General features: G+C 65.5%; 46 protein-coding genes (1 of these 46 running past the window's edge). 25 read left to right on the top strand and 21 right to left on the bottom strand.

Annotated features, from left to right (window positions below; translation table 11 throughout):
* The 6 genes from PHI64_RS12280 to PHI64_RS12255 all read right to left on the bottom strand — a co-directional run.
* Nucleotides 1-448, bottom strand: partial view of a LysE family translocator gene (locus PHI64_RS12280; protein WP_299883045.1) — the 5' portion only. 146 nt of this gene lie to the left of the window's left edge; the window shows 448 of its 594 coding nt (coding positions 1-448); its start codon is at nucleotides 446-448; its stop codon lies beyond the left edge, outside the window.
* Nucleotides 449-553: 105 nt separating this feature from the next.
* A complete protein-coding gene (locus PHI64_RS12275) occupies nucleotides 554-1,165 on the bottom strand; it encodes a class I SAM-dependent methyltransferase (RefSeq protein ID WP_299883043.1) in 612 nt (203 codons plus the stop codon).
* Nucleotides 1,166-1,634: 469 nt separating this feature from the next.
* Nucleotides 1,635-2,744 carry a hypothetical protein gene (locus tag PHI64_RS12270; RefSeq protein WP_299883041.1) on the bottom strand — a complete coding sequence of 370 codons (1,110 nt, stop codon included), beginning with the start codon at nucleotides 2,742-2,744 and terminating at the stop codon, nucleotides 1,635-1,637.
* Between the two features lie 8 nt (nucleotides 2,745-2,752).
* Nucleotides 2,753-4,153: an MmgE/PrpD family protein gene (locus PHI64_RS12265; RefSeq protein ID WP_299883039.1), complete on the bottom strand. Its 1,401-nt coding sequence runs from the start codon at nucleotides 4,151-4,153 to the stop codon at nucleotides 2,753-2,755.
* A gap of 27 nt (nucleotides 4,154-4,180) precedes the next feature.
* Nucleotides 4,181-5,296: a DegT/DnrJ/EryC1/StrS aminotransferase family protein gene (locus tag PHI64_RS12260; protein ID WP_299883037.1), complete on the bottom strand. Its 1,116-nt coding sequence runs from the start codon at nucleotides 5,294-5,296 to the stop codon at nucleotides 4,181-4,183.
* Nucleotides 5,293-7,299 (bottom strand): tetratricopeptide repeat protein, encoded by a 2,007-nt coding sequence (locus PHI64_RS12255; protein ID WP_299883035.1) that lies wholly within the window; start codon nucleotides 7,297-7,299, stop codon nucleotides 5,293-5,295. The genes PHI64_RS12260 and PHI64_RS12255 overlap by 4 nt, the downstream gene beginning before the upstream one ends.
* Nucleotides 7,300-7,500: 201 nt before the next feature.
* On the opposite strand from PHI64_RS12255, the gene PHI64_RS12250 reads away from it, so the two are divergent.
* Both PHI64_RS12250 and PHI64_RS12245 read left to right on the top strand, forming a co-directional pair.
* The gene (locus PHI64_RS12250; protein ID WP_299883033.1) at nucleotides 7,501-8,409 is read left to right on the top strand and encodes a LysR family transcriptional regulator; all 909 of its coding nucleotides are present in this window, start codon (nucleotides 7,501-7,503) and stop codon (nucleotides 8,407-8,409) included.
* A gap of 165 nt (nucleotides 8,410-8,574) precedes the next feature.
* Nucleotides 8,575-11,256, top strand: coding sequence for an ABC transporter substrate-binding protein (locus PHI64_RS12245; RefSeq protein ID WP_299883031.1), 2,682 nt, complete (start codon nucleotides 8,575-8,577; stop codon nucleotides 11,254-11,256).
* A 9-nt stretch (nucleotides 11,257-11,265) separates the two neighbouring features.
* On the opposite strand, the gene PHI64_RS12240 is transcribed toward PHI64_RS12245, so the two are convergent.
* The 7 genes from PHI64_RS12240 to PHI64_RS12210 form a co-directional block, all read right to left on the bottom strand.
* A complete protein-coding gene (locus PHI64_RS12240; RefSeq protein ID WP_299883029.1) occupies nucleotides 11,266-11,655 on the bottom strand; it encodes an Hsp20/alpha crystallin family protein in 390 nt (129 codons plus the stop codon).
* A 12-nt stretch (nucleotides 11,656-11,667) separates the two neighbouring features.
* Nucleotides 11,668-12,111 carry an Hsp20/alpha crystallin family protein gene (locus PHI64_RS12235; protein WP_299883027.1) on the bottom strand — a complete coding sequence of 148 codons (444 nt, stop codon included), beginning with the start codon at nucleotides 12,109-12,111 and terminating at the stop codon, nucleotides 11,668-11,670.
* Between the two features lie 146 nt (nucleotides 12,112-12,257).
* Complete coding sequence (locus PHI64_RS12230; RefSeq protein WP_299883025.1) at nucleotides 12,258-13,325, bottom strand: alkene reductase; 1,068 nt, start codon at nucleotides 13,323-13,325, stop codon at nucleotides 12,258-12,260.
* Between the two features lie 76 nt (nucleotides 13,326-13,401).
* A complete protein-coding gene (locus tag PHI64_RS12225; RefSeq protein ID WP_299883023.1) occupies nucleotides 13,402-14,283 on the bottom strand; it encodes a pirin family protein in 882 nt (293 codons plus the stop codon).
* A 13-nt stretch (nucleotides 14,284-14,296) separates the two neighbouring features.
* The gene (locus PHI64_RS12220) at nucleotides 14,297-14,704 is read right to left on the bottom strand and encodes an OsmC family protein (protein ID WP_299883021.1); all 408 of its coding nucleotides are present in this window, start codon (nucleotides 14,702-14,704) and stop codon (nucleotides 14,297-14,299) included.
* A gap of 83 nt (nucleotides 14,705-14,787) precedes the next feature.
* Nucleotides 14,788-15,426 (bottom strand): TRIC cation channel family protein, encoded by a 639-nt coding sequence (locus tag PHI64_RS12215; RefSeq protein WP_299883019.1) that lies wholly within the window; start codon nucleotides 15,424-15,426, stop codon nucleotides 14,788-14,790.
* A 19-nt stretch (nucleotides 15,427-15,445) separates the two neighbouring features.
* The gene (locus tag PHI64_RS12210) at nucleotides 15,446-15,661 is read right to left on the bottom strand and encodes a VF530 family protein (protein ID WP_296408937.1); all 216 of its coding nucleotides are present in this window, start codon (nucleotides 15,659-15,661) and stop codon (nucleotides 15,446-15,448) included.
* A gap of 100 nt (nucleotides 15,662-15,761) precedes the next feature.
* Between PHI64_RS12210 and PHI64_RS12205 the strand changes: the two genes are divergently transcribed.
* The 10 genes from PHI64_RS12205 to PHI64_RS12160 all read left to right on the top strand — a co-directional run bounded on the left by PHI64_RS12205 (nucleotide 15,762) and on the right by PHI64_RS12160 (nucleotide 24,685).
* Nucleotides 15,762-16,151, top strand: a complete 390-nt coding sequence (locus PHI64_RS12205; RefSeq protein ID WP_299883017.1) for a DUF2946 family protein — start codon at nucleotides 15,762-15,764, stop codon at nucleotides 16,149-16,151.
* A 101-nt stretch (nucleotides 16,152-16,252) separates the two neighbouring features.
* A complete protein-coding gene (locus PHI64_RS12200) occupies nucleotides 16,253-17,449 on the top strand; it encodes a TolC family protein (protein ID WP_299883016.1) in 1,197 nt (398 codons plus the stop codon).
* Nucleotides 17,446-17,961 (top strand): hypothetical protein, encoded by a 516-nt coding sequence (locus PHI64_RS12195; protein ID WP_299883014.1) that lies wholly within the window; start codon nucleotides 17,446-17,448, stop codon nucleotides 17,959-17,961. Before PHI64_RS12200 ends, PHI64_RS12195 begins: the two co-directional genes overlap by 4 nt.
* Nucleotides 17,958-19,055 (top strand): HlyD family efflux transporter periplasmic adaptor subunit, encoded by a 1,098-nt coding sequence (locus PHI64_RS12190; protein WP_299883012.1) that lies wholly within the window; start codon nucleotides 17,958-17,960, stop codon nucleotides 19,053-19,055. The genes PHI64_RS12195 and PHI64_RS12190 overlap by 4 nt, the downstream gene beginning before the upstream one ends.
* Nucleotides 19,052-22,201, top strand: coding sequence for an efflux RND transporter permease subunit (locus tag PHI64_RS12185; RefSeq protein WP_299883010.1), 3,150 nt, complete (start codon nucleotides 19,052-19,054; stop codon nucleotides 22,199-22,201). The genes PHI64_RS12190 and PHI64_RS12185 overlap by 4 nt, the downstream gene beginning before the upstream one ends.
* The gene (locus tag PHI64_RS12180; protein WP_299883008.1) at nucleotides 22,198-22,614 is read left to right on the top strand and encodes a hypothetical protein; all 417 of its coding nucleotides are present in this window, start codon (nucleotides 22,198-22,200) and stop codon (nucleotides 22,612-22,614) included. The genes PHI64_RS12185 and PHI64_RS12180 overlap by 4 nt, the downstream gene beginning before the upstream one ends.
* An 88-nt stretch (nucleotides 22,615-22,702) precedes the next feature.
* Complete coding sequence (locus PHI64_RS12175) at nucleotides 22,703-23,143, top strand: GNAT family N-acetyltransferase (RefSeq protein WP_299883006.1); 441 nt, start codon at nucleotides 22,703-22,705, stop codon at nucleotides 23,141-23,143.
* Between the two features lie 3 nt (nucleotides 23,144-23,146).
* Nucleotides 23,147-23,569 (top strand): MAPEG family protein, encoded by a 423-nt coding sequence (locus PHI64_RS12170; protein ID WP_299883004.1) that lies wholly within the window; start codon nucleotides 23,147-23,149, stop codon nucleotides 23,567-23,569.
* Nucleotides 23,570-23,660: 91 nt separating this feature from the next.
* Nucleotides 23,661-24,362 (top strand): AzlC family ABC transporter permease, encoded by a 702-nt coding sequence (locus PHI64_RS12165; RefSeq protein ID WP_299883003.1) that lies wholly within the window; start codon nucleotides 23,661-23,663, stop codon nucleotides 24,360-24,362.
* Nucleotides 24,359-24,685, top strand: a complete 327-nt coding sequence (locus tag PHI64_RS12160) for an AzlD domain-containing protein (protein ID WP_299883000.1) — start codon at nucleotides 24,359-24,361, stop codon at nucleotides 24,683-24,685. Before PHI64_RS12165 ends, PHI64_RS12160 begins: the two co-directional genes overlap by 4 nt.
* 216 nt (nucleotides 24,686-24,901) lie before the next feature.
* Here the strand turns inward: PHI64_RS12160 and lgt are convergent, their stop codons facing one another.
* The 8 genes from lgt to uvrA all read right to left on the bottom strand — a co-directional run bounded on the left by lgt (nucleotide 24,902) and on the right by uvrA (nucleotide 34,998).
* Nucleotides 24,902-25,684: a prolipoprotein diacylglyceryl transferase gene (gene lgt / locus PHI64_RS12155; protein WP_299882998.1), complete on the bottom strand. Its 783-nt coding sequence runs from the start codon at nucleotides 25,682-25,684 to the stop codon at nucleotides 24,902-24,904.
* Between the two features lie 8 nt (nucleotides 25,685-25,692).
* On the bottom strand, nucleotides 25,693-26,379 hold the full coding sequence (locus PHI64_RS12150; protein WP_299882996.1) for a YceH family protein: 687 nt from the start codon (nucleotides 26,377-26,379) through the stop codon (nucleotides 25,693-25,695).
* A 79-nt stretch (nucleotides 26,380-26,458) separates the two neighbouring features.
* A complete protein-coding gene (locus PHI64_RS12145; RefSeq protein ID WP_299882993.1) occupies nucleotides 26,459-27,367 on the bottom strand; it encodes a DUF1186 domain-containing protein in 909 nt (302 codons plus the stop codon).
* A 59-nt stretch (nucleotides 27,368-27,426) separates the two neighbouring features.
* Nucleotides 27,427-29,046 (bottom strand): methyl-accepting chemotaxis protein, encoded by a 1,620-nt coding sequence (locus PHI64_RS12140; protein ID WP_299882991.1) that lies wholly within the window; start codon nucleotides 29,044-29,046, stop codon nucleotides 27,427-27,429.
* Nucleotides 29,047-29,092: 46 nt separating this feature from the next.
* Entirely contained in the window at nucleotides 29,093-29,389 is a 297-nt protein-coding gene (locus tag PHI64_RS12135; protein WP_299883064.1) for an EAL domain-containing protein, read from the bottom strand.
* The gene (locus PHI64_RS12130) at nucleotides 29,298-30,914 is read right to left on the bottom strand and encodes a bifunctional diguanylate cyclase/phosphodiesterase (protein ID WP_299882989.1); all 1,617 of its coding nucleotides are present in this window, start codon (nucleotides 30,912-30,914) and stop codon (nucleotides 29,298-29,300) included. The genes PHI64_RS12135 and PHI64_RS12130 overlap by 92 nt, the downstream gene beginning before the upstream one ends.
* A gap of 148 nt (nucleotides 30,915-31,062) precedes the next feature.
* Nucleotides 31,063-31,665 carry a response regulator gene (locus PHI64_RS12125; protein WP_299882987.1) on the bottom strand — a complete coding sequence of 201 codons (603 nt, stop codon included), beginning with the start codon at nucleotides 31,663-31,665 and terminating at the stop codon, nucleotides 31,063-31,065.
* Nucleotides 31,666-32,163: 498 nt separating this feature from the next.
* Nucleotides 32,164-34,998 (bottom strand): excinuclease ABC subunit UvrA, encoded by a 2,835-nt coding sequence (gene uvrA / locus PHI64_RS12120; protein ID WP_299882985.1) that lies wholly within the window; start codon nucleotides 34,996-34,998, stop codon nucleotides 32,164-32,166.
* A gap of 66 nt (nucleotides 34,999-35,064) precedes the next feature.
* Between uvrA and PHI64_RS12115 the strand changes: the two genes are divergently transcribed.
* The 13 genes from PHI64_RS12115 to brxL all read left to right on the top strand — a co-directional run bounded on the left by PHI64_RS12115 (nucleotide 35,065) and on the right by brxL (nucleotide 57,078).
* Nucleotides 35,065-36,261: an MFS transporter gene (locus PHI64_RS12115; protein ID WP_299882983.1), complete on the top strand. Its 1,197-nt coding sequence runs from the start codon at nucleotides 35,065-35,067 to the stop codon at nucleotides 36,259-36,261.
* A 773-nt stretch (nucleotides 36,262-37,034) separates the two neighbouring features.
* Nucleotides 37,035-37,940, top strand: coding sequence for a WYL domain-containing protein (locus PHI64_RS12110; protein WP_299882981.1), 906 nt, complete (start codon nucleotides 37,035-37,037; stop codon nucleotides 37,938-37,940).
* Between the two features lies 1 nt (nucleotide 37,941).
* Entirely contained in the window at nucleotides 37,942-40,035 is a 2,094-nt protein-coding gene (locus tag PHI64_RS12105; protein ID WP_299882979.1) for a RecQ family ATP-dependent DNA helicase, read from the top strand.
* Complete coding sequence (locus PHI64_RS12100; protein WP_299882977.1) at nucleotides 40,032-41,435, top strand: DNA-processing protein DprA; 1,404 nt, start codon at nucleotides 40,032-40,034, stop codon at nucleotides 41,433-41,435. The genes PHI64_RS12105 and PHI64_RS12100 overlap by 4 nt, the downstream gene beginning before the upstream one ends.
* Before the next feature lie 55 nt (nucleotides 41,436-41,490).
* A complete protein-coding gene (locus PHI64_RS12095; protein WP_299882975.1) occupies nucleotides 41,491-42,276 on the top strand; it encodes a hypothetical protein in 786 nt (261 codons plus the stop codon).
* On the top strand, nucleotides 42,263-42,814 hold the full coding sequence (locus tag PHI64_RS12090) for a BREX protein BrxB domain-containing protein (RefSeq protein WP_299882973.1): 552 nt from the start codon (nucleotides 42,263-42,265) through the stop codon (nucleotides 42,812-42,814). The genes PHI64_RS12095 and PHI64_RS12090 overlap by 14 nt, the downstream gene beginning before the upstream one ends.
* Before the next feature lie 13 nt (nucleotides 42,815-42,827).
* On the top strand, nucleotides 42,828-46,268 hold the full coding sequence (brxC, locus tag PHI64_RS12085; RefSeq protein WP_299882971.1) for a BREX system P-loop protein BrxC: 3,441 nt from the start codon (nucleotides 42,828-42,830) through the stop codon (nucleotides 46,266-46,268).
* 13 nt (nucleotides 46,269-46,281) lie between these two features.
* On the top strand, nucleotides 46,282-49,683 hold the full coding sequence (locus tag PHI64_RS12080; RefSeq protein ID WP_299882969.1) for a DNA methyltransferase: 3,402 nt from the start codon (nucleotides 46,282-46,284) through the stop codon (nucleotides 49,681-49,683).
* Nucleotides 49,684-49,687: 4 nt separating this feature from the next.
* Nucleotides 49,688-50,656, top strand: coding sequence for a DUF932 domain-containing protein (locus PHI64_RS12075; RefSeq protein WP_299882967.1), 969 nt, complete (start codon nucleotides 49,688-49,690; stop codon nucleotides 50,654-50,656).
* A gap of 133 nt (nucleotides 50,657-50,789) precedes the next feature.
* Complete coding sequence (locus PHI64_RS12070; protein WP_299882965.1) at nucleotides 50,790-52,085, top strand: ATP-binding protein; 1,296 nt, start codon at nucleotides 50,790-50,792, stop codon at nucleotides 52,083-52,085.
* Nucleotides 52,073-52,681: a hypothetical protein gene (locus PHI64_RS12065; protein WP_299882963.1), complete on the top strand. Its 609-nt coding sequence runs from the start codon at nucleotides 52,073-52,075 to the stop codon at nucleotides 52,679-52,681. Before PHI64_RS12070 ends, PHI64_RS12065 begins: the two co-directional genes overlap by 13 nt.
* Complete coding sequence (pglZ, locus tag PHI64_RS12060) at nucleotides 52,678-55,026, top strand: BREX-1 system phosphatase PglZ type B (RefSeq protein ID WP_299882961.1); 2,349 nt, start codon at nucleotides 52,678-52,680, stop codon at nucleotides 55,024-55,026. Before PHI64_RS12065 ends, pglZ begins: the two co-directional genes overlap by 4 nt.
* A gap of 3 nt (nucleotides 55,027-55,029) precedes the next feature.
* Nucleotides 55,030-57,078 (top strand): BREX system Lon protease-like protein BrxL, encoded by a 2,049-nt coding sequence (brxL, locus tag PHI64_RS12055; protein WP_299882959.1) that lies wholly within the window; start codon nucleotides 55,030-55,032, stop codon nucleotides 57,076-57,078.
* Nucleotides 57,079-57,671: the final 593 nt, after the last annotated feature.

Genomic DNA, 57,671 nt, shown 5'->3' with positions numbered 1-57,671 from the left:
GCGCATAGAGCCCGGCAAACACTGCCAGCTCCTCGGGCCGCGCCGCATGGGTGTAGGCACCCACCCCCGACGCCGCCGCCAGCCAGGCCTTGGGGTTGAGCCACTGCATCAGCGCACCGGCCACAAAACCCGGCGGCGTGTCCTGATCCCTGCCCGCCAGCTCACCCGAATCGCGGGCCAGCTGCCAGCTCAGGTAGAGCAGAAAGGCCACCGCCGCCCAGCGCATCAGCGCCGCCAGCCCGGGCTGGCGCAGCAACACTCCGGCCAGCCCCAGCCCCACTGCCACAAACAGGCCGATGAAACCCAGCGTGGCACCGCTCACAAAGCCCAGGCTCGCCCTTACGCCATGCCGCGTCCCGCTGCCCAGGCACACCATATTCACCGGCCCCGGCGACAGCGAAGCCGCCAGGGCAAAGGCGGACATCGGAAGAATGAGGGAGAGATCCATGCGCGTAATCCGGAAAGTCGGGGTAGGGCATGGTGGGGCTTGGGGGGAGGCGGGGTATTGAAGGAAATTGCACTGGGCTGCCGGGCGATGATGGTGGCCTGGCAGTCACCCCAGGCAACGGGCCAGCCAGACCGAATGGCAGCCGCAGGCCGGGTCCTCCGGCACAAAGTCGAGTACCTCGAAGCCATGCGCGTCCAGCAGGCACCGATACGCCTCCGGCGCCAGGCTGGCATGAAACAGTGGCTCCCCCTCGAACTCCCCGATCGCCTCGCCGTGGGACGGCCCACTGGTGAACATCAGCATCGCTCCTGGCGCCGCGTGCGCCGCAAAGACAGGAAACATCGCCCGCTGATCCGCGTGGTTCAGGTGAAAGAAACTGTCCCAGGCCAGCACGCCGGCAAAGCTGCGCCCTAGCGCGAGCGTCCGCATGTCGCCCTGCACCCACTCCTGGGCGGGCTGCAGGGCACGGGCATGCGCCAGCATCGCCGCCGAGCTGTCGACGCCGGTGATTGCAAAGCCCTGCTGGGCCAGCCACCGCCCCATCGGTTGACCCGTGCCGCAGCCCAGATCCAGCACGCAGGCCCCGTCGGGCAGGCCGGCGGAGAAGCGCGTCAGCCAGGCTTCTTCCAGTGACGCATGGGGCGACCGGTGCCGATGCCAGGCGTCGGCGTGGCGGTCGTAGAGCGGGATGATGGTGGCGGAGAGGGGAGGGGGCATGGGGGATGTGGGTGCGTCATCGGTGACTCACCTTGGCCGAGGGGTTTCACATGATCGCCGGCCTTGGTGTGGTTGCTGCTTGCAGTTGTAGCGCGGTGGGTGACAAGGGAGAAACCGATGGTTCTCAGCTAAGCGAAGTTGAACTCACGAAGCCACTGGATTCGAGTGCACTGGATCACTGTCGAATTGCGTCATGCCATGGGACTCTGATGGCACAGACAACCCGTGCCACGCCATGGACACATTTGCCCCCTCTGATCTCAAAACCATCCTTCATTCCAAGCGGGCCAATATTTACTACATCCGCCACTGCCGGGTTACGCTGCTGCGTGACTGCCGGACAGGCAGCTCAGAAAGCCGCTACATCACGACGGCCCAGGACACGATCCCAGTCGGTATTCAATAGTCCTGAATAAGGATGGCGGAACCCCGGGGCGGCCTTCAGTCGGGTGGCCCGTGGTATCGCCCATCACCCCCGCCAGTGTCCTGTCTGCGCCAATCTTTCCGCCCAGCCCGCCTCCACCGCCCGGCTCACCGGAAGGCGTTGCACTGCGTCCGGCCAGTGTTCCGGTGCCGGGCTCTCCGGCAGCCGGATGCCGCCGAAGTGTTCCAGCCCCATGCCCACTTCGTCGTAGCCCAGCAGCTGGCGGGCGCCGGTGGCGCCGGTGTAGCGGCCGTTGTATTCGTAGATGGCGTAGTCACCTTCGGGGGTGCGCTGGCACTGGATGTTGAGGGGGCCGCGCCAGCCTTCGGCGGTAAAGGCCTGGGCGCAGCGCTGGCCGAGCGCGATCAGGGCGGGGTCGTCGTTGCGGGCGACGTGTTCGCTGCGGCCCTGGCGCATGGCGTGGCGGGTGGCCAGCATGCCCTTGAGGCTGCCGTCTGGAGCGATGAAGGCCTGAATGGAGTGCTTGTCGGCTTCGAAGCTGTGGAAGAGGGGGATGCCGTCGCGGGCGATGCCGTCCAGGTAGGCCTGTGCCTCGGCGCGGTCGCCCAGGTAACGCTGCAGGATGGTGTCGGGGCGGCCGGCCAGGCGGGCGAGCTGGGCTTCGTTGTGCACCAGGAAGACGCCCCGGGAGGCGAAGCCCTGGCGGGGTTTGGCGATCAGGGGGTAGCCGTGGCGGGCGGCAAAGTCCATGAGCCGAGCGGCGTCGGTGTCGGTGGCCAGGGTGGCGGCGTAGGGCAGGCCGTGGCGGGCCGACAGGTCGGCGCTGGCGGCCTTGTCGAGCATGGCCAGGGCCGGGCCGGGGGCGCCGCACAAAAAGGGGAGGGCCGGGTTGGGGCGGGCGTGGGCGCGGGCGGCCAGCCAGGCCACGTCGTCGTCGCGGCAGGGGATGACGAGGCGGGGCTGGAGGCCTTCGACGATCTGGTCGAAACGCTGGCCGAAGGCGTCGGGGTCGTCTTTCAGCTTGCCGGCCAGGAAGGCTTCGTCAAAGTCGAACAGGGCGGGTTCGTGGGCAACGCTGTTGATGGCGGCCAGGTGCAGCCCGGCGCGGCGGCCGGCCAGGGCCGACAGGATGTTCTGGCCGACCAGGCTGGCGCCGGAGAGAAACAGGATGCAGGGGGCGGGCGTGGTGGGCATGGTGGGCTTCAGGCGGCGGGCACGGCGAGGCTGCGGTACAGGCTCATCAGGGGGCGGATGTCGTCCAGGCCAGCGAAGGACCACAAGGTTTCGAGCCAGATCCGGCCTTGCTCGCGGGGCAGGGCGCGGTCGGCCATGCGCCAGAACTTGGCTTCCAGTTCGTGATCGTCCATGGGGTTGAGGGGGTGGCCCTTGGGCGGCCCGGAGGCGCGGCCCAGGCGGCGCCCGTCCTTGAGCACCAGCTCGACCCGGGAGGGCCAGCGGGGCAGCTCGCCGGCGTGTTCGGCGGTGATTTCGGGGTCGTCGATCACGGTGATCTTCTGCATCAGCGGGCGCAGGGCGGGGTCGCTGATGCGGGCTTCGCTGAAGCTGTCCACGGTCACGTCGCCATCCACCAGGGCCACGGCCACCAGGTAGGCCATGCTGTGATCGGCCACTTCGCGGGTTTGCGGGTCCCACTTTTCGTCGTGGTCGCCGGCGCCGCCGCCGATGGCGTGCAGGCCGCCCCAGTGCACGGCCACGATGATCTGGTCGATGTCGTCCAGGGCGGCTTCGCTGCGCAGGGCCCGGGCGAGGGCGATGGGCCCCTGGCCGTTGTAGTCGGCGGGGTAGTACTTGAGGCCGGTACTGTGCAGGGCCGACAGCCCGTTGCGGGGCTGGCCGAGGGTGGACAGGTCGAGGGGTGGGATGCCCAGCATCTCGTAGAAGGCGGCGAGGCCTTCAAACGGCCGGTCGGGGCCGGTGAGGCCTTGCTCGGCCAGCCGCGCGGCGAACACGGCGTTCATGGTGCCGTGGGCGGTGGCGCAGCCCTTCCAGTCGGAGATGAGGCCGGTGCGGGTGACGCGCATGGGGATGTTGGGGGTGAGGGCCAGGGCGATGGCGTGGCCCATGCGTTCGTGGTCCAGGCCCAGGATCACGCCGGCGCCCACCACGGCACCCAGGGTGGCGTAGATCTGGTCCACATGCTTGTTGCGCAGCAGGTTGCCATACAGGCCGCCGCGGCGGATGGCGGCGTAGGTTTCGTAGGCTGCATGGATGGCGCGGATGACTTCGGCGCCGCTGGCCCCGCGGGCTTCGCCCAGGGCCAGCACGCCGGACATCATGTCGCTGGGGTGGCCGCCGTTACCGGTGTCGTTGTAGTCCAGGTAGCGCACCATCACCGTGTTGGCGAAGGTGGCGTATTCGGGGGTGGTGGGCTGGGCCAGGCCGAACACCGAGGCGCCAGTGCTGCTGCTGGCGGTGCCGGCAATGGTGCGGGCCACCCGCGCCGGGCGGGCGCCGAGGGCGCCAAAGGCACAGGCCACCGAGTCGATCAGGTGGCGGGTCACGGCGTCGGCGGAGCCCCCGGGCAGGGGGGCGGCCTGCATGGCCACGGCGTAGTCGGCAATGGGGCGGCTGGTGTTGTCCATGGTCGGTTTCCGGGCAGGGTTCAGGGTTCAGGGGCGGGCGGCGGCGGTCACGGCGGCGATCACCCGGCTCACCTCGTCGTCGCTCAGGGCGCCGTAGAGGGGCAGGCACAGCACGCTGTCGGCCATGCGGCGGGCGATGGGCAGGTGGTCGGCGCCGGGAGCGCTGCGGTACATGTCAAAGTCGCTGATCAGCGGGTAGAAGTAGCGGCGGGCGATGATGCCCTGGGCCCGCAGTTGTTCGTACAGGGCGTCGCGGCCCAGGGCAAAGCCGGGTGCTACGAAGATCGGGTAGTAGCCGTGATTGTGGCGCGCCACGCCGGGCAGAGGGGCCAGCAGGCGCAGGCCGGGCAGGTTGCCAAAGGCGGCGTCGTAGCGGGCGGCCACCCGGGCTCGGGCCTCGATCTCGGCGTTGATGCCGCCCAGGCTGAGGCAGCCGAAGGCGGCCTGGAGCTCGTTCATCTTGGCGTTGATGCCGGCGGCCAGCACCCGGGTTTCGCCCTTGAAGCCAAAGTTGCGCAGCAGGTCGATGCGGGCCTTGAGGGCTTCGTCACGGCATGCGATGGCGCCGCCCTCGAAGGTGTGAAAGACCTTGGTGGCGTGGAAGCTGAGGATCGCGGCGTCGCCCGCGGCCAGCAGGCTGCCAGTGTCCAGCTGCACACCAAAGGCGTGGGCGGCGTCGTAGATCAGGCGCAGGCCATGGCGATCGGCCACGGCCTGCAGCCCGGCGGTGTCACAGGGGCGGCCATACACATGCACGGCCAGGATGGCCCGGGTGCGAGGGGTGATGGCGGCTTCCACGGCGGCGGGGTCGAGGTTGAGGCTTGCCGGGTCGATGTCGGCAAACACAGGGGTGCAGCCGCTCCACAGGAGGGCGTGGGTGGTGGCGACGAAGGAGTAGGGCGTGGTGATGACCTCGCCTTCCACGTCCAGGGCCTTGAGGGCCAGCATCAGGGCCAGGGTGCCGTTGCCCAGCAGGCTTACCTGGGGCACGGCCAGGTAGCCGGCCAGCGCGGCTTCGAGCTGGTCGTGGTAGGGCCCGCCATTGGTGAGCCGCCGGGACGCCCAGATCTCGCGCAGCATGGGCTCGAAGTCGGCCAGGTCGGGCAGGGCGGGCTGGGTGACGTAAAGGGGCGGGCGGTTCATGCTTCGAAGCGGGGCAGGATGATGGGCTGGGGCGCTTCGCCGGCACACCAGCGTTGCCACATGATGCGGAAGGCCAGGGCCACGCTGTCGGCCACCTTGGCGGTGCTCAGGTTGGGGGAGTGCATCAGGCGCTCCCGCAGGGACTGGCGCAGGCTGGCCAGGGCGGGCAGATCGGCGACAGCGCCCTGGGCTCGGGCCACGAATTCGTCTTCGCTTTCGGCTACCCAGTCCGAGAGCCCCACCTTGCCCATGATGCCGGCACCCAGGCGCTGGGCCAGGGTGCTGCCGGCCAGGGTGAGAGTGGGTACGCCCATCCACAGGGCGTGGTTGCTGGTGGTGCCGCCGGCGTAGGGAAAGGTGTCGAGCAGCAGGTCGATCTCGTTGTGCAGGGCCAGGTAGTCTTGGGTGGGCAGGCGTGGGCGCAGGTCCAGGCGTTCCGGGCCAATGCCCCGGGCCGCAAACTGCGCAAGCAGGCGTTCGGTCGCTTCGGCACCGGAGACGGCGCCCACCAGCAGGCGGGCATCGGGCAGGGCCCGCAGCACGCGGGACCACAGGGCGATACATTCGGGGCTGATCTTGTTGAGCCGGTTGAGACTGCCGAAGGTGAAGCGGCCACGGGCCAGGGCCGGCAGGGGGCCGACCTCCGGGGCGTCGGGGTCGGTCTTGAAGCTCATGGCGTAGGGCAGGTGCACCAGCTTCTCGGTGAACTGCGCGTCCAGCCGGCCCGGGGGCGCGGTGAGGGTGTAGACGAAGCGGTAGTCCATGCTGCGCATGCCCGTGGTGCCCGAATACCCCAGCCAGGTGACCTGCACCGGTGCCGGGCGCAGGGCAAACACCGGCAGGCGGTTGTCCGCGGTGTGGCCGGAGAGGTCCACCAGAATGTCGATGCGGTCGGCCTGGATCTGCCCGGCCAGGCGCGTGTCGCTCCAACTGGCGACCCTGTGCCATCCATGCACCAGCTGGCGCAGGCGGGCGCTCACGTTGTCTTCGTGGGCCCGGTTGGAATAGGCGGTCAGGTGCAGGCCGCGTTGCCCCAGCGCCGCCAGCATGGGCTCCATGAAATAGGCGACGGCATGTTCGCGCAGGTCGCCCGACACAAAGCCGATGCGCAGCGGGCGTTCGGGGTCGCGTGGGTTGGCGTGCTTTGGTGGGCGCCCCGGTACGGCCCCTTCCAGGGTTTGTCCGAAGCGGCAGTGGGCGGCGAAGATGTCCTGGGCGCGGGCCCCTGGGTCGTGCATCAGCTGGTACAGGTAGCCGCTGTGGGCTGAGTGGGCGGCGGGGTTGAGGGCGATGGCCCGGGCAAAGTGATCGCGGGCGGCGGGGGAGATACCGGACATCGAGCAAGCCCGGCCCAGGGCAGTGAGCACCCGCCAGTCCGGGGCTGCGGTGGTGGTCAGGGGTTCCAGCACGGCGATCGCCTCGGCAAAACGTCCGCGCATGTCGTAAAGGTTGCCCAGGTTGAGGCTCGCCTCGATCCAGCCGGGCGGGGCGCACAGCGTGGCCGTGCGGTAGCTCTCATCCGCCTCGTCCCAGCGCCCGAGATCACGCAGCGCGTTGCCCAGGTTGAGGTGGGCATCGGCCAGCCGTGGGTTGATGGCCAAGGCTTGGCGCGCAAAGGCCTCGGCCTTGCCCGGATCGCCGGCCTGCGCGGCACACTGGGCCCGGTTGACCCAGGCCGAGACCATCAGCGGGTCTAGCCGGGTGGCCCGGGCGAACTGGGCGTCGGCGCCCACAGTGTCTCCCAGCCGGGTGTAGATCAGCCCCAGGTTGTCTCGGATGGTCGCGTCGTCCGGCGCCAGCCGGGCGGCCTGCTCCAGGTGTGGGCGGGCGGCCTCGACGTGCTCGCGGGCCAGGAAGGACACGCCAAGCATCTGCCACCCGGCCGCCACTGCGGGATGGCGGCGTGTGCAGTCCCGGGCGGCCCGCTCAAGCTGTTCGAACTGGTTCGCAGCAAATAGCGCGTAGAGTTTGTCGAGCTTGTGGGAAGGGATGTGTGCGCTCATGGCCTGTGAGATTGTTTGCACGTGGGTGCACGATACTGGTCGGCGAACAAAGTGTTACAGATTTGCGCTATTTCGATGGGCCGACTTGACGCCGGACCTGCCGGTTTCGGTGCATCCCAAGCGGGGTGGCGTGCATTCAAGCCCACATTTTCCCTGGCGCCGTGCGACGCTATGGGGCTTGAGCCATCGGGACCGTCTTTCATGCACATCGATCTGCGCGACCTGCGCCTGTTCATCCATATTGCCGAAAGCAAGAGCCTTACCCGCGGGGCGGAACGCAGTCACCTGTCCCTGCCGGCGGTGAGTGCGCGGGTGAAGGAGCTGGAGAGCCAGGCCGGGGTTCGCCTGCTTTACCGGGCCCCCCGGGGTGTGGCGCTGACGCCGGCCGGGCAGAGCCTGCTGCAGCACGCGCGCATCATCTTGGGGCAGATCGAACACATGAAGAGCGACCTGCAGCGCTTCGGCGAAGGGGTGCAGGGGCATATCCGGGTGTTTGCCAACACGACTGCGGTGACCGAGTTCATGCCCGAGGTGCTGGCTACCTTCCTGGCCGGGCATCCGCAGGTGGACGTGGACCTGCAGGAGCGCCTCACCGGCGAGATCGTGCGCGGGGTGCTCGATGGCACCACCGATCTGGGCATCGTGTCAGGGGCGGTGGATGCGGACGGGCTCGAGAAGCACCATTTCAGCACCGACCGTCTGATCCTCGCCGTGGCGCCGGGGCACCCCCTGGCGGCGCGGGAGTCGGTGTGCTTTGCCGACATGATGGACTACGACTACATCGGCCTCCACGATGGCAGTACCCTGCAGAACTTCGTGAACAGCCTGATGCAGAAGGGGCGCCACCGGCTGCACATCCGCGTCCAGGTGAGCAACTTCGAGTCGGTATGCCGGATGGTGGAGGCCGGGGTGGGCATCGGCATCGTGCCCGAATCGGCGGCTCGCCGGCACAGCCGCACCATGAAGATCGTCACCAAGCCCCTCGACGAGAGCTGGGCGATCCGCGACCGCTTTGTGCTGACCCGGCGCGGCGATTCGCTGCCCAGCTTCACTCGGGCACTGATTGACACCATCATCGCCTATCCGGGCCACGCCGAGAGCCGGCGTTAAGTCGGAGATCTGTGCGGTCGCCCTCGCCACCCGTGGCTCCGGTGACTAAGCTCGCGTCTTGTAATCGAACGGAAACATCAAGGCCTGCGCGGTGTGCGGGGCGGGGAGGGTGGTTTGCCTGTGCATTGGGGAGGCCTGCGGGCCTGGCTGTGTCTGGCGCTGTGCTTGGCGGCCGCGCGTGTGGGCGCTGTCGAGACGGTGGTGGTGCAGCTCAACTGGAAGCATCAATTCGAGTTTGCGGCCTTTTATGCCGCCGAGCGCCAGGGCTATTACCAGGCTCGCGGGCTGGATGTGCGGCTGGTAGAGGGCGGGCCCGGTGTGGACGTGATGAAGGAGGTGGTCGAGGGGCGCGCCGATTTCGGGGTGGGTACTTCGGCCCTGGTGGTGGATCGGGCCCGGGGGCAGCCGGTGGTGGCCCTGGCAACGATGATGCAGCACTCGCCCCTGGCCCTGCTGGCGTCCCGGGACATGGGGGTGAAGAGCGTGCTCGATCTGGCCGGCCGGCCTGTGTCGGTTGACCCTCACACCCGCGACGAGATCGAGGCTTTTCTGCGTGCCTCCGGCCTGTCCCCGGAACAGATCCGGCTGGTCGATCAGGCCGATTGGACTCTTGATTCCTTGGAGGCGGGCAAGGTGGCGGCCGAGGCCGTGTACCTGTCCAATGAGCCCTTCCTGATCCGCGGGCGGGAGCACCAGTTCCTTCTGCTGACCCCCCGTTCAGCGGGCATTGATCTGTTCGGCAACATGCTGTTCTCGTCCCGTGCTGCGGTGGCGGCGCGGCCTCAGGTGGTGGCCGCCTTCCGCGACGCGACCTTGCGTGGCCTCGTGTACGCGCTGGCCAATCCGGAGGCGCTCACCGACCAGATCCTGGCCGACTACAACACCCAGGGAAAATCCCGGGAGCACCTGCTGTTCGAGGCAGCCCAGATCCGCGAACTGACCCGGCCGGACATCGTCGAGGCGGGCTACATGAGCCCCGGCCGCTGGCGCCACGTGGTGGATGTGTATGTGCGCCAGGGCAAGCTGCCGAAGGAGTTCGAGCTGGGGGATTTCCTGTACGACGCACAGCCCTCGACCCGGGTGCCGCCCTGGTTGGTGGTGGCCCTGGTGGCGTCGCTGGTGGCCCTGCTGGTGGCTTTGGGCGTGGTGGCCAAGGTGCGTGGGCTCAACCGGGCGCTACGGGGAGAGATGGGGGAGCGGGAGGCGGCCGAGGCGGCTCTGCAGACCCGGGAGGCCCAGTACCGGGAGCTGGTGGAGAACGCCAACGCGCTAATCCTGCGCCTGTCGCCCGATGGTACGGTGACTTATTTCAACGAATGCGCCGAGCGTTTCTTTGGCTATGCCGCTACCGAGATCGTGGGCCGCAGCGTGATCGGCACCATCTTGCCGACGCGGGATGAGCACAGCGGCCGTGACCTGAGCGAAATGCTGAGCGCCATCATTACCGACCCGGCCAGCGGCGAGCACAACGAAAACGAGAACATCACCCGGGACGGCCGGCGGGTGTATGTGCGCTGGGCCAACCGGGCCATCCGGCGGCCTGACGGGAGCCTTGCTGGCCTGCTGTGCATCGGCCAGGATGTGACGGCCCGGCGGGTGATGGAGCAGGAACTCGCCGCCCATCACAGCCTTCTCGAAGAGCAAGTGGCCCTGCGCACCATGGAGTTGGCCCACGCCAAGGAGGCGGCCGAGGCGGCCAGCCGGGCCAAGAGCGCCTTCCTGGCCAACACCAGCCACGAGATCCGCACCCCCCTCAACGCCATCACCGGCATGACCCACCTGTTGCGCCGCTCCGGGGTGAGCGCGGACCAGGCCGAGCGCCTGGACAAGATCGAGACCGCCGGGCAGCACCTGCTGGAGATCATCAACGCGGTGCTCGACCTGTCCAAGATCGAGGCCGGCAAACTGAGCCTGGAGCGCACTGGTGTGGTGGTGGACGCCGTTGTGCACAACGTGGTCGCCATGCTTCACGACCGGGCCGTGGCCAAGGGCCTGACGCTGGCCGTGGATCTGCAGCAGGGGCTGCCCCCCCTGCTGGGCGACCCGACCCGCCTGCAGCAGGCCTTGCTCAACTATGGCAGCAATGCGGTCAAATTCACCGCTGAAGGCGGGCGCGTCCATCTTCGCACCCGGCTGGTGGAGGAGAACACCGCCGGCCTGCTGGTGCGCTTCGAGGTGGAGGACACGGGAATCGGCATTGCCCCGGACAAGCTCGGGCAGATTTTCTGGGCCTTCGAGCAGGCCGACAGTTCAACCACCCGGGAATACGGCGGCACCGGCCTGGGTCTGGCCATCACCCGCAAGCTGGCAGCCCTGATGGGTGGCGTCGCCGGGGTGTCGAGCGAGTTGGGGGTGGGCAGCACCTTCTGGTTCACCGCCCGCCTTGCCCGGGGCGTGTTTCAGCCGGTGACTGGCCTGCTGCCCGACCCGAACGAGGCGGAGGCCCTGCTCGGCGAGCACTTTGCCGGGCAGCGCATCCTGTTGGTGGACGACGACGAGATCAACCGGGAGATCGCCGTGGAGATACTGGCCGAAACCGGCCTGCTCATCGACACTGCCGAGGACGGCCAGGTGGCGGTGGAGATGGCCGCCGCCACTGACTACGCGCTGATCCTGATGGACATGCAGATGCCTCGCCTCGACGGCCTGCAGGCCACCCTGCAGATCCGCGCCATGGCAGGGCGAGCCGGCACGCCCATCGTCGCCATGACGGCCAATGCCTTTGCCGAAGACCGGGCGCGCTGCTTCCAGGCGGGCATGAACGACTTTATCCCCAAGCCCGTCGAGCCCGACCTGCTGTTGCAGGTCGTGCTCAAGTGGCTGGAGCGGCACCTCCGCGGCCTGTAGCTGCGTGCCTCAGCCCACCTGTACGGCAATGCGCCGGGGCTGGGCGTGCTCCACCTTGGGAATGCGCAGGGTAAGCACGCCTTGGACGAACTCGGCTGCTACCCGCTCGGCGTCCAGCTCCTTGGACAGGGTGAACACCCGCCGGTAGCGGGCCAGCCCCACTTCCGAATGGAAGGGCTCCAGCCCTTCCGGCGCCGGCAGGGCGATCTCGCCCTCGATGGTCAGGGTGTCGGCTTCCACATGCAGGTGCAGCCTGTCTTTGGGCACGCCGGGCAGATCTGCGTAAAGGGTGATGCCGGCGCTGTCCTCGACCACATCCACAGGGGGCTGGAGCGCCTCGGTGGCGCGGGGGGAGGTTTCGGCCTGCTCGGGGCGGCGCAGGGTAGCGTTATCGCTCATGGTCGGGACTCCTTACTGGACGTGGATGCGGCGGGGCTGGCTGGCGGCCTTGCGTTGCACGCTGACGTGCACCACGCCGTCGGTGTAGCGGGCTTCAACGGCGTTCGGGTCCACGTCGTCGGGCAGGGTCACCACCCGGCGGAAACGGCCTGAAAAACGCTCGTCGATATGCACCGTGGCTGGGGCGTCCTTGGGCGGGAGCACCCCGGCGCGCTCGCCGGCAATGGTCAGTACGCCCTTCTCGAGCTGCACATCCAGAGTCGCCGGGTCAATGCCGGGGGCGAAGGCGTAGATCTCCACCGAGCGCGCCGTGCTGCCCACGTTCAGGGCCGGATAGCCACCCCGGGCGCTGCCGCGAATGCTCGGCGACAGGTCGCCACCCCCTTGCTGCAGACCGCGCTGGATACGGTCCAGCTCGGCGAACACATCGCGGGGAAACAGGGATCGGTAGAACATGTGGATTCCTCCTCGTCTGACACGGGCAGCACACCATGGCTGCCCCTGTCTCCGATATGGGAACCGCGTCTGCAGGTTTCAAGAGCCCACGTGAAGCTGGCTCGTGGGGTCGAATTCATTCGACCCCACGGGGTGGGGCCTGACGTTTACTGCATGAAGGGGTAGTCGGTGTAGCCCTCGGGGCCGGGGGAGTAGAAGGTGGCGGGGTTGGGGCTGTTGAGGCTGGCGCCGGCCTTGATGCGGGCGGGGAGGTCGGGGTTGGCGAGGAAAGCGGTGCCGAAGGCCACGGCGTCGAGTTGGCCGCTTTCGATGGCGTTGGCGGCTTCCTGCGGGGTGTAGCCCATGTTTCCGATCAGCACGCCCTTGTAGTGGGCCCGGGCCGGGGTCAGCACGTCGCCCTTCTGCTGGCCGAAGAAGTCGCCGCGCATCAGGTGCAGGTAGGCCAGCGGGTAGTCGTTGAGGCGCTGGGCGAGCCAGGTGATGAGCGCCACCGGGTCGCTGTCGCGCATGTCGTTGTAGCTGTTGAGGGGCGATAGTCGCAGGCCGACGCGGCCGGCACCCCAGATCGCCACGCAGGCTTCGATGACTTCCAGCAGCAGACGGGCGCGGTTCTCGATGGGGCCGCCGTAGGGGCCGCTGCGGGTGTTGCTGCCGTCGCGCAGGAATTCATCCAGCAGGTAGCCGTTGGCACCGTGCACCTCGATGCCGTCAAAGCCGGCGGCGAGGGCGTTTTCGGCCGCATGGCGGAAGCCGGCTACGATGCCGGGCAGCTCGTCATCGGCCAGGGCGCGCGGTGTGACGTAGGGCTTCTTGCCCTCGGGGGTGTGCACCTCGTCGTTGCGGATGGCGAGGGCGCTGGGGGCGACGGGCTGGGCGCCGTCGTTGAGCAGCGGGTGGCAGGCCCGGCCGCCGTGCCAGATCTGCAGGAAGATGCGCCCCTCGGCCTTGTGGACCGCGTCGGTGACCTGCCTCCAGCCTGCCACCTGGGCCGCCGAGTGGATGCCTGGCTCGTGCCAGAAGGCGGAGTTGCCCTCTATGGCCATGGTGGCCTCGGCGATGAGCAGGCCGGCGCTGGCGCGTTGAGCGTAGTGGGTGGCCATCAGGTCGCCGGGTACGTGGCCGTCTTCGGCCCGGCAGCGGGTCAGGGGAGCCATCAGGATACGGTTGGGCAGCGTCACGGCGCCGGCCTGCAGCGGCTGGAAGAGGGCGGACATGGGCAAGTTCTCCGGAGTGGGGTGGTTAGAGTGCTTGGTGTGTGCGGGTGCGCCGATGTTCGGTGGCCGGGGCCTCTCAGCTTCCGATCCACGGCAGGGGTGGGGCGACCAGGCGCCGGGTGCTGCCCTCGACGGGGCCGAAGCGGGGATTGCCGGTTTCCCAGTCATTCTGGGCGGCGACGATGGCTTCCCGGCTGTGTCCGACGAAGTTCCAGGCCATCAGTACCGGTTGGGCGAAGGGCACGCCGCCGATGACGAGCAGGCGGGTGTCGGCGGCAAGTTGGAGGCGAATGCTGTCGGTGCCCGGGTCGAAGCAGGCAAAGGCCGTGCTGTCGAAGGTCTCTTCGCCGATGTGCAGGCTGCCTTCCAGGGGCAGGATGCCGTATTCGAAGCTGGGGTCGAGGGGCAGATCAAGCTCGGCCGCGCTGCGGCAGCAGATGTCCAGACCGATCAGGGGGGAGTGGAGGCGTGCCGGTGATTGCCGCTGGCCGTGGTGCCCGGCCAGCAGGGTGAGGGTGCAGCCGTCCTGTTCCCACTGGGGCAGGACGGGGTGATGTTCAAAGGCCGGCGGGCAGTCGGCCTGGTCCGGCGGCAGGGCGATCCACAGCTGAGCCGCGTGGAGACGTCGGGCTTCGGGCAGAGAGTCTTCGGTATGCACGATGCCGTGGCCGGCCGTCATTAGATTGACCTGCCCCGGGCGGATCACCTGCTCATTGCCCAGGCTGTCCCGGTGCAAGACTTCGCCGTCGATCAGCCAGGTGAAGGTTTGCAGGGTGATGTGCGGGTGGGCGCCCACGTGCATGCCGCCGCCAGGAGCAAACTCCACCGGGCCAGCGTGGTCGAGGAAGCACCAGGCGCCGATCATGCGGCGTTGACGGGTGGGCAGGGCGCGACGTACGCGCATGCCTTCGCCCAGGTCTGCCTCGCGGGGCTCAATGCGTTCGATGCGGGTGCTCATGGCCATGCTCCCTTCAGCCCAGGTCGGTGTGGATGCGGATTTCCCCGGTAAGCAGCTTGTGCATGGGGCAGGCGTTGGCGATCTTGAGGAGTTGGGCACGCTGTTCGTCGCTTAGCTCGCCCTCCAGAAAAACCCGGCGAGCGATGTCGTTGCCGCTTTCGGGTTTGCCGCCCGGGTTGAGCCGCACTTCGACGCGGACTCCGGTGAGGGGCCAGTTGCGGCGGGCTGCGACCATTTTTATGGTGATCGCGGTGCAGGTGCCGAGGCCACCGAGAATCAGGCGGTCGGGCGCGGGCCCCACGTTGCCGCCGCCCACCTCCAGAGGCTCGTCGGCCGGCCACGTGTGGCCCAGGTCATCCGAGAGCTGTACGAGGTAGGGGGCTTCCTGCAGGACGGCGGTGACGGTGGGCGTTCCGGACATGGAGTGTCTCCCTCTGGAGTGGGGTGGCGCGGCAGGGTGTAAAGGCTCCGACCGGGCCGGGAGCGGCAAGTTCGGCCCGGCCTTCAGTCGTCGCGCAGCAGGGGGCGAGTGTGCCAGTTGTAGCGTATGGTGAGCATGCGCACCACGAAGAACAGGGCGATGGTGGCCCAGGCTGCGGGCGCGGTGTCCACCTTCAGGGCCAGGGTCAGGGCCAGGAAGGCCAGGCAGGCCAGCAGCACCACCAGCGCAAAGAACTGCCCCGGCTGCAGGATGAAGGGGATATCGCGGACGATCACGTCGCGCAGCACGCCGCCGCCGACGCTGCTCACCGCCCCCACCAGTACCACCCCGGGCAAAGGGATGCCGGTACCCAGGGCCAGCTGCATCCCCACCACAGCAAAGGCCGGTGTGCCCACTGCATCAATGGTGCTGACCAGCTTGTCCACCACCGGCAGGTTGGCGATGCGCTGGTGGAGCAGGGCGATGAGCAGGGTCGCGACGGTGATCAGCGGCAGGTATACCGGGTCGGTGAGTACCGGCGGGGTGCGCTGCAGGAACAGGCCGTCCCGCAGCAGGCTGCCACCCACCGAGGTAAGCAGTGCCAGGGCAAACAGGCCGACGATGTCACAACGCTTGCGCAGGGCCACGATGGCGCCCGACAGGGCCCAGCTGAAAGTGGCCAGGTAGTCGAAATAGACCGGGACGTGGAACTCGGCGGCCATGGGCGCGGCTTAGGACGGGCTAGCGGCGCTGGCGCAGGTACAGGGCTTCGACCTCGGCACGGGCCCACGGGGTGCGGCGCAGGAACTTGAGACTGGATTTGATGCTGGGCTCGAACTGGAAGCAGCGGATGTTCACCTGGTTGCCGAGGCTGTCCCAGCCGTAGCGCTCCACCAGTTCGGTGAGCATGCTTTCGAGGGTGATGCCGTGGAGGGGATTGTTGGGCTGATCGGTCATGGGGTGCATTCGTGGATGGGCGGCGGGAACTTTGATCCTGTTTGCCCACTCTGCCAAGAGCCCGGCTACAATCCGGCCGTCAATCGTGTGAGCCACCCCCTTGCTGCGTCGTGTCCTCGTCCTGCTGCTGATGTGCCTGCTGCCTCTCCAGGCCATGGCGGGCAGCTTTGCGCCCCTTTGCCGGCATACGGCGGGTGAGCAGGCGGCTGCCATGCAAATGGCAGCGCAGTCGATGGACGGGGATGAACATGCGCACTGCCATGAGGCCATGGCCACCGCGGCAACGCCCGACCCTGACCCCCCGGCTGCTGGCGACGCCGGCTGCGATGACTGCAGCGCGTGCCACCATGTGGCCTTCTCCCTGTTCTCCGTGCCGGTGAGTTCCGGCGCCGTGGCCTTCAGCCCGGTGCGTGTGGCACGGGATCTGCTCCCCGGCGCTACCCGCGTTCCGCCCCAGCCCGACCGTCCCCCCAGAGCTGCTGCCGCCTGACGCGGACGGCAGCCTTTCCCGCTTTATCCCCTTGATGCGTGGCCCCTGGGCCGCGCCACCTGCCGTCCGCATGTTTTCCATCGTTTCTTTGCGAGGATTTCATGCGACGCCTGTTCGCCCTCTTTTTGCTGTCGTGCTGTGCCCTGGTGGCGACGGCGCGGCCCGCCAGCGCCGGCCTGAGCGAGTTGCTCGACGCCGCCTGGCAGCGCGACCCCGCGGCCCGGGCCCTGGATGCCCGCCGGGACGAGCTCTCCGCCCTGGCCGAGATGGCCGCCGGTTGGGCGCCCGGCCCCGGTGCGGTGGGTATCGCCAACCGCAACGACCGCCCCTTCGACAACCGTGGCCGCCAGGAGTGGGAGCTGGAATATGCCCAGCCCCTGTGGCTGCCCGGCCAGGCGGCGGCCCGCCGCAACGAGGCCGCCGTCGCCCTGCGCGCCCTTGATGCCGAGCGTCAGGCCCTGCGCCTTGATCTGGCGCGTCGCCTGGTGGACACCCGTCTGGCCTGGCTGTTGGCCACGGGCCAGGCTGGCGTGGCCGAGCGCCGCCTGGCGGTGGCTCGCCAGCTCGCTGACGATCTGGCCCGGCGGGTCAAGGCCGGCGAGGCGCCGCGCTTCGATCTGAACCTGGCCGAATCCGAACGCCTGGCCGCCGAGGCCGCCGTGGCCGAGCAGGCCCTGGCGGTGAAGGAGCTGGCCCGGCGCTTCCAGGTGCTGGCCGGCAGCACGCCGCCCCCCACCCTGGGGCCGGCGGTTGCAGAGACTCCGGCCTCCCTCCACCCCGGGCTGGTGGCCGCCCGGGAGGCAACGGCCCTGGCCCAGGCGCGCCTGGCCAGCACCCGCCAGAGCCTGCGCGACAACCCCGAGCTGGGCCTGCGCCTGCGCCGGGAGCGTGACGCCAGCGGCGCCGAGTATGGCGACTCGGTCAGCCTGCGCCTGGTCATTCCGCTGGCCTCGGCCCCGCGCAGCGCCGCCCGGGAGGCCGCGGCCATTGCCGCCGTGACCGAGCGTACCGTGGCCGCCGAGCAGTTGCGCAGCCAGTTAGAGCAGGACCGGGCCCAGGCCGCCGACCAGCTCGCCACCGCGGCCCGTCTGGAAGACGCCGCCCGGGCCCGCCAGCACCTGGCCGCCGACAACCTGAGCCTGGTCGACACCGCCTGGCGCCTCGGCGAGCGCCCCCTGGAGGCGCTGCTGCGGGCCCGCACCGCCGCCTTCGACGCCGATACCGCGGCCCTCCGCGCCCACTACACCCGCGAACAGGCCGAGGCCTGGCGCGACTACCTGAAGGGAAGTGCCGAATGAGCCCCCGTAACTTGATCGCCTCTCTGGCGATCTTCTTCATCACTCTGCCGGCCGGGGCCCATGAAGGCCACGACCACGGCACTACCCCGGCCGCTGCCGAGGTCGGCTGGTCACCCCGCGCCACGGCGCGAAGTGAGGATTTCGATCTGGTCGCCGCCGTAGACGGCGGGCAGATGCTGCTGTGGCTGGACCGGGGCAGCGACAACGCGCCGGTCACCGACGCGCAGATCGAGGTGGAGGCCGGCGCCTGGAAGAGCGTGGCCCGGCCGGCCGGCGACGGCAGCTACCGGGTCGATGTCACGGGCCTGGCCCGGCCGGGAAGCCATGAGCTTGTCTTTACCGTGCAGGCGGGGACCGCACTGGATCTGCTGCCGGCCACCCTGGTGCTGCCGGCAGAAGCCGCCACCGGTGTGCCGACCCCTGGGCGTGTGATGTTGCCCGCGACCATCGGCGGGCTGGCCGTGTTGGCTGCCGGCGCGCTGTGGCTGCGTCGCCGGAGGGCTGCAGCATGAAGCGCACACTGCTGACTGCGGCCCTGCTGTGGCCCCTGAGCGGCCTGCCCCATGAAGGCCATCAACATGCCGCCGACACGGCCCCGGCGGCGACCTCGCCGGTGGATGCCCCGCGGCGCCTGGCCGACGGCCGGCTGCAGGTGGCCAAGGCCTCCCAGCACCTGTGGCAGTTGCGTACCCAGGTGACCCGGGAAAGTGAAGTTTCTGCCAGCGTGGAGCTGAGCGGCCGGGTGGTGGCCGACCCCTCTGCCGGTGGGCGTGTGCAGGCGCCCTTTGAGGGCGTCATCGAGGCCGGCCCGCGGGGCTTGCCCCTGCCCGGGCAGGCGGTGAAGGCGGGCGAGGTGCTGGCCTGGCTGCGCCCCAGCCTGCCGCCCCTGGAGCGTTCGGCGCGGCTGGCGGCGCGGGCCGAGGTGGAGGCGCGGCTCGGCATCGCCCGTCAGCGGGCGGCGCGGCTGGCCCGGCTGGAGGGCAGCGTGGCGCAGAAGGACATCGATGCGGCCCAGGCCGAGGCCGACGGGCTGGCGCGCCAGTTTGCCGCCCTGGGCACGGCCCTGGACGGGCGCGAGGCCCTGCGCGCACCCGTGGCGGGCGTCGTTGCGGTGGCCCGGGCCAGCTCCGGGCAGCGGGTCGAGGCCGGGGCCGAGCTGTTCGAGGTACTGCGCCCCGACCGCCTGATGGTCGAGGCCCTGGCCTATGACCCCGCCCTGATGGCGGGGCTGGATACGGCCCGCGGCGAGGCAGGCGGCATTGTCCTTGAGCTGCGTTTTGCGGGGGGCGGGCGCAGCCTGCGGGAAGGCACCTTGCCCCTGTTGTTCCGCGTGGCCGGCGCCCCGCCCCTGGCGGTGGGCCAGCCGGTGAAGGTGTTTGCCAGCCTCAAGGGGCCGGCCGGCAAGGCCGTGGTGCTGCCCCGCGAGGCCCTCGGTGGCAACGGCGAGGAGGTGAGCGTGTGGGTGCACGAGGCGCCGGAGCGCTTCGCCCCGCGGCGGCTGCGGGTGGCGGCGCTGGACGCCGGCCGGGTGCGGGTGCTGAGTGGCCTTGCCGCCGGTGAGCGGGTGGTGGTGCAGGGCGCCCACCTGCTGGGGAGCGTGCGGTGAGTGCCCCGACGACGCTCTTCGATCGCCTGGTGGGTTGGAGCCTGGCCAACCGGGTGCTGGTGCTGGCCGGGGCGCTGGCCCTGATGGTGGCCGGCATGCTGGGCCTGCGCAGCTTGCCGGTGGATGTCTTCCCCGACCTGGACAAGCCGACTGTGACCCTGATGACCGAGGCCGGTGGCATGGCCCCGGAAGAGGTCGAGCAACTGGTCAGCTTTCCGCTGGAGACGGCCATGAATGGCATGCCGGGGGTGACCCGGGTGCGTTCGGTGTCGGGTATCGGCTTGTCCATCGTCTATGTGGAGTTCGACTGGGGCAGCAACATCTGGCGCAACCGCCAGAGCGTGGCCGAACGCCTGACGGCCGTGCGCGAGCGCCTGCCTGCCGGCGTGGCGCCGCAGATGGGGCCCATCGCCTCCATCATGGGCGAGGTGCTGCTGATCGCCCTGCCCATCGACCCGGCCAGCACCAACCCGATGGCGGTGCGCGAATACGCCGACTGGGTGCTGCGCCCGCGGCTGCTGTCGGTGCCCGGAGTGGCTCAGGTGATCCCCATCGGCGGCGGGGTGAAGCAGTGGCGGGTGATGCCCGACCCGGCGCAGATGCGCGCCCTGGGCATCCGCCTGGACCAGCTGGAGGCTGCCGTGGCGGGCTTTGCCGCCAACAGCGCGGGGGGCTTCCTGGAGCGCCAGGGGCAGGAGTGGCTAGTGCGTGGAGTGGGTCGCAGCCGGCGCATCGAGGATCTGGCCAACCTGCCGGTGGGCAGCCCGCGGGGGGTGGCGATCCGCCTCTCCCAGGTGGCCGAGGTGGGCTTTGCCCCGGCGGTGGCCCGGGGCAGTGCGGGTTTCGACGGGCGGCCGGCGGTGATCGTGTCGGTGCAGAAGCAGCCCGGCACCGACAGCATTGCCCTGACCCGGGCAGTGGAAGCCGCCCTCGACGAGGTGGCCGCCAACCTGCCCCAGGGCATCGCCAAGCCGCGCTTCCTTTTCCGCCAGGCGGACTTCATCGAGGCGGCCCTGGGCAATGTGCAGGAGGCCCTGCGTGATGGCGCCATCCTGGTTGCGATCGTGCTGTTCGCTTTTCTGATGAACACCCGTAGCACCGTGATCTCGCTGGTGGCGATTCCCCTGTCCCTGCTGGCCTCGGTGCTGGTGTTCCGGGCCATGGGGCTGTCCATCAACACCATGACCCTGGGCGGCCTGGCGATTGCCATCGGTGAGCTGGTGGACGACGCGGTGGTGGACGTGGAAAACGTGCTGCGCCGGCTCAAGGAGAACCGCCAGCGCCCCGTGCCGCTGCCGGTGCTGACGGTGATCGCCCGGGCCTGCAGCGAGGTGCGCTCCGGGGTGGTGCTGGCGACGCTGACGGTGGTGCTGGTGTTCGTGCCCCTGTTTGCGCTGCCGGGCATGGAGGGGCGCTTGTTCGTGCCCCTGGGGCTGGCCTACATCGTCTCCATCCTGGCCAGCCTGGCGGTGGCGGTAACGGTGACGCCCGTGCTGTGCTTCTTCCTGCTGCCCGGGATGCCTCAGCTCGGGCATGGGGACGGGGCGCTGGTGACCCGCCTCAAGGATGCCCAGGCGCGCCTGCTGGGCTGGGCGTTGCCGCGCAGCGGGCGGGTGCTGGTGGCGGCCTCGGTGCTGGTGGTGGCTGTGGGGTCCAGTGTGCCCTTCTTTCCGCGTACCTTCCTGCCGCCCTTCAACGAGGGCACCCTGACCATCAACGTGCTGCTTCAGCCCGGTGTGTCCCTGGCCGAGTCCACCCGTATCGGGCAGCTGGCCGAGACTTTGGTGCGCGGGGTGCCCGAGGTGCTGCAGGTGGGCCGGCGCACCGGCCGCGCCGAGCTGGACGAGCATGCCGAGGGCGTGCACAGCTCCGAGCTGGAGGTGGATCTGCGCGCCGACGGGCGGCCGCGGGCCGAGGTCATCGCCGACATCCGGGCGCGGCTGGCGCGCCTGCCGGCTGGCGTGTCGGTGGGGCAGCCGATTGCGCACCGCCTCGATCACCTGCTGTCAGGGGTGCGGGCGCAGATTGCGGTGAAGGTGCAGGGCGACGACCTGGACCAGATCCGCAGCCTGGCCGAAGACCTGCGCGGGCGCTTTGCCGCCATTCCGGGCATCGCTGACCTGCAGATCGAGAAGCAGGTGCGCATCCCCCAGTTGCGGGTGGCGCTGGACTACCCGGCCCTGGCGGCCCACGGCGTGGCGCCGGCCGAGGTGCTCGGCGTGGTGGCGCGCCTGGTGGGCGGCGAGCGGGTGGGCGAGGTGGTGGACGGGGCGCGGCGCTTCGACCTGGTGATCCGCCTGCCCGATGACGAGCGCGACCCGGCACGGCTGGCGAGCATGCCCGTGGCCGTGCCCGGGGGCGGCAGCGTGCCCCTCGGCCAGCTGGCCCGCATCGAGGAGGGCGACGGGCCCAATCAGATCGCCCGCGACAACGGCCGGCGCCGCATCGTGGTGTCGGCCAACGTGGCCGGCAGCCTCTCCGAGGCGGTGGCGCAGATGCGCGGGATGGTGGCCGACATGCCGCTGCCCCAGGGCGTGTCGGTGCGCATCGAAGGGCAGTTCCAGGCCCAGGAAGACGCCCAGGCGCGCATCGCCTGGCTGGCGGCCCTGTCCCTGGCGCTGGTGTTTCTGGTGCTGTACGGGCGCTACCGTTCGGTGCGCCTGGTGGCCATGGTGATGGTCGGTATCCCCGCCGCCCTGGTGGGGGCGGTGCTGGCCCTGGGGCTGTCCGGTCAGCCCCTCTCGGTGGCGGCGCTGGTGGGGTTTGTCACCCTCACCGACATCGCCACCCGCAACGGCATCCTCAAGATCAGCCACTACCTGCACCTGCATCAAGAAGAGGGCGAGGCCTTCGGCGACGCCCTGATCCTGCGCGGTGCCCGGGAGCGCCTGACCCCGGTGCTGATGACCGCCCTCACCGCAGCCCTGGCCCTGGTGCCCCTGCTGCTGGCTGCCGATGCGCCGGGCAAGGAGATCCTGCACCCGGTGGCGGTGGTGATCTTCGGCGGCTTGGTCAGCTCGACCCTGCTCGACACCCTGCTGACACCCCTGCTGTTCCGCCGCTACGGCGGGCCGGCTCTGATTGAAAGCCCCGGGGCGGCGAGTGCCGTCCCTCCCCTGAACCCCATCAAAGGAGTTGCTCCATGAAATGCATTGCCCTCACCCTTGCCGCCGCCCTGCTTGCGGCCACTCCGGCCCTGGCCCACGACGACGCCACCCTGGATGCCATGCAGGCCCCTCACGGCGGCCAGCTGCGCATGGCCGGGGCCTATCACATCGAACTGGTGCTGGCCCGGGATGCCCGCGGCGGCAAGCCGGCGCCAGTGAAGGTCTATCTCTCCGACCATGGCGGCAGCAAGATCGCCCCGGCGGGCGCCAGCGGCAGTGTGGTGCTGCTGGCGCCCGCCGGTAAGCTCACGGTGCCCCTGGCAGCGGCCGGTGACCGGCTGGAGGGTACGGCGGTCTACACCGCCGATCCGGCCACTAAAGCCCTGGTGAGTCTGCGCTTTGCCGATGGCAAGACCGAGACGGCCCGCTTCGAGCCCTTCAAGCCGCGCTGAAGGGCGGCATACACCGTTGCCCTGCCGGCGCGATGCCTTTACCGTGACGCGCTGGCCGGAGCGTCCGGCGTATGGAAGGGAAAGAAGAATGGAAGTGCGAGTGGCGTCCACGGACGCAGAGATTGCAGCCTGTTTTGCGGTGATGCAGGCCCTGCGTCCGGATCTGCAGGAGGCGGATTTCGTTGCCCGGGTCCGCAGTCTGGCCCTGACAGGCTATGGGCTGGCCTACGGGCTTGAGGGTGAGCGTGTGGCTGTGGTGGCAGGTTTTCGCCTGGGTGACAGCCTGGCGCGGGGGCCTTTCCTGTATGTCGATGATCTCGTTACGGCCCCCGAGCTGCGCTCGCGTGGCCACGGAGCGGCCATGCTGGCGTGGTTGCGCCAGTTGGCCAGAGACAAGGGTTGCGCCCGGCTGCACCTGGATTCCGGCCTGCAGCGCACCGACGCCCACCGCTTCTATGAGCGCGAGGGCATGGGCAAGTCGGCCTATCACTTCTTCGCGTTGCTGCCCCCCGCCGACGGGCCGGCCTGAGCCATGAAGTCGTCCATCCTGTACCCCCTGTTCGCTCTCTCCGGGTGGACCTTCCTGATCCTGGTGTTGATCGCCTACCGGCGCATCGGCGCCGGCCTGGCCGGGCGGGTGAGGCCAGCCGATTTCCGCTTCGGCGAGTCGGCCGCCGTACCGCCGGAGGTGTGTCTGCCCAATCGCAACTACATGAACCTGCTGGAGCTGCCGGTGCTGTTCTATGTGGTGGGGCTGATCGGTTTCGTCACGGCTCAACAGTCGGCGCTGCAGCTCGGCCTGGCCTGGGCCTACGTGGGCTTGCGGGTGGTGCACAGCCTGATCCATCTCAGCTACAACAACGTCTATCACCGGCTGGCTGTGTTTGCCCTGAGCAACCTCGTGCTGCTGGCCCTGTGGGGGCTGGTGTTGCAGGGCGTGCTGGCGGAGGGCTGAGGGGGGGCGGAGTTGACCTTCACGTTAACCCCGACAGCCCCGGAAACGGGCGCGTGCTAAGGTCGCCCGCTCGATTCTGAAAGGAGTGGGCATGTCCCCGCGTTTCCGGGACGGCTTGCTGGAGGGCTTTCGCGCCTTCCTGCCCCTGTCCGTCGGCCTCATCCCCTGGGCGCTGGTTACCGGTCTGACCATGGCCGGGGCCGGCTTTACGCCGCTGCAGGCCATGGGCATGAATGTGATCGTGTTTGCCGGCACGGCCCAGCTCGGCACCCTGCCGCTCATCGCCGCCGGCACGCCGGTATGGCTGATCGTCATCACCGCGTTCGTGCTCAACCTGCGCTTCATCATCTTCAGTGCTGCCATCGCCCGGGGGTTTCATGGCGTGCCCCTGGGGGCACGCTGGCTGTCCGGCCACCTGCTCACCGACGGGGCTTTCGCCACCTGCCTGGAGAAGATGCTGTCCCATCCCGACCCGCACTGGCGCCTGGGTTATTACCTGGGGCCGTCCCTGTGGTCCTGGCTGCTGTGGCAGTTGTTTGCCTTCTGTGGGGTGATGGCGGCGGGCTCGATCCCGCGGGGCTGGTCCCTGGAGTTCATGGCCACCATCGCCTTGATCGTGCTGCTGGTACCCATGGCCCGGGTGCGGCCGATGCTGGTGGCGGCCCTAGTGGGCGGCGGCCTCGCCGTGGCCCTGCGCGGCATGCCCCTGCGCCTGGGAGTGATCGTGGCCATTGTGGGTGGCATTGCGGCGGGCTTTGCCGCCGAGAGCTGGCGCGGAAAGGACCTGCCATGAACTACGACTGGACCCTGTGGGGCCTTTTCATCCTGCTTGGCCTGGCGACGACCCTGCCCCGGGCCAGCTTCATCGTGTTGGGTGAGCGAGCGGCCCTGCCCGAATCCCTGCAGAAGGCCCTGCGTTATGCCCCGGCCGCGGCGCTGGCAGCCATCGTGGCGCCGGACATCTTCGTGTCGGGTGGCGAGCTGACCCTGTTCAGCCCCCGGCTGGCGGCGGCCGTGGCCGCGGTGCTGGCCGCCCTGCTGTTCCGCAACCCCTGGCTGCCCTTCATCGCCGGCATGGGGGTGTTGTGGGGGCTCGGGCATCTGATCCCCGGCTAGGGTGGTGCCGGAGATGCTGAGCGACAGGCACCCATTGCGCAGGGCTATGTTCGCGCCAAGTATGTAATCACTATCCCCGGGCGGCTCTTCGTGCCTGGAGAACCCAGCCGGTCGGGGGGAGGCGCTTCCCAGCGCTAACGCGCACAGCGCCTTGCGTAATTCCGGATCAATCCGATTCCGCTGCACGTCCTGGCCGGGGCCTGCCCGGCCAGGACCCTAGTCCTGCCGTTTCACCGCCCAGGCCGCCATGGCGAGGCCGGCCAGGATCATCGGCAGGGACAGCCACTGGCCCATGGACATGCCGAAGGTGAGCAGGCCAAGGAAGTCGTCGGGTTCGCGGCCGAATTCGGCGATGAAGCGGAAGCCGCCATAACCGATCAGGAAAACGGCTGAGATCAGGCCGCGGGGGCGGGGTTTCGCCGAGAACCACCACAGGATCAGGAACAGACTGACCCCTTCCAGTGCGAACTGGTAGAGCTGCGAGGGGTGGCGGGGCAGGGCGTCCACCTGGGGGAAGATCATGGCCCAGGGGCCGTCGGTGACTCGCCCGACCAGTTCGCCATTGATGAAGTTGCCCAGACGCCCGGCAGCCAGGCCCAGGGGCACCAGGGGAGCGATGAAGTCGGTGACGGCGAGCCTGGGGCGGTTTGTCTTGCGTCCGAACAGCCACATGGCCACCAGCACGCCCAGGAAACCGCCGTGAAAGGCCATGCCGCCCTGCCAAACGGCCAGGATTTCGGCCGGGTGGGAGAGGTAATAGGCGGGCTTGTAGAAGAGCACGTAGCCCAGCCGTCCGCCCAGAATGACTCCCAGCACACCGTAGAACAGCAGATCGTCGATCTGTTGGGCATCCCAGCCCAGTTCGGGCCGGCGCCTGGCATGCACGCGGCCGAGGATCACGAAGAGGACGAAGGCGACGAGGTACATGAGGCCGTACCAGCGTACGGCCAGGGGGCCGAGGGAAATGGCGATGGGGTCAAACTGGGGGTGGACGAGCATGCCTGGACTCACTGGAACTGTTTGCGGAATTCCTCGAACTCGTTGGTCAGCCATTCGAGCTGCTGGCGCAGACGGCGGACTTCCTCTTCGAGCTCACCGACGCGGCCGCCGCGGGGGGCGCTGCTTTCACCGGTTTCGAAACTTTGCTGGGCGGCGGCTTCGCCGCTCATCAGGTGGGTGTAGCGGGCCTCCTTGGTGCCGGGGGCCTTGGGCAGCTGAATGGCCATGCCCTTGTCGTTGAGGCGCTCAAGCACGCCTTCCACGTCGGCCGTGGAGGTGAAGGTGTGCATGCGCTCGCAGCGGGCGCGGATCTCGCCCACGGTCTGGGCGCCGCGCAGCATCAGGATGGTGAGCACGGCCTGCATCGGTGGGGTGAGGGAGTGGCGCAGGCGGATCTGGTGTTCCCACTTGGCGACGCGGGCGCCGGCCTGGTGGCGCTGGGTGACCAGGCCGCGTTCGACGAGGCGGTCGAGGGTGGCCAGCACGGTGGCTTCAGACAGGCTCATCACCGGTTCGCGCCCGGTGAGCTGGTTGCAGCCGGTGACCAGGGCGTTGACCGACAGGGGGTAGGTGTCGGGGGTGACGAAGGATTTTTCGATGAGAACGGCGAGGACGCGCACCTCGAAATCGTCCAGATCGAAACCGGAGCGGGTTTCAGGTGCGGCGGCGGGGACGTCGGGGACGGTGTCGGTCATGGCGGGATTCCGGAGTGGTGCGAGGGCGCCATGATAGCCGACGCAGTGCGTCGGCCTGATGGCAGGAGCGGGTGCCGGCTTAATTGGCGCCGTGGCACTTCTTGTATTTGCGCCCGCTGCCGCAGGGGCAGGGGTCGTTGCGGCCGACCTTGGCTTCGTCGCGGACGATGGGTTCGCGCAGGGTGCCGAGGGGGATGGGCGGCAGCTCGACCGGCGGCATGTGGTGGATGTGGGGCCACAGGGCGATCTCGGGCATCAGGTCGTCGATCAGGCCATGGCCGGCTTCGCGCACGCTGGCGAGGGTGGCGGCGGGGCTGCGCTGGATGTCCGTTTCGAGCTGGGTGGCGTCCACGTAGCTGTCGTCGATGAGGCCGGCGGCAAACCACTCGCGGATCAGGGGCAGGTGCTCGGTGGCGCCCAGGTCGGCCAGGTGGGTGACGACGGGGTCGATCAGCGGAAAGTCGCTGTTGCGCTCGGGGTCGTCCTTGAGGGCCTGGGCTTCGCGGCTGCCGAAGTCGGCGAGGAAGTCCACCACCGGGCCCCGGCTGCAGCGCCCTTCGAGGGCGGCGAGGGTCAGGGCTTCGAGGGCGGCGGCCCGGGCCCAGGCGCTGGCGCCGTCGTCGTCGGCGAGGCTGATCAAGGGGGTCAGATCGCCGTCGCAGGTGGACGCGAGGGCGCGACCGTAGCTGTCATGGACGAGCTGGCCGAAGACGGTGTCCACCCGGCTTTCGTCCAGATGTCCGAGCTCGGCCAGCGGGCGGTAGGCGCGGCTGTCGCGCCAGCGGGCGAGGAGCAGCATGGCGTAAAGATGCAGCACGTAACCGTCGGCCTGGGCGGGGGTCGGGTCGATGGCGAGGGCTTCGAGTTCGGCGAGCAGCGGAGGGGCGATTTCGGCCCGATGGCTGTCTGCCTGCAGCAGTTCGGCCAGGGGCAGGGGGTTTGTCAGGCGTTCCAGCCGGGGGCGGAGGGCGGACCAGAGTTCGGACATGGGCGTGGAGGAAGTTGCGACGGGCTTTAGTGTACTCCCTGTGCTGACGGACGCCTGTCTTACACCCGGAAGCGACGGGCTGTTTCGCGGGCCGTGAGGGCCAGCTCTTCCAGGTTGTCGGCGGTCTCGGCGGCCTGGCGGGTGGCCGCGTGGTTCTCTTCGGACATCTGAGCAATGCGTTCCATGTGGCTGGTGATGTCGGAACTGGCGGTGCGCTGCTCCTGTAGGGCGAGGGAGATCTCGCCGACGGTGGTGACGATGCGGCCGGTGCTGTTGCTGATGCGGCACATTGACTCGCGGGCCTGCTCGGCCTTGAGTACGCCGGCTTCAACGCGCTCGACGGCTTGCCCCATGGTGGTGACGGCGGCGTTGGCGCTGTCCTGGACGGCGCTGATCATGGCGCCGATCTGAGTGGTTGCGCTGGCGGTGCGCTCGGCGAGGGTGCGTACCTCGTCGGCGACGACGGCGAAGCCGCGCCCGTGCTCCCCGGCCCGGGCCGCTTCTATGGCTGCGTTGAGCGCTAGCAGGTTGGTTTGGTCGGCGACACCGCGGATGACGCCAACGATGGAGGAGATGGTCTGGGCCTGGCTGCCGGCGGTTTCGATTACCGTGGCGGCGGTGCCGACGGTGTCGGATATGCGCCGCATCTCGGCGACGTTCTCGTCGATGACCTGCCGGCCTTCATCGGCGAGGCCGCCGGTTTCGGTAGTGATGGCATGGGCATCGTCGGCCCGGTCGGAAACGTGGGCGATGCTTACCGTGACCTGTTCGACGGCGGCGGCGACCGCGGAGGCGGATTCGCTCTGCTGTTCGGTGCTGTGGGTGATCTGGCTGGCGTTCAGGGCCAACTCTCGGGCGGCGTCGGAGAGGGCGTCGGCGTTTCTGCTTAGCTGGATGGCCATGCTGCGGAGGCTGTCCTGCATGGATTTCATTGCGGCGGTGACGCTGTCGGTGTCGCCGGGACGCACGGTGATGTCGGTGCCGAGGTTGCCCGCGGCGATGCGGTCGGCAATGTCCTTGACGGCGTCGGGCTCGCCGCCAAGGGGGCGGGTGACCGAGAGGGTGATCCAGCGGGCGAGGGCCAGCGTGATGACAGAACCGAGGACGAGCACGATGATCAGCAGGTTACGGGACGCGGCGTAGGTTGCCCGCGAGTCTGCGCCGGCCTGCTGCATCAGCGTGCCCTGGAATACCCGCAGGGCGTCCATTCCGGCTAGCACGCTTTCCAGCGCCGGTACGGTCTGGCTTACGATGAGGCGGGCGGCCTCGTCGTCCTTGCCTGTTTCGATGAGCTTGAGCACCGCGCTGAACGACTCACCGAACTGCTGGCGGCTGTCACGAATGCGGGTCATCAGGGCTAAGCCTTCGGGGTGAGTGACGAGGGTATCCAGTTCGTTCAGCTTGGTTGTGATGCGTTCGCGGTTGTCGGCGATGAGCTTGAGGGCGCCTTGGCGATCGGTGCTGTACTGCAGGCCCATCACGGCCCGTGTGCTGGCGTTGGCGAGCCCTTCGATGTCGCTGATGAGGGCCGCCTTGCGCCAGTCCCGGTCGATGATCTCGTCGATGGCCGTATCGGACAGGGCGAGGCGTTGCAGGCCCAGTCCGTTGCTGGTGATGAGCAGGACGAGCAGGACGCCGAACCCGAGGGTCAGGCGCATGGCGGTGGTCAGCTTGGTCATGGTGTGCTCTCTCACGGGAACATTGTCGTTGGGGGCGCCGGGCGGTTCAGGCCAGGGAGAATAGGGCCAGTTCGTTGGGCGCGAGCGGTCGGCTGAACAGGAAGCCCTGGATGTGGTGGCAGCCCAGCTCCTGGAGCAGAGCGAGCTGGGCGACGTTCTCGACGCCTTCGCCGACTACGTCGAGGCCGAGGCTGTGGGCCAGGGAGGCGATGGCGCGGACGATGGTGGCTGCCTCCCGGCTGCGCTCCATCTCATGGACGAAACTGCGGTCGATCTTGAGGGTGCGTACCGGAAAGCGCATCAAGTAGGCGAGGGATGAGTAGCCGGTGCCGAAGTCGTCCACCGCCAAGCGGATGCCCCGGGTGCGTAGGGCTTCGAGATTGATGTTCAATCAGTGTTCTGGATTCTCTGAGGATGCCCCGGGTGCGTAGGGCTTCGAGTACCGCAGCGGAAGCCTCGGGGTTGTCCATGAGGGCGCTCTCGGTGAGTTCGAGTTCGAGCAGGCGGGGATCGAAATCGGTTTCGTCGAGGGCTGCGGTGACGTCCTGGAGCAGGCCCACGTCGCGAAACTGGCGGCTCGACAGGTTGAAGGCGAGGCGCAGGCCGGGCTGGCCGCTTTGCTGCAGGTGGCGTGTCTGGCGCAAGGCTTCGCGCAGGGCCCAGCGCGACACTGGAACGATCAGCCCGTTTTCTTCGAGGAGGGGGATGAAGTGATCGGGCGGCACCGTGCCGTGGATGGGGGAGTGCCAGCGCAGCAGGGCTTCGATGGCGATGGGGCGCTGGGTGTGGGTGTCGATGATGGGCTGGTAGGCAACGGCAAACTCGCCGTTTTCGAGGGCGCCGCGGATGGCGACTTCCAGGGTGAGGGTGCGCATGGCGCTGGCGTCCATGGCGGGCTCGAAGAAGCGGAAGCTGTTGCGACCGGCCTCCTTGGCCCGGTACATGGCCAGATCGGCGCGCATCAGGAGTTCGTCCGGGGTTAGGCCGTCCATGGGGTAGAGGGCCAGACCGATGCTGACGCTGACGAAGAGCCCTTGGGGTGGCGCTACCGGGAAGCGCGGGGCGAAGGCTTCGAGGACCTTGCGGGCGACCTGTTCGACCACGTCGGGGCTGTCCACGTCTTCCTGGATCAGGATGAATTCGTCGCCCCCCAGGCGGGCGACCGTGTCGGTGGCACGCAGGCATTGGCGCAGGCGGCTGGCGGCTTCGATGAGTACCCGGTCGCCGGTGTTGTGGCCGAGGGTGTCGTTGATGAGCTTGAAACGGTCCAGGTCCACGAACTGCACGGCTACCGCTTTGGTCTGGCGATGGGCGCGCTGGATGGCCTGGGTGAGGCGGTCGCGGAGCAGGCTGCGGTTGGGCAGGCCAGTGAGGGCATCGTAGTTGGCCAGGTATTCCAGGCGGCGCTCGGCGGCGATGCGGGCGGTGACGTCCTTGCCGGTGGCGACAAAGTGGCTGATCGTGGCGTCGGCACCCCGGATGGGGCTGATGGTCTTTTCCTCGTAGTAGAGCTCGCCACTGCTGCGCCGGTTGGTGAACACGCTGCGGAAGGATTCCCCCGCTCCGATGGTGTGCCACAGCTCGGAGTAGAAGGCCGGCGGGTGCATGCCGGAGGCGAGCATGGAGGGGCTGCGACCGACGATCTCGCCGGCGCGATAGCCGGTGATGCGCTCGAAGCTCGGGTTGACGTATTCGATGATGCCGTCGGCACGGGTGATCATGACGGCGTCGTCGGTCTGCTCCACGGCTCGGACCAGGATCTGGACGAAAGGGTTGGCGTCGCGGTTGAGGTAGGTGGCCTCAGCAGCGTTGAGCGTCTCGCCGGAGGAGGCCTCGGCTTCCGGTCGGTGGTGGGAACTGGCAGTCATGGTGCCCCGCGTGAAATGTCGCATCGCCCGGGGCGGTGTACGCAGTGGGCGGTCGGCTGCAGTCAGTCTGGGGCGGGGGCGGGGCCCGTTTTACTGTCGCCGTGGCAGGCGGCGGTGAAACATGCCTGGGGGTTTACGGTGGAAATTCCTATGTCTTGAGGGCGACCCCGCGGCTGGCGATCAGCTCGCGGGCGAGTTCGCCGAGCTTGCGTCGGCTGGAGCGAGCCTGACGGCGCAGGAATTCAAAGGCTTCCGGCTGCTCCAGGTCGAGCAGGACCATGACCATGCCGGTAGCGACGCTGATGTCGCGCTCCTGGTTCAGGGCATTCTGAAGCTGGTCACGGGTGCCGCGCAGGGCTTCGATGTCGGACCCCCGAGCCAGCGCGGTGGCGATCATCGGGGGCACCTGCTGGGCGTCCACCGGCTTGACGGCGTAGGCCAGTGCGCCCTCGATGATGGCCCGCTCGACGCAAGATTCCCCCCGGCAGCTGGTGAGCATGATGAAGGGAAGGCGGTACTGCTCACGCAGCAGCGGGGCGAGTTCCAGCCGAGCGGAGCAGGGCAGCTTTTCGTCAAGGATGGCAAGCTGGAAGTTGAGCTGGCCGAGAAGAGCGAGGGCGTCCTCAGCCCTGCTGGCGGTCATGACTTCATAGCCGGCCGCTTGGAGGCTGAGGCTGAGGGCGGCAGCGAACTGCTGATCGTCTTCGATCAACAGGATGCGGGCGCGGTGGGTTGTGGTGTCAGGGCTCATGGCTGGGCTCCTGGGGTGGCCTGGCCGAATTGACTGCGAGGGCATGCTGCACCTGTCGGGTGTAGGGCGTCCGGCCGGGTTTTCGGCGCGATGGAGGACAGGCAGGCGTGGGGCTGGGTGCCGGGTGTGCTGGGCTCTACGGCCCGCTCCCGAGGAGTGCGGTACTGGGGCCGGATGAGCGGGAGATTCAGGCGGGTACCCGCGCTGGTCGACGGGGTGGTGCTGTGCCCTGCGGGTGGGGGAAGTACTGCCTGAGGATGTGCCCCCGAACTACGTGATCCCATGTGTTGCCTGCGATGCGGTTTGACATCGTGGGCGCGGGGGCGGGGCGCCAGATGAAATGTTCCGGTATGTGTTTCTACCGGCATTCCCGGGCGAGCGCCCTGGGCCGGGATATCAATTTAGGTAAAGTCATAATACCCCATAGTCCGGGCTCGCGGGCACCTGGGGGGAGATGTCCCTCAAGGATGCGGGCCGGACTAGGGGTGTTCAGGGGCGTCAGGGGGCGGCCGTGGGGGCCAGCAGCCTGGCCAGGTAGCGTCCGGTGTGGCTGGCGGCATTGACGGCCAGGTCTTCCGGCGCCCCGGCGCCGACCACCGTGCCGCCGCCATCGCCCCCTTCCGGGCCCATGTCGATGAGCCAGTCGGCGGTCTTGATGACGTCCAGGTTGTGCTCGATGACCACGATGGTGTTGCCGTGATCCCGCAGGCGATGAAGCACCGACAGGAGCAACTCGATGTCGGCGAAGTGCAGGCCGGTGGTGGGCTCGTCGAGGATGTAGAGGGTGCGTCCGGTGTCGCGTTTCGACAATTCCAGGGCCAGCTTGACGCGCTGGGCTTCGCCACCCGACAGGGTGGTGGCACTCTGGCCAAGGCGGATGTAGCCCAGGCCGACCTGCATCAGGGTCTCGAGCTTGCGGGCGACGATGGGCACGGCGCTGAAGAACTCCAGGGCCTGCTCCACGGTCATCTCCAGCACTTCGTAGATGGTCTTGCCCTTGTAGCGGATCTCCAGGGTTTCGCGGTTGTAGCGTTTGCCGTGGCAGACGTCGCAGGGTACGTACATGTCGGGCAGGAAGTGCATCTCTACCTTGATCATGCCGTCGCCCTGGCAGGCCTCGCAGCGCCCGCCCTTGACGTTGAAGCTGAAGCGGCCGGGGCCGTAGCCGCGGGCCTTGGCTTCGGGCACGCCGGAGAAGAGGTCGCGGATGGGGGTGAGCAGGCCGGTGTAGGTGGCCGGGTTGGAGCGTGGGGTGCGGCCGATGGGGCTCTGGTCGACATTGATGACCTTGTCGAAGTGGTCCAGCCCCTCGATGCCGGTACACGGGGCGGCGTCGATGCTGCTGCCGTTTACATGGCGGGCCACGTGGGCATACAGGGTGTCGTTGATGAGGGTGCTCTTGCCCGAGCCGGAAACGCCGGTGACGCAGGTGAACAGGCCCACCGGGATGTCGATGCTGGCGTCGCGGAGGTTGTTGCCGGTGGCTCCGTTGATGCGCAGCATGCGCTCGGGGTCGGGGCGGTGCCGGGTGGTGGGCACGGCAATGCTGCGGGTGCCCGACAGGTAGGCGCCGGTGAGGGAGTCGGGGTGGGCGGCCACGTCTTCCGGCGTGCCCTCGGCGATTACCTGGCCACCGTGTTCGCCAGCACCGGGGCCCATGTCCACCACGTAGTCGGCCATGCGGATGGCGTCCTCGTCGTGCTCGACAACGATCACGGTGTTGCCCATGTCGCGCAGGCGGCGCAGGGTTTCCAGCAGACGGTCGTTGTCGCGCTGGTGCAGGCCGATGGAGGGTTCGTCGAGCACATACATGACGCCGGTGAGGCCGGAGCCGATCTGGCTGGCGAGGCGGATGCGCTGGGCTTCGCCGCCCGACAGTGTGTCGGCGGAGCGGTCGAGGGACAGGTAATCGAGGCCTACGTTGATCAGGAACTGCAGGCGGCTGGAGATTTCGGAGACGATCTTGTCTGCCACCTGGGCGCGCTGGCCGGTGAGGCTGAGGCTGTCAAAGAAGGCTTTGCACTGACCCAGGGGCAGGCGGCTGATCTCGGACAGGTTTCGACCGCCGATCAACACGAAGCGTGCTTCGGTGCGCAGGCGGGTGCCGTGGCAGGCCGGGCAGGGTTGGTTGGCCCGGTATTTGGCCAGTTCTTCGCGTACGGCGACGGAGTCGGTTTCCTTGAAGCGTCGTTCCAGGTTGGGGATGATGCCTTCGAAGGCATGTTCCTTGAGCACCGCCTTGCCCCCGTCTGACAGGTAGCGGAAGGCAATCTTGTCCTTGCCTGAGCCGTGCAGAACCACTTCACGGGTACGCTCGGGCAATTCTTCCCAGGGGGTCTCGATGTCGAAGCCGTAGTGGCTGGCGAGGCTGGCCAGGAGCTGGAAGTAGAACTGGTTGCGCCGGTCCCAGCCGCGGATGGCGCCGGAGGCCAGGGACAGTTCGGGGTGGGCGACGACCCGGGCGGGGTCGAAGAAATCCACATGGCCGAGGCCGTCGCACTTGGGGCAGGCACCCATCGGGTTGTTGAAGGAGAACAGGCGCGGTTCGAGTTCGGCCAACGCAAAGCTGCACACCGGGCAGGCGAACTTGGCCGAGAACAGGTGTTCTGTGCCGCTGTCCATCTCCACGGCGATGGCGCGGCCCTCGGCATGGGTGAGGGCGGTTTCGAAGGATTCGGCGATGCGGCCGCGCAGGTCCTGGCGCACCTTGAGGCGGTCCACCACCACCTCGATGGTGTGCCGCTTGGCCTTGTCGAGGACCGGCAGGTTGTCGAGTTCATGGACGATGCCGTCCACCCGTACCCGCACGAAGCCCTGGGCGCGCAGTTCGACGAACAGGTCGGCCTGCTCGCCCTTGCGGCCGCTGACCACCGGCGCCACGATCATCAGCTTGGTTTCTTCGGGCAGAGCCAGCACCGCGTCCACCATCTGGGAGATGCTCTGGGCTTCCAGGGCGTGTTCGGGGTGGTCGGGGCAGTGGGGCGTGCCGGCTCGGGCATACAGCAGGCGCAGGTAGTCGTGGATCTCGGTGACGGTGCCCACCGTGGAGCGCGGGTTGTGGCTGGTGGCCTTCTGCTCGATGGAGATGGCCGGCGACAGGCCCTCGATCAGATCCACGTCCGGTTTCTCCATCAGCTGCAGGAACTGCCGTGCGTAGGCCGAGAGGCTTTCCACATAGCGGCGCTGGCCCTCGGCGTAGAGAGTGTCGAAAGCCAGCGAGCTCTTGCCGGAGCCGGACAAACCGGTGATTACGGTGAGCTTGTTGCGCGGAATGTCGAGCGCGATGTTCTTCAGGTTGTGGGTGCGGGCACCGCGGATTCGGATGGCGTCCATGGAGCGTTCGGGGTTTGGGCAACCTGTTAATATACGCCTCTTGCCCCTCCCCACGCAGCACGTTTGATGGCTTCTCCTAACAACGACAAGATGAGCCCGGCCGAGCGTCGCGCCGGCATTTCGCTGGCCGCGATCTTTGCTCTGCGCATGCTCGGCTTGTTCCTCATTCTGCCGGTCTTCGCGGTGCACGCCCATGGCATGCCCGGTGGCGACAACGTGGCGATGGTCGGCATGGCCATCGGTGCCTACGGGCTCACCCAGGCTTTCCTGCAGATCCCCTTCGGCGCTGCGTCCGACCGTTTCGGGCGCAAGCCGGTGATCGTCTTCGGGCTGCTGCTGTTCATTCTCGGCAGCGCCGTGGCCGCTCTTGCCCAGGATGTGCAGACGGTCATCATCGGCCGGGTGCTGCAGGGCGCCGGGGCCATCTCGGCGGCGGTCACGGCCCTGGCGGCCGACCTCACCCGCGACCAGCACCGCACCAAGGTGATGGCCATGATCGGCTCTTCCATCGGGCTGGTGTTTGCCTTGTCGATGGTCGCAGCCCCGCTGCTGTATGCGCTGATCGGCATGAGTGGCTTGTTCTGGCTCACTGCTGCGCTGGCCGTCGGTGCCGTGCTCACCGTGCTCTTCATCGTGCCTGCCGCACCGCCCGTGCCCCGGGCCACCGGGCGTTTCTCCGAGGTGTTGGCCGATGGTCAGCTGATGCGCCTCAACTTTGGCGTGTTTGCCCTGCATCTCATGCAGACCGCCATGTGGGTGCTGGTGCCTGCCGGCCTGGTCGCCGCTGGCCTGCCGATGACCGAGCACTGGAAGGTCTATCTGCCCGCCGTGCTGCTGTCCTTCGTGGTGATGGTGCCGGCCATCATCATGGCCGAGAAGAAGGGGGCCATGAAGAAAGTCTTCAATTCCGCCATCGCGCTGCTGCTCGTGGTCCAGGCCGGCCTCTACCTCTCGGGCGGCACCGGCTTGTGGCCACTGGCCATTCTACTGACCCTGTTCTTCATCGCCTTCAACGTGCTTGAGGCGACCCAGCCCTCGTGGATCTCGCGGATTGCTCCGCCCCACGCCAAGGGCACGGCCCTGGGCATCTACAACACACTGCAGTCCATCGGGCTGTTTCTGGGCGGTGCCCTGGGCGGCTGGCTGGCCCAGCATGTCGGTGCCGGTGCGGTGTCCCTGCTTGGCGTCGGCCTGGCCCTGGCGTGGCTGATCCTCGCCTCGGGTATGGTGCCACCGCCGCTGCGGCGCCCGGCTGCCGCCTGAGCCGCCCCAACGAATTTTTCTGTGCAGGGACAATTTATTTTGTCCATCTAAGGCGCCTTTAGAGACAATTTATTTTGTCCAAATGAGGCTAGGGACAATTAATTTTGTCCAACGCGCGATGGCGGGTGCACGCGAAGTGCTGTTTGAAACTCAAGTGGCCAGGCCTTGGATGCCGCAGGGAGAGCCTTCGCTTTGCTCTCGTGTAGATATCGACGGACATCGGCATCGAACTCAATGGCCTTCCGCGCGATGACCTAGAGCATGTCGATCTGCTCTGGGGGCTGGCTTCATGAGTCAGCAGGTTACCCCTCCGCTGCCTGAAGCTCGACGCGCTGGGGCCCTCGCAGGCGCAGAACGGCTCGACCCCCAAGCTACTTGCTGCAAAGCGCGCCGCCTCCGCGTGCGATGCCGTGGAGAAAAGCCAGCTTAAAGATGTCCTAGATGCCATCTCCTCCGGTCAGAAACTCATGAGACTGCGGGTGGTGGCGCGTCAATTCGCTCACTGTTCGGGCGAGTCTGTCGCAGTTCCTTTCGTCAGCCCCAAACGTAAAGATCGGTCATGGCCCAAGAACTTTTCTCGTGGACGCGGGTGGGCTGGGCGCTGAAAGCACATGCCAATTGCGCTTTCTTTGAAGTTCAGGGCGTAGAAATTAGTTATTGTAAGGCGACGGATCAACAAACTATAACGCGTTTGTAGACACGCGATAGTGCAGATCGTATGCTTTTGAAATGATCCGCATAAGCCTTTGCTAACTCGAACGAGCAACCTCAGGATGTTGAACGAACAGCTTGCAGAGCTCACTCAGCCGCAGCGCGACCGCCTCGCGTTCGTGGAGTTGCGCTTGCGCTTCATCGGGGAGATCCGCCGCCAGGATCTGGTCGCACGTTTTGGCATCCAGTCGGCTGCGGCCAGCCGGGATCTGGCACTCTACAAAGAGCTGGCCCCGGGCAACATCGACTACGACTCCAAAGCCAAAACCTACGTCCTCGGACCGGACTTCCAGGCGGTTTTCGACTTTCCCCCTGAACGGGTGCTGTCCTGGTTGACCCAAGGTTTCGGGGACGGGGAGCCAATGCGGCTCAAGGCCTGGGTGGCTTGCGAGAGTCCATCGCGGCTTACTCACCCGGACCTGGACGTGCTGGCCAGCGTGACCCGGGCGATCCACCAGGAGTGCCCGCTGGCGATCGAGTACCACTCTATATCCAACGGCCAAGCCGAGCGCCAGGTCGTGCCGTTTGCGCTGATCGACAACGGCCTGAGGTGGCATGTCCGGGCCTTCGACCGGAAGTCGCAGGAATTTCGTGACTTCGTGATCACGCGGATCAGGCGTCCCCGGGTGCTGAAGGGAGAAATCCCCGAAGCGCACGAACTCAGCGACCAGGACATCCAGTGGACGCGCATCGTGGAGCTTGAGCTTGTTCCGCATCCGGACCAGCCACGTCCGGAGATCACTGCGATGGACTACGGGATGCAGGACGGGTCGTTGCGCATGAAGCTGCGCGCGGCAACAGCAGGCTACATCCTGCGCAAGTGGAGCGTGGACTGCTCGCCTGACCATAGCCTTCGTGACCATGAGTTCAGGCTGTGGCTGAAGGACCCGCTGGCGCTCTACGGCGTCAAGAACGCCGTGTTGGCACCGGGCTACCGCTCTCCTGAAAAGAACAAGGGAGAGCCATGAGATGACCTACAACACACAACGCGCGCTGGAGTTGCTCCGGATCGGCTCTGGACGCGCCGACGCAACCTTCCGTGGAGGCCAAGAAGGCGCGATTCGCCACATCGTCGAAGGGCGAGGCCGCCTGCTGGTCGTTCAGAAGACCGGATGGGGCAAGAGCTTCGTCTACTTCATCGCGACGAAGCTGCTGCGCGACAGCGGCAACGGTCCCGCGCTGCTGATTTCCCCGCTGCTGGCGCTGATGCGCAACCAGATCGCCGCGGCAGAGCGCATGGGTGTTCGCGCCGCCACGCTCAACTCCGACAATTTTTCCAGCTGGACCCAGGTAGAAGCCAAGCTTGCCCGTGGCGAGATCGATATTCTTTTGATCTCGCCCGAGCGCCTGGCTAACGAGCGCTTCCGCACGCAGGTACTGGCCGGCATCGCGGCACAGATCTCGATGCTGGTCATCGACGAAGCGCACTGCATCTCCGACTGGGGACATGACTTCCGACCTCACTATCGCCTGCTGGAGCGGATCGTCAAAACACTGCCGCCGAATCTGCGACTGCTCGCTACCACGGCAACGGCAAACAATCGCGTGATGGAGGACCTTGCTACCGTGCTCGGTCCGAAGTTGGACGTCTCGCGAGGCGACTTGAATCGGACATCACTTTCCCTGCAAACGATCCGCTTACCCAGTCAGGCTGAGCGCCTTGCCTGGCTGGCAGAGCAGCTGGCAACGCTGAAAGGCCACGGCATCATCTATACGCTGACGGTGCGAGACGCTAACCAAGTTGCCGACTGGCTCAAGACCAAGGGCTTCAATGTCGAGGCCTACTCTGGCAAAGCTGGCGACCGCAGGGAAGCTCTAGAGCAGGCGCTGCTCAACAACGAAGTCAAGGCACTCGTCGCAACGACGGCGCTGGGCATGGGCTATGACAAGCCCGATCTGGCCTTCGTCATCCACTACCAGATGCCGGGCTCGGTCGTCGCCTACTACCAGCAAGTGGGACGCGCAGGGCGCGCGCTGGAGTCCGCCTACGGCGTGCTGCTCAGCGGTCAAGAAGAGTCGAACATCACCGACTGGTTCATCCGAAGCGCGTTCCCGACCCGCGAGGAAGTCGCCAGTGTTCTGGGGGCACTCGAGGACGAGGAAAAGGGGCTATCGATGCCAGAGCTTCTCAGTCGAGTCAATGTGAGCAAGATTCGCATCGAAAAGACGCTTGATCTTCTCTCCCTCGAGGCTTCGTCTCCCATTGCCCTCGATGGCAGCAAGTGGCAACTCTCAGCCGCTACGTTGAGCGATGAATTCTGGACGCGGGCAGAACGACTCACTGCTTTGAGGCGTGACGAACATCAACAAATGGAGAACTACGTCAGTCTGCCATTTGGTGCTCACATGCCTTTCCTGGTCGAGGCGCTCGACGGCGATCCAGGAACTGCCACTGACCCGATGCTTCCTCCACTACCGACCCATGTTGGCGAGGCATTGGTTGATGAAGCGACCGCATTCTTGCAGCGCACTGGCTTAACAATTCAACCGCGCAAACAGTGGCCGTTGGGCGGCATGCCTAAGTATGGCCTCCTTGCCCCATTGGGACCACGAGGTATCGCACATGAACATATTGCGCAGCCCGGCAAAGCCCTGTGTATATGGGGTGACGCTGGTTGGGGGGGCCTGGTCCGACAAGGCAAATACCACGACGGCAAGTTTGCCGACGACCTGGTTGGGGCGTGCGTGAAGATGATTCGCGAATGGAACCCCCAGCCCAAACCGACCTGGGTGACGTGCGTGCCCTCGCTGCGGCACCCCGATCTCGTCCCCAACTTTGCCAAGCGCTTGGCTGCGGCTCTGGGTCTGCCGTTTCATATGGTCATCGCGAAAACTGACGCCAGGCCCGAACAGAAAACGATGGCAAACAGCACACAGCAGGCGCGCAACATCGACGGCTCGCTGGCACTCAACGGTCAGCCGGTGCCCTACGGGCCGGTGATTCTGGTCGATGACATGGTGGACTCACGCTGGACGCTGACCGTGGCCGCGTGGCTACTGCGCAAGAGCGGAAGCGGCGACGTCTACCCCATGGCGCTCTCTCAAACGGGGCACGACGAATGACGCCCGCGCTGTCCCCCAACACCCAGGCGATCTTGCTGCTGACGGCGCCGCTGATCGCTGGGCGCAGTACATCGTCATCGGAGCTCCTGTCGCCCGGCGAATACAAGCGCCTCGCGCGTCACCTGTGGGAGATACAACGCCAGCCTGCGGACCTCGTGTCACCAGATGCGGCAGACCTCCTGCGGGCCTGCCATCCTGTGATTGATGAAGCTCGTCTGCAGCGCTTGCTAGGGCGTGGCTTCCTCCTCAGCCAAGTCATCGAACGTTGGCAGGCGCGCGCCATCTGGGTGGTCAGCCGCGCGGATGCAGAGTACCCCCGCCGTCTGAAGGCCCGCCTGCGCGAAGACGCCCCGGCGGTCATCTACGGCTGCGGCGACATGGCCTTGCTGGATTCGGGCGGCCTCGCCGTAGTCGGTTCTCGCCATGTGGACGACTCGTTGATCGACTACACGATGGCGGTGGGCCGGTTGGCGGCTCGGGCTGGAAGAACGCTTGTATCCGGTGGTGCCAAGGGCATCGACCAGGCCGCCATGCGCGGTGCGCTTGACGCGGGCGGCAAGGTCAGCGGCGTGCTTGCGGACAGTCTGGAGAAGACGACCATGAACCGCGAGCACCGCAATCTGCTGCTCGATGGCCAACTGGTGCTGATTTCGCCCTACGACCCGAATGTGGGGTTCAACGTCGGCAACGCAATGCAGCGCAACAAGCTGATCTACGCGCTGGCCGATGCATCCCTGGTTGTCAGCTCCGATCTGAACAAGGGCGGCACCTGGACGGGCGCCGTCGAGCAGCTGGACAAGCTCAAGTTCGTGTCTGTGTACGTTCGATCCACGGTAGCTTCGTCTCCCGGACTCGATGCCCTGCGCAGCAAGGGAGCGCTCCCCTGGCCGAACCCGCAAGACGCCGATACGTTCGAAGCTGTGTTCGAGGTTGCTGCGCCCACGCCGGTGCCGTCACCGCAGTCAGGCCTTGCACTGTTTTCCGAAGACAGACCGTCGGGCGTTGCACCCACGACACCTTCGACTCCGGGTACAACACCGGCGATCGAAGCGCCGAGCGAGCCAGTGCGGCCACCCGCCGCTGCACCCATCGATGAACTGGTTGAGCCAACGCCGGAACTAGCTGCTTCGGCTACCCCGGCACCTGAAGCCGCCCCCGAAGCAGCCAGCCCGATGGAGACAGCGGCTTCAACACCAGCGGACACGCTGTTTGCGACCGTCCGAGGCGTGATTCAACTGCTGCTGAAGGCCCCGATGAAAGACGCCGAAGTCGCGGAAGCCCTGGACGTGACCACTGCTCAAGCCAAGGCGTGGTTGCAGCGGCTTATCAATGAAGGCGTGATCGAGAAGCAGAAGAAGCCAGCGGGTTACATCGTCAAGCAGAGCAGCCTTTTCGAGTAACCCATGATGATGCCGACTGAACACCAGGACTTACCCCAACGTGAATGCAGAGAACATGCACAACAACAAGCTGGAGCGCCTCGGGTTCAGTTATGAGCGCGGCGGGGTTCATACCGCCCGGACGATGATGCTCGCCGAGCTGCGCGCGCTGCTGTCCTTTGTGGACGCTGCCAACGCAGCCAAGGCCGACTACCTGGATGCCATTCAGACTGCCAATTGCCTTGGCAAGCGCTCGGGCAAGACGCGGACGCTGACCTTCCGGCACCTGGCCGACCTCTACGCGCTCGACGCTAGCGTGTTGGTGTTCCGTGCCCTGCGTTTCTTCTGGCAACGCGATGTGGATGGACAGCCATTGTTGGCAGCGCTGTGCGCCTACGCACGTGACCCCCTGCTTCGGGCCACGGCTCCCTTTGCCTTGGGCTTCCAGGAAGGGGCCACCGTCACCCGTGAGGCGATGGAAGAGTTCATCGATGCGCTAGAGCCTGGGCGCTTCAGCAAGGCCACGCTCAAGTCCACCGCGCAGAACATCAATTCGTCCTGGACTCAGGCGGGTCACCTGGCTGGCCGCGTCCGGAAGGTGCGGGCCAGTGCTGTGGCGACGCCAGGCACGGTCTCGTTGGCACTGCTTCTGGGCTACGTCAGTGGTCTGCGCGGCGAGTCGCTGCTGAAGAGTGACTTCACCCGGATGCTCGACTGTTCATTTGAAAAGACGATCGAGTTGGCCGAGGACGCCTCGCGCCGGGGCTGGATCTCGCTCAAACGCGTCGGCCAGGTGGTCGAAGTGCTTTTCCCGAACTTGATCACTGCGCAGGAAATGGAGTGGCTCCGTGAGCAGAATTAAGCGATTGACCCAGTCCTACAGCAAGTACGTGGCTGTGCCTTGGCGCGATGACGCCGCCGCTGCCCAGCGCGTCATTTTCTGCGTCTATCACGAGTCCGAAGAGCTGCGGCTACGGGCCAAAGTCGACGAGTTCGAGATCGCCACCCGTGCGGCAGGTCATGACTGGGCGTTGTTCGATTTGACGGATTCGTTCCCCAACTGGCTGGCGTCCCAACGGTATGCCAAGAGCTACTTCCAAAAGCCCAACCTCCTGTCCACGCTGCTGCCCAAGTACCTCAGCTACATCGAAGCCGAGTTTGAGACCTTCCTGCAAGACGAGAACGTCAGCGAGGAGTTTGTTGTGGCACTGCAGGGCGTGGGCTCTCTGTTCGGCTTCTTGAAGGTCAAGGAAGTCGTGGACAAGCTCGCGCCCAAGGTGAAGGGCCGTCTGCTGGTGTTCTTTCCCGGTAGCTACGAAGACAACAACTACCGCTTGCTTGACGGGTATGACGGCTGGAACTACCTCGCCGTGCCGATCACCGCAGACAAAGAATTCTGATTAAGGGGAAAACATGCTCAATCGTGACATCTACCAAAAGGATCCGTCGACCCGAAAGCTGGTCAATGAGGGCGTGGCCAGCGTCAACGACGAGAAGACCAACCAGGCGCTGTCCGTGCTGCGGTACGAGCTCGAAACCTTCGTTTGCGATGGCCAGTACGAAAAGGGCCTGGAGCACATCCTCGACGTCTACCTGAAGAACATCGAGCAAGCCGAGCAGCCCGCCGCGTGGGTCAGCGGCTTCTACGGCTCGGGCAAATCGCACCTGGTCAAGATGCTGCGGGCGCTTTGGGTCGACAGCAAATTCGACGACGGCGCCACCGCACGCGGCATTGCCACCTTGCCCCAAAGCGTGAGCGATCAGTTGAAGGCGCTCACCACCCAGGCCAAACGCCATGGCGGCCTGCACGCGGCGTCTGGCACGCTGGGCTCCAGCTCGCGGGACAAGTCTGTCCGCATGGCCCTGCTGGGCATTCTGTTCAAGTCCGTTGGCCTGCCCGAGCAGTACCCGGTCGCACGCTTTGTCATGTGGCTTCAGCACGAAGGCATCTATGACGCAGTGCGGGGCCATGTTGAGAAGAGCGGCTTCGACTGGAACGAAGAGCTCGACAACTTCTACGTGGCCGAGGGCCTGCACGAAGCCCTGGCCAAGGCCAAGCCCAACCTGTTCACGTCGCCAGCGTCCTGCGTCGAGACCCTGAATAACCTGTACCCCTATGTGCAGGATGTCTCCAGCGGCGACATGCTCAAAAGCATTCGCCAGGCACTGACCCGCGATGGCAAGTTCCCGCTCACCCTAGTGGTGCTGGACGAGGTGCAGCAGTACATCGGCGAGGACAGCCAGCGCTCCATCGATGTGCAGGAGGTGGTCGAAGCCTGCTGCAAGAACATCGGCGCCAAGATGTTGTTCATCGGCACCGGCCAAACCGCTGTCACCGGCACCTCCAACCTCAAGAAACTCGAAGGCCGCTTCACCGTTCGCGTTGAGTTGTCCGACGCCGACGTCGATGCAGTGATCCGCCAGGTCATCCTGGCCAAGAAGCCCGAAGCCAAAGCACCAGTCGAAAAGGTGATGCAAACCAACCTGGGCGAAATCTCGCGCCACCTGGCCGGCACCACCATCGGCCACCGTCCTGATGACATCCAGTTCTTCCCACAGGACTACCCGATCCTGCCGGTGCGCCGTCGTTTTTGGGAGAACACCCTGCGCGTGCTCGATCAGACGGGCACCGACAGCCAGTTGCGCAACCAGCTCTCCATGATCCACAAGGTTATCCAGACGAATGTTGACGCTCCGGTCGGCAGCGTCGTGCCGGCGGACTACCTTTACTTCGATGCGGCAGACAAGCTGCTCCAGTCGCGCATCCTCCCGCGCAAGGTTCATGAGCGGACCATGGTCTGGATCAAGGGGACCGAGGACCAACGCCTGATGGCGCGAGCCTGCGGCCTAGTGTTCCTGGTCAACAAACTCGCCAGCAGCAACAACGAGATTGGCATCCACGCCACGCTCGACACGCTGGCCGACCTGTTGGTTGAAGACCTGACACAGGGATCCAGCGCCTTACGCAGCAAGTTGCCCGGCATCCTGGAAAAGTGCGAACTGCTGATGAAGGTGGGTGACGAGTACCGCATCCAGACCGAGGAAAGCGCCGCCTGGAACGACGAGTTCCTCAGTCAGCGCAATAGCCTGGCCAACGAGGCTCACCGCGTGGACGCAGAGCGCGACGACCGCATCCGCCGCCGCTTCGGCGAGATCGTGCGCAAGCTGTCGCTGACGCAAGGCACGTCCAAGGTCACGCGCGACATCTTCCCGGTGTTCGATGCGCAGTTGCCGGGCGACGCCAGTGAGAAGGTCTGCGTCTGGGTGCGTGATGGCTGGAGCATCGACGAGAGCTCGGTACGTGCCGACGCTCGCCAAGCGGGCAATCAGTCACCTACCGTGTTCGTGTTCATCCCCAAGCGCTCGGCTGACGATCTGCGCCACTATTTGATCGACTTCAAGGCGGCGAGTGCCACGCTGGATAAGCGCGGCGTGCCCAACACCGCCGAGGGCACCGAAGCCCGCTCGGCCATGGAGACCACCAAGCAGACCGCTGAGGGCAAGATCCGCGAGCTGCTGCAAGAGGCCTTCTCGGGCGCCCGAGTCTTCCAAGGCGGCGGCAACGAGATCTTGGGCACCGACCTGCAGGAGATGGCATTGGAAGCAGCCACCAACGCACTGCAGCGGCTCTACCCGCAGTTCCACATCGCTGACCACACCGGTTGGCCCAAGGTTTACGAGAAGGCGCAGAAAGGGGCTCCGGACGCACTCAAGAGTGTGGGCGACGACGGCGAGCCCGCCAAGAACCTGGTGTGCAAAGCTATCCTGGCCTTCATTGCCGGCGGCAAGAAGGGCATCGACGTCCGCAAGCACTTCGAAGGCGCCACCTACGGCTGGCCGGGGGACGCGGTGGACGGGGGCTTGCAGGTGCTGCTGGTGGCCGGGCTGATCCGCGCCCTGGATGATAAGGGTCAGACCATCGACCCGAAGGACCTGGAACGCAAGGCCATCGGCAAGACCATGTTTAAGGTCGAGTCGGCAACCGTTTCGGCGGCGCAGCGCATCCAGATCCGCAAGGTACTGCAAAAGATCGGTCCCACCCCTAAGCCAGGCGAAGAGCAGGCCTACGTGCCGCAGTTTCTGGTCAACGCGCAGAGGTTGGCAGAGCGCGCTGGGGGTGATGCCCCGCTTCCTGCACGCCCGGACATGAAGGGGTTGGAAGAGATCCGCCTCACGGCAGGCAACGAGCAGCTGCTGGCTCTGTACAACCAGCGCGACGAACTCAGCACCGCGATCGACACCTGGACGGATCTGGCCGAGCGTATCGCCAAGCGCCTGCCCGCCTGGAACACGCTTAAGCGTCTGCTGGCCCAGGCCAACGGCTTGTCGGGTGCCGAAGTCTTGGTGGCGCAGGTCACACACCTTGAGCAGCAACGCCAACTGCTGGAGGAGCCCGACCCTGTCACCCCCCTGGTGGCCAGCCTAACGCAGTTGCTGCGCGACGAACTGAACCGCCTGCATACCGATTACCAGACCCGCCACAAGAACGGCATGGCGCGCCTGGAGGGCGACACCAACTGGCAGCAGTTGGAACCCGAACAACGCAACACCCTGCTCGCCGCCCAAAAGCTCACCTTGACCGATGCACCCAAGGTGCAAGTGGCCAACACCGACGAGGTGCTGGCAACGGTTGATCGGCTGTCGCTTTCGTCGTTTGCCGACCGCGTGGCCGCCATCGACTCACGCTTTGACGCTGTGCTGGTGGCAGCCGCCGAGTTGATGGAGCCCAAGGCGCAGTTCGTCAAGCTGCCCAGCCGCACTATCAAGACCATTGAGGACATCGAGGCCTGGCTGCTGGACGCCAAACAGACCATCGCACAGGCCCTGAAAAGTGGTCCGGTCATCCTTCACTGAGGCCTGATTCCCCATGATGCAAGCACTCGACAAAGACCTGCGCAGCGCGTTGGAAAAGACCGTCAAAGCAGCCCGCACGGTCGCTGACGCTGCCGCGCACGCGGCAGTGGACCAACTGGGCGTTGGCCACGACAAGCCTGAGGCCTTTCTGAGCGATGACGAGAAGGCGCTTCGCAACCGCCTGCGCACCCACGGCAAGCAGCTTGGTGACGCCCGCGACTCGAAGAGCACCAACCCGACTTACGGCAAGCAAGAGGTGCAGCACCTGGTGCAAGAAGTGGCCTACCAGCACTGGCACCGTATGCTGTTCGCCCGCTTCCTGGCCGACAACAACCTGCTGATGTACGACGGCGTGGCCGTCACCATCGAAGAGTGCGATGAGCTGGCCCCCGACGAAGGCGCCAAGAGCGGCTGGGAGCTGGCCGGCAAGTTGGCCGCCCGCATGCTGCCGCAGGTATTCAAGCCGGGCTCGCCGGTATTCGAGCTGAACTTTGCGCCCGAGCACCAGAGCGAGCTGGAACGTCTGCTCAAGGACTTGCCCGATGCGGTGTTCAAGGCCAGCGACAGCCTGGGCTGGGTGTACCAGTTCTGGCAAGCCGACAACAAGGACCGCATCAACAAGTCGGAGGTGAAGATCGGTGCCGACGAGTTGCCCGCCGTCACCCAGCTCTTCACGGAGCCGTACATGGTGGCCTTCCTGCTTCACAACTCGCTCGGCGCCTGGTGGGCCACCCGGCATCCGGGCAAGCCATGCCCCGTCAACCTCGACTACTTCCGCACCCTGGAAGACGGCACCCCGGCCGCAGGCAAGTTCGAGGGCTGGCCCGACTCCCTGGCCGACTTCAATCTGCTTGACCCGTGTTGCGGTTCGGGTCACTTCCTGGTGGCCGCCTTCCTGATGCTGGTGCCAATGCGCATGGCGGCGGAAGGCTTGAGCGCCAAGGAGGCGGTGAGTCGCGTCCTTGCTGAGAACATTCATGGGCTGGAGCTTGACCCACGCTGCGTGGAGATCGCGGTGTTCGCAGTGGCCCTGGAGGCATGGCGCTTTCCAGATGCATCTGGCAAACCGCTCGGTGTGCGAGAGATTCCGGCACCCAATATCGCGTGCTGTGGCCTCAAGGTCGCGGCCAAGGCGCAGGACTGGGAAGCGCTAGTTCCAGACGACGCTCCAAATGTTGAATACATGCGCCAAGAGTTGCGCCAATTGCATACCAGCTTTTCCGATGCGCCACTGCTTGGCAGCCTGCTGGACCCGGCACGTAGCTTGAAGAACGACTTGGCAATGTCCAGCTACGCGACATTGACGAGCTTGCTAGGCAAAGCGCTAGCCACTGAACGCCCGGCCAGTCTGATAAATGAAGATGACGATCGCTGGGAATTAGCCCTAAGCGCGCAGGGATTACTTGAAGCGGCGCGCCTGTTAGAAAGACGCTACCACCTCGTCATAACCAATGTGCCTTACCTGGCCAGAGGTCGGCAAAGTGATGCTTTAAAGCAGTATTGCGCCGCCCACTACGCGGAGGCAAAAAGCGACATAGCCAATGTTTTCTTGGAACGCTGCTTGGAGCTTGCATACGATCAAGGCCACGGCGTAGTGCAAATCGTTATGCCGCAGAACTGGCTTTTTCTAACTGCCTACAAAGCACAGCGCGAGTCACTGCTTAAACGTGTGCAATGGAATCTCCTGGCCCGGTTGGGTGAAGGTGGCTTCGATAGCCCGCAGGCGGCTGGCGCATTCATCATCCTGCTGACGCAGACTCACGCTTCAGCAACCGATGACTTTCGACTTCGAGGCATAGATGCCAGCGCACTTAAACGGCCAGCGGAAAAGGCTACGTTGTTGCGGTCAGGTGAGGTGGTCGACGTTAGACAGAGGGGGCAATTGGATAACCCAGACGCTCGAGTTGCGTTTGAAGAGGCTCACGGCGCGATCTTGCTCTCCCGCTATGCGGACGGCTTCAAAGGCCTTTCCACCGGCGACTTGAACCGATTTATTCACGAGCACTGGGAGCTCCCACGAATCTCTGACGGATGGGTTCCATACCAAGGCTCGGTAGAGCGCAGCGAGGAATTCGGAGGGCGATCCCAGGTTCTGTTGTGGGAAAACGGTGACGGCGCGATGGTTCAACAGCCATCCTGTTACGTAAAAGGTGCAAAGGCATGGTCCAAAAAAGGGGTCTCTATCACACAAATGCGTGGCCTCCCTTCTACCCTGTATCAGGGAGAGATGTTTGACGAAAATGCAGCTGCGGTCATTCCTTCAAACCCAAATCATCAAGCCGCACTGTTTTGTTATGTCACGAGTCCAGAATTCCTTGTCAACGTCAGACAGATTGATGCTGCACTGAAGGTAACAAACAAGACCTTTGTGAAGGTCCCGTTCGATGTTGAACATTGGGAGCGAGTAGCAAAGGAGCGCTACCCAGACGGGCTTCCCAAACCCTATTCAAACAACCCAACTCAGTGGATCTTCCACGGTCACCCATCGACTTCCAGTGATCCACTTCAGGTCGCAGTTGCTCGCCTAGTTGGCTACAAATGGCCCGCCGAGGCAGACGGCAAGATGGACCTTTCAGACGATGCCTATAGATTGATCGCCAGCAGCAGGGCTCTAGCAACCCATGCAGACAAGGACGGCATTGTCTGCATTCCTCCAGTAGGCCAAGAGGCATCTGCGAGCGATCGCCTATTAAACCTGCTGGCCGATGCCTACGGGACTGATTGGAGCAATGATGTCCTGGCACAACTGCTGACAGCGGTCGGTCACGGCGGCAAGTCGCTCGAAACCTGGCTGCGGGACAAGTTCTTCACACAGCACTGTGATGGAAAGCTTTTCGGCAACCGGCCCTTCGTATGGCACATATGGGACGGCCTGAGCGATGGTTTTTCTGCCCTGTTGAACTATCACAAGCTCAACTACAAGACACTTGAGAAGCTAACTTACAACTATCTAGGACAAGATTGGATTGGTCGCCAGAAGCGCGATGCCGACAACGGCATCGACGGCGCCCAGGAAAAGCTGGCCGCTGCCGAAGCGCTGAAGAAGCGCCTGGAGTTGATCCTGGCAGGTGAGGCGCCCTACGACATCTTCGTGCGCTGGAAGCCCATCGAGGAACAACCCATCGGCTGGAACCCCGATCTGAATGATGGGGTTCGCCTCAACATTCGCCCCTTTGTTTTGGTTGAGGACATCAAGGTAAAGGATGCTGGCGTGCTCCGAGACCGAGTAACCAGCCGTGATCCGAAAACAAAAGAGCTCAAGCTGTGGGGGAAAGACCGTGGCAGCGATGTACCGTCGGCCCCTTGGTACGAGCTGGGCCTGCAATACGGCGGCAAGGTGGGCGACCGTATCAACGATCACCACCTGACGCTGGCCGAGAAGTGCGCAGCTCGCGCCAAACAGGGAAAGGCATAAGACCATGACGACCGCCCCCCGAGCATGGACGGCCAGAGAACCTGCCGAGGCATTCTTCCCAGTAGAGATGCTCCCCCTGTTCATGCCCACTGCAGACGGCCTCGAGAAGTATCAGCAGCTCAAGCGCCACTTCGCGGTGGTGGATGTGGAGCGACAGAACCCCTTTGCGGTGGTGACCGACGACTACGAGCTGGTGACGAACAAGGCTGCCTACGACATGGCGGCCGAGGTGATGAAGAAGGTGTTCCACACCACGCAGATCGGCGACATGGCGTGCTTGAACATCACCATGCCTAAGACCCGGTCGTTCTGCCACATCGACTTGATCCACAAGACCGCCGACTTCTCGCCGTGGGAGAGGGACAAGTGGACGGCGTTTCTGCGCATCAGCAACAGCTACAACCGCACCCGGCTGCTGCGCTTCGAGCTGGGCTTTTGCCGCTGGATCTGTTTGAACGGCATCATCTTTGGCAGCAAGAGCATCGAGTTTAGCTACGCCCACACCCGGCGCGGTATGGATCGAGTGGACCGTTTCGTCGAGAACATCGGCGACATCCGCAAGCTGGAAACCGCCCTAACCGAGAAGCTGCACCAACTCAAGCGCTACCACGTGCCCGAGAAGGAGATGCTGGCCCTGCTGTGCCGCGCCTTCGACATCAGGGCGCCCAAAGACGTGGTTGAAAAGCCAAGGCGCGTAGACGACCTTCTGGCTTTGCGCGGCCAGGCTAAGAGCCTGACCAAGGCTTACTTCACGGAGATGGGGCCGCACGGCTATGCCGCGCTGAACGTGCTGACGGACTACGCGTCGCGCCCCGCGGGCGTGATAGCACCGGAGGCCAGCATGCATGGCCTACAGCAGAAGGCGGGCAGTTGGATGGACGACTTCATTTCGGCCATCAAGAACCCCGACTTCTCATTTGACCGCTACCTGGCCGACTACCGCCAAACGGCGGAGGTGATTGAGTCCCTATGATCAAGTCGGTCAACAACTACCCGGTCTCGCAGCTCTTCGATGGCGCCGGAGAGAACGGCTCAGGGTACTTCCTCGGTTCGATCAAGCTGGTGGACCAAGTAATGAGACTATTTGCCCTGACAGGGGAAAAGCCATGCTGAAGCACTTGAAACTGACAAACCTTGGCCCAGCCGACACCGAGTTGGAGTTTGGAAAGCGCCTGAACCTGATCACGGGCGACAACGGGCTGGGCAAAAGCTTTTTGCTGGATATCGCCTGGTGGTCCATGACCAGAAAGTGGCCTGCCGAGGTCAACCCCAAACTGACTTCGGGGAAGAAGGCGCTCCCCCGAGGAGATGGGGACGCCAAGATTGACTTCTCATTCACCGGCAAATCACGGTCTGTTGAATATGTCAGCAGCTACGCCCGACGCGACGAAGCTTGGACGGGCCAGCAGGGCCGTCCGGCAAACCCCGGCCTGGTCATTTATGCCATGGCAGATGGCGGCTTTGCCGTTTGGGACCCGGCTCGCAATTACTGGCGCACGCAAGGGGGAGTGGACGTTCAGGATCGTCCGTCTGCCTATGTTTTCAGCCCGACAGAGGTTTGGGATGGCTTGCCAGGTACGGAAGGCAATTGGCTTTGCAATGGGTTGATCCGGGATTGGGCGAGTTGGCAGAAGGAGAACGGCACCGCATTCAAAAACCTGTGTGCTGTGCTTGATGTCTTGTCTCCTGACACCGCGGAGAAGCTATCGCCGGGAGAGCTGACGCGGATCAGCCTGGACGACGTACGCGACATGCCAACCGTCCGCATGCCCTATGGCAAGGATGTAGCGGTGGTGCATGCGTCGTCCGGCATGCGTCGCGTGATTGCCCTGGCTTATTTCTTGGTTTGGTGTTGGGAAGAACACCAGAAGGCGGCCAAGTTGCTCTCAGAGCCGACGACCAACCAGGTCGTCTTTTTGATCGATGAGGTGGAGTCACACCTGCATCCCAAGTGGCAGCGCCGAATCATCCCTGCGCTCTTGAACGTGACGCAGTCCTTGATCGCTGGCGCAGAGGTTCAACTGCTTGCCGTGACCCACTCCCCACTGGTGATGGCATCTGTTGAGCCGCGCTTTGATGAGGCCATGGATGCCTGGTTTGATCTTGATTTGGTTGCAGCTCAAAGCGGTCAACAGCCGACCGTGGAGTTCAAGAAACGGCCCTTTGTTCGGCTGGGTGATGCTTCTCGCTGGTTGATGAGTGAAGCCTTTGACCTTGGCAGCGCCCGCTCTCTGGAGTCAGAGCTGGTGTTGCAGGAGGCTGCTGAGATTCTCTCCGAGCAAGAGATCGACCACACCAAAGCGAAAGCGCTGGATGCAAAGTTGCGTGGCCTGCTGGGAGACACCGACCCCTTCTGGATTCGTTGGCGCTACGTGGGCGAAAAGCAAGGGTGGCTGCGATGATTCCGGTGGCGGCTCAGCCGGAACCCGCTGCTTTCGATGCCGAGGTTCGTCAGAAGGGCTTGGCCCACCTCAACAAAAAGGGGTTTCCGTTAAATCAACCTTTGCCGCCCAAAGCGGAGATTGAGCCCTATTGGCGCGCCTGTCTGACAGACCTGCACCAAGCGTATAGCGGGGTTTGCGCCTACCTGGGCGTCTTTTTCGAGCGTGTGATGGGTGGTGGGAGCGTGGATCACTTTATTGCCAAATCCACTCATGCGGGATTGGCCTATGAGTGGAGCAACTACCGATTGGCGTGCTCAACAATGAACAGTCGCAAACGTGAATACAGCGACGTACTGGACCCGTTTTTTCTCGCGCCTGACCTGTTCCGCTTGCAGCTTTCGACTGGCCACATCTACCCGAATCCGGATTTAGATGCTGTGTCTATGCGACTGGTTGAAGAAACCATTGGGCGGCTCGGGCTTGACGATCCGCAATGCAGAGAGCTGCGTGCGCGCTGGTATCAAGACTATCTCGAACACGGATTGCCAGCCGACTACCTAAGAAAGAAATCGCCTTTTGTTTGGCACGAAGCGAATCGTCAGGGGCTGTTATGAGAATCATCGAGTGCCTGATCAAAACCCTGCGCGACTCGGCTATCTTCAACCCCGAGGTTCAAATCGCGCCCTCGTGCATCTTGTGGCCCGACAAGGACCGCCAGTGGGAGGCGGTGATCCCGCGCCTGCAGAGCGAGTTGGCTGAACTGCTGGTGCTGGGCGACTACGCGCCAGAGAGCCGCGTCGGCCCCGCCATCTGGCTGCGCTGCGTGCTCGCAGGCAAAGCGCCGGATGTCACCCTGCCTGCCGACCGAGTGCCAGTTTTCTACCTGCCCGGCGTGAGCCGCCAGGACTTGCGGGCGATCGAAGACTGTCCGGACCTCTTGAAGCCCTTGGCTGAACTGCAGTACCGGGGCGTGATCTGGTCACAGGCGAACGCCAAGGACTGGACCATCATGGCCTTCCTGAAGTCGGACCAAGGCGGCATGGGTCTGGATGTGGCCCAGGACAACGAGGCCAAGAACGCCATGCAACTGGCGCTGTACCGGCTGCTGGATGAAGAGCTTGAGCTGTTGAAGGGCAAGCGGCTAGACAAGGATTACTTCAACACCTTGTTGACCGGTGGCGACCCGGTGCGCGACCTGCTGCAGTGGCTGGATCTGGGCGACACATTCCAGACCACGCGCGGCGCCAACGAGTGGAAGGCCCTTGTGGAGGTCTGCAAGTCACAGCTAGCGTTCAACCCTCAGGCCGATGGCGTCCTGGCCGGTGCCAGCAAGCTGGCGATGCGCGAAGGCCCCTGGCATTCGGTGTGGGAGCGATACAGCGAAGCACCGAAGCGTTACCCCAACCTCCCGAACCGAATCCGCCAGTGCAAGCCGCCCGACCTGGGCATCTTCGATACGCCGGCAGAAAAGCTTGGCGGTTGGCCGCAATGGAACGCGGAGCAAGAGCAGTCGCTCCAGAATGATTTGCTGGCGTTGAATCACTTGCCTGCGCATGACGCGAGAACGCGGCTCCTGGATCTCGAAAAGACCCATGCGCCACGCCGAGAGTTTGTTTGGACGGAACTTGGCGAGTCGCCACTGGCCATGGCGATCAAGCATCTGGCGGTGATGGCAGAAGTGACCAGAACGGCGCTGACAGCGGGGGCGGTTGCGGATTTGCAGGTGGCCTACGCCACGCAGGGCTGGCGCGCCGACGATGCGGTGCTGTCGGCACTAGCGTGCGTTAGTAGGGCGTCGGACGTTGACGCTGTGACGATGGCGACGCGGGCCATCTATCTACCCTGGCTGGAAGAGTCTGCGCGCTATCTGCAAAAGCTGGTTTATGGAACGACCTATCCGGGAGGGGGTGTAGCGGAGACTCCGGCCAGCTATAAGGTTGATCGGCAATGCACGCTATTTGTGGATGGTCTGCGACTTGACGTGGCTCGCCGCCTCTCGATGACTCTGGAGGCCCGTGGCTGTCACGTGGCAGAAACCATGCATTGGGCTGCGCTGCCCAGTGTGACCGCGACCGGTAAGGCGGCTGCTTCGCCTGTGCGGACCAAGATCAGTGGCTCTGACGACTGCGATGACTTCGAGCCTTGCGTTGCTGCCACCGGCCAGTCGCTAAAGGGCGGCTACCACTTAAAGAAGCTGCTGAACGACAACCAATGGAAGGTGTTGGAGCGCACAGAAAACGGTGACGGCCAGGGCAACGCGTGGTGCGAATTTGGCGACATCGACAGCGAGGGTCATGCGCGAGGCTGGAAGCTGGCCAAGCACATCGACCCGCTTCTCGCAGAAATTGCAGAGCGCATCGGCGCCTTGTTGGCTGCCGGTTGGAACAGCGTCAGGGTGGTGACCGACCATGGCTGGCTACTCATGCCTGGCAAATTACCCACGATTCAGATGTCCAAGGATCTCACCGACAACAAATGGGGGCGTTGTGCCTCGATTAAGCCAGGCGCTGCGACTAGTGAGCGCTTGTACCCCTGGTACTGGAATCCAAACCAACAGTTCGCACTGGCCGACGGTGTGAGCTGCTATGGCAAATCGGTGGACTACAACCATGGTGGGCTGAGCCTTCAGGAGTGCCTCACCCTGGATCTTGTGGTGACCTGGGCCGGAAGCACATCAGGCAAGCAAGTGGCCGAGGTCACCGACATCGCTTGGAAGGGCTTGCGCTGCACGGTGGGTGTGGACGGCCAGTACGCGAATCTGTCCCTGGACATTCGCACCCAGGCGGGCGATCCGGCGTCCAGCGTGGTCGTGAGCCTGAAGCCGCTCAAGGATAACGGCACAGCATCGGTGGTGGTTGAAAACGAAGAACTGCAAGGCCGCGCGGCGTTTCTGGTCCTGCTCAGCGCATCGGGCGAGCTGGTGGCCGAGGCAAACACCGTGATCGGCGGAGGAGGATGATGAATGATTGAATTGGATCAGATCGACAAAAAAGCCGCCTCGGTGCTGGACGGGTATTTGGTCCGGAAAGACTTGGTCCGTACCTTCAGTCGGCAATTTCCGGTACCCACCTACGTTGTCGAGTTCATGCTTGGGCGCTATTGCGCAAGCACCGATCAGGAGGAGATCGACGAGGGTCTGGAGATTGTTCAACGCCAACTCAAGTCCCGCACGGTGCGGGCCGGCGAGGAAGAGCTTTTCAAGGCCAAAGCGCTGGAAACCGGCGAGGTGAAGATCATCGACCTCGTGACGGCGCGCGTGGACAACAAGGGCGAGTACGTGGCCAGCCTGCCGAGCCTGCGGCTGACGGATGTGCGGATCAGCAGCGAGCTGGTCAACCAACACGAACGTATGTTGACCGGTGGCTTCTATGCCGAGCTGGGGGTGACGTTTGATGTGGCCATCGCTCAGGAGGTCAAGGGGCGTCCGTTTGGTATCACGTCGCTGCGAGAAATTCAGCTGTCCAAGCGCGACGTGTTGGACACCCTGGCCAAGGCCCGCGAGGCGTTCACCTCCGAAGAATGGAAGCGCTTTCTACTGCGCTCCATCGGCATTGAGGCTAGCGAGCTCAGCGACCGCCAGCGAAATGCCCTTCTCCTACGCATGGTGCCGTTTGTGGAGCGCAACTACAACCTGGTGGAGCTCGGTCCGCGCGGCACAGGCAAGAGCCACCTGTTCCAGCAGGTTTCGCCCTACGCCCACCTGATTTCAGGTGGCAAGGCCACTGTGGCCAAGATGTTCGTGGAGAACACAGCCAAGGGCCGCCGGGGTTTGGTGTGCCAGTACGACGTGGTCTGCTTCGATGAGGTGTCAGGCATCTCCTTCGACCAGAAGGACGGCGTAAACATCATGAAGGGTTACATGGAGTCCGGCGAGTTCAGCCGTGGCAAGGAGAGCATCCGCGCGGACGGCAGCATCGTCTTGGTCGGCAACTTCGATGTCGATGTGGAACACCAGCAGCGTGTGGGGCATTTGTTTGGCCCCATGCCGCCAGAGATGCGCGACGACACCGCTTTCATGGACCGCATCCACGCATTTCTGCCGGGTTGGGATGTGCCCAAGATCAACAAGGACTTGGTCACCAACCACTTCGGCCTGGTCAGCGACTTCCTATCCGAGTGCTGGAGCCAACTTCGGAATCAGAGCCGCGTGAGCGAATTGCAGAACCGCGTCTTCTTTGGCGGCGCCCTGTCTGGCCGAGACACGAATGCGGTCAACAAGACAGTCAGCGGCTTGCTCAAGCTGCTGTACCCGAACTCAGATACCCCGGTTCCGGACGAAGACCTGGAATGGGCCGTTCGCATCGCCATGGAGGTGCGGCGCCGAGTCAAAGAGCAACAAAAACGAGTCGGTGCCGCAGAGTTTCGGAACACCCACTTCAGCTACATCATGGGTGCCGATGGCGTGGAGAAGTTTGTCTCGACGCCTGAGCTGCAAAGCGACAACAGCATTGGCGGCGACCCGCTGGAGCCAGGTCAGGTGTGGACCATCAGCCCTGGCGGCGGCGACGAAAACTCGGGCCTCTACCGCATCGAGGTCAATGAAGGCCCCGGGTCAGGCTTGAAGGTGCTCAACAAACCCATTCCTCCCGCGTTCCGCGAGAGCATTGGCTTTGCCGAGCAGAACTTGTACGCCAGGTCGCTGCAGTTGGTTGGCGATAAAGATCCTCGGCAGCATGAGTTCACGGTGCAGCTTCGGGCGTTTGACGCGGCGAAGTCTGGTGCCAAGCTTGGTGTGGCCTCTTTGGTGGCCCTTTGCACGTCGCTGTTGAAGCGAAGCGTACGTGGCGGCTTGATCATCGTCGGCGAGATCAACCTCGGTGGGTCGATTGAACTCATCCACAACGCCGTCACGATTGCCGAGATCGCCGTTGAGAAAGGCGCGACGTCACTGCTGATGCCGGTGGCGTGTCGGCGCCAGTTGGTCGACTTGTCCGACGACATGGCGACCAAGATCGACATTCAGTTCTACTCCGACGCCCGCGATGCGCTGTTGAAGGCCATGGCCGAGTGACCCCAAAGGAACTACACCGCCAGCGTCGTCAGTGGTTTTGCATGCAAGAATACAGGGCGGGGAATCGTGTGTAATGGGATTGGCGTACTGCACCCGAGTGTCTGTGCCAGCTAATTGATCTAGAGTCAGGCATCTATGCCTTTGGATTGCCGGTGATGTGGGGAGAAGGCGCAGCGTGCATCTATCGTCAAACATAGCTCCTGTGCCAATTCTGTGATGTATTCCTTGTACCGAAGGAGGTGGTGTGAGCGTAGCGCGGCTACACGGCGCAGTTGATTCATTGAGATAGGCGTATGACGAGATGAATAAGCACATAGAGCCCATTTGATCCGTCGGCGCAAGTACGCCTCCTCGCTTTCAGCGTGGCGTTTTGCTTCGGCATGTGCCAGTGGCAGGAGTGCAGCTTGCTTTTGCAAAGCACCGGCTTCACGGAGTAAGCGCGATGTTGATATTCGTGTTGGGCGTCCCAGGGCAATCGCACCGTTACGTCATAAACCCGAGCACCTCCGCCCGGAACTCATCGGAAGCGGAGGCGAGCAGGCGCTTGTTCTTTATTCCGGCCTTGACCGTCGAATTGAGCCGTAGGAGATTCA

This window comes from Zoogloea sp., from assembly GCF_028689785.1.
Taxonomy (GTDB): Bacteria; Pseudomonadota; Gammaproteobacteria; order Burkholderiales; family Rhodocyclaceae; genus Zoogloea.
Note: the sequence above shows the minus strand (reverse complement) of the source record. Positions and strands in the feature narration are given on the sequence as shown.

Excerpts from the sequence above, each read along its gene's own strand:
- brxL (WP_299882959.1), top strand. The coding sequence starts at position 55,030 with ATGATTGAATTGGATCAGATCGACAAAAAAGCCGCCTCGGTGCTGGAC.
- PHI64_RS12235 (WP_299883027.1), bottom strand. The coding sequence starts at position 12,111 with ATGTTCTACCGATCCCTGTTTCCCCGCGATGTGTTCGCCGAGCTGGAC.
- PHI64_RS12080 (WP_299882969.1), top strand. The coding sequence starts at position 46,282 with ATGATGCAAGCACTCGACAAAGACCTGCGCAGCGCGTTGGAAAAGACC.
- PHI64_RS12100 (WP_299882977.1), top strand. The coding sequence starts at position 40,032 with ATGACGCCCGCGCTGTCCCCCAACACCCAGGCGATCTTGCTGCTGACG.
- PHI64_RS12265 (WP_299883039.1), bottom strand. The coding sequence starts at position 4,153 with ATGGACAACACCAGCCGCCCCATTGCCGACTACGCCGTGGCCATGCAG.
- PHI64_RS12115 (WP_299882983.1), top strand. The coding sequence starts at position 35,065 with ATGGCTTCTCCTAACAACGACAAGATGAGCCCGGCCGAGCGTCGCGCC.
- PHI64_RS12070 (WP_299882965.1), top strand. The coding sequence starts at position 50,790 with ATGCTGAAGCACTTGAAACTGACAAACCTTGGCCCAGCCGACACCGAG.
- PHI64_RS12160 (WP_299883000.1), top strand. The coding sequence starts at position 24,359 with ATGAACTACGACTGGACCCTGTGGGGCCTTTTCATCCTGCTTGGCCTG.
- PHI64_RS12190 (WP_299883012.1), top strand. The coding sequence starts at position 17,958 with ATGAAGCGCACACTGCTGACTGCGGCCCTGCTGTGGCCCCTGAGCGGC.
- PHI64_RS12240 (WP_299883029.1), bottom strand. The coding sequence starts at position 11,655 with ATGAGCGATAACGCTACCCTGCGCCGCCCCGAGCAGGCCGAAACCTCC.
- PHI64_RS12095 (WP_299882975.1), top strand. The coding sequence starts at position 41,491 with ATGCACAACAACAAGCTGGAGCGCCTCGGGTTCAGTTATGAGCGCGGC.
- PHI64_RS12210 (WP_296408937.1), bottom strand. The coding sequence starts at position 15,661 with ATGACCGATCAGCCCAACAATCCCCTCCACGGCATCACCCTCGAAAGC.
- PHI64_RS12110 (WP_299882981.1), top strand. The coding sequence starts at position 37,035 with ATGTTGAACGAACAGCTTGCAGAGCTCACTCAGCCGCAGCGCGACCGC.
- PHI64_RS12180 (WP_299883008.1), top strand. The coding sequence starts at position 22,198 with ATGAAATGCATTGCCCTCACCCTTGCCGCCGCCCTGCTTGCGGCCACT.
- PHI64_RS12220 (WP_299883021.1), bottom strand. The coding sequence starts at position 14,704 with ATGTCCGGAACGCCCACCGTCACCGCCGTCCTGCAGGAAGCCCCCTAC.
- PHI64_RS12165 (WP_299883003.1), top strand. The coding sequence starts at position 23,661 with ATGTCCCCGCGTTTCCGGGACGGCTTGCTGGAGGGCTTTCGCGCCTTC.
- PHI64_RS12215 (WP_299883019.1), bottom strand. The coding sequence starts at position 15,426 with ATGGCCGCCGAGTTCCACGTCCCGGTCTATTTCGACTACCTGGCCACT.
- PHI64_RS12200 (WP_299883016.1), top strand. The coding sequence starts at position 16,253 with ATGCGACGCCTGTTCGCCCTCTTTTTGCTGTCGTGCTGTGCCCTGGTG.
- PHI64_RS12170 (WP_299883004.1), top strand. The coding sequence starts at position 23,147 with ATGAAGTCGTCCATCCTGTACCCCCTGTTCGCTCTCTCCGGGTGGACC.
- PHI64_RS12255 (WP_299883035.1), bottom strand. The coding sequence starts at position 7,299 with ATGAGCGCACACATCCCTTCCCACAAGCTCGACAAACTCTACGCGCTA.
- PHI64_RS12225 (WP_299883023.1), bottom strand. The coding sequence starts at position 14,283 with ATGAGCACCCGCATCGAACGCATTGAGCCCCGCGAGGCAGACCTGGGC.
- pglZ (WP_299882961.1), top strand. The coding sequence starts at position 52,678 with ATGAGAATCATCGAGTGCCTGATCAAAACCCTGCGCGACTCGGCTATC.
- lgt (WP_299882998.1), bottom strand. The coding sequence starts at position 25,684 with ATGCTCGTCCACCCCCAGTTTGACCCCATCGCCATTTCCCTCGGCCCC.
- PHI64_RS12260 (WP_299883037.1), bottom strand. The coding sequence starts at position 5,296 with ATGAACCGCCCGCCCCTTTACGTCACCCAGCCCGCCCTGCCCGACCTG.
- PHI64_RS12145 (WP_299882993.1), bottom strand. The coding sequence starts at position 27,367 with ATGTCCGAACTCTGGTCCGCCCTCCGCCCCCGGCTGGAACGCCTGACA.
- uvrA (WP_299882985.1), bottom strand. The coding sequence starts at position 34,998 with ATGGACGCCATCCGAATCCGCGGTGCCCGCACCCACAACCTGAAGAAC.
- PHI64_RS12275 (WP_299883043.1), bottom strand. The coding sequence starts at position 1,165 with ATGCCCCCTCCCCTCTCCGCCACCATCATCCCGCTCTACGACCGCCAC.
- brxC (WP_299882971.1), top strand. The coding sequence starts at position 42,828 with ATGCTCAATCGTGACATCTACCAAAAGGATCCGTCGACCCGAAAGCTG.
- PHI64_RS12130 (WP_299882989.1), bottom strand. The coding sequence starts at position 30,914 with ATGACTGCCAGTTCCCACCACCGACCGGAAGCCGAGGCCTCCTCCGGC.
- PHI64_RS12075 (WP_299882967.1), top strand. The coding sequence starts at position 49,688 with ATGACGACCGCCCCCCGAGCATGGACGGCCAGAGAACCTGCCGAGGCA.
- PHI64_RS12270 (WP_299883041.1), bottom strand. The coding sequence starts at position 2,744 with ATGCCCACCACGCCCGCCCCCTGCATCCTGTTTCTCTCCGGCGCCAGC.
- PHI64_RS12140 (WP_299882991.1), bottom strand. The coding sequence starts at position 29,046 with ATGACCAAGCTGACCACCGCCATGCGCCTGACCCTCGGGTTCGGCGTC.
- PHI64_RS12150 (WP_299882996.1), bottom strand. The coding sequence starts at position 26,379 with ATGACCGACACCGTCCCCGACGTCCCCGCCGCCGCACCTGAAACCCGC.
- PHI64_RS12195 (WP_299883014.1), top strand. The coding sequence starts at position 17,446 with ATGAGCCCCCGTAACTTGATCGCCTCTCTGGCGATCTTCTTCATCACT.
- PHI64_RS12230 (WP_299883025.1), bottom strand. The coding sequence starts at position 13,325 with ATGTCCGCCCTCTTCCAGCCGCTGCAGGCCGGCGCCGTGACGCTGCCC.
- PHI64_RS12105 (WP_299882979.1), top strand. The coding sequence starts at position 37,942 with ATGACCTACAACACACAACGCGCGCTGGAGTTGCTCCGGATCGGCTCT.
- PHI64_RS12250 (WP_299883033.1), top strand. The coding sequence starts at position 7,501 with ATGCACATCGATCTGCGCGACCTGCGCCTGTTCATCCATATTGCCGAA.
- PHI64_RS12175 (WP_299883006.1), top strand. The coding sequence starts at position 22,703 with ATGGAAGTGCGAGTGGCGTCCACGGACGCAGAGATTGCAGCCTGTTTT.
- PHI64_RS12125 (WP_299882987.1), bottom strand. The coding sequence starts at position 31,665 with ATGAGCCCTGACACCACAACCCACCGCGCCCGCATCCTGTTGATCGAA.